This is a genomic window from Bacillus sp. AFS073361 (assembly GCF_002567005.1).
In the GTDB taxonomy this organism is placed as follows: Bacteria; Bacillota; Bacilli; order Bacillales; family Cytobacillaceae; genus Neobacillus.
The window spans coordinates 1-57,671 of the sequence record NZ_NUZU01000031.1; the positions used below are offsets into that span (position 1 = coordinate 1).

At 38.8% G+C, this 57,671-nt stretch carries 47 protein-coding genes, 4 pseudogenes and 1 other annotated feature (1 of these 52 running past the window's edge); of the genes and pseudogenes, 18 read left to right on the forward strand and 33 right to left on the reverse strand.

The annotated features are described in order from the left end of the window. Positions 1-264 (forward strand): transposase (locus COJ96_RS29245; RefSeq protein ID WP_257148526.1); only part of this gene is annotated, 264 nt, incomplete at its 5' end. Between the two features lie 58 nt (positions 265-322). Here the strand turns inward: COJ96_RS29245 and COJ96_RS14905 are convergent. Together COJ96_RS14905 and COJ96_RS14910 are read right to left on the reverse strand one after the other, a co-directional pair. Beyond that, entirely contained in the window at positions 323-964 is a 642-nt protein-coding gene (locus tag COJ96_RS14905; protein WP_098574607.1) for a phosphatase PAP2 family protein, read from the reverse strand. A 315-nt stretch (positions 965-1,279) separates the two neighbouring features. After that, the gene (locus COJ96_RS14910) at positions 1,280-1,651 is read right to left on the reverse strand and encodes a DUF2500 domain-containing protein (RefSeq protein ID WP_098574608.1); all 372 of its coding nucleotides are present in this window, start codon (positions 1,649-1,651) and stop codon (positions 1,280-1,282) included. A gap of 198 nt (positions 1,652-1,849) precedes the next feature. Between COJ96_RS14910 and COJ96_RS14915 the strand changes: the two genes are divergently transcribed. Together COJ96_RS14915 and COJ96_RS14920 are read left to right on the forward strand one after the other, a co-directional pair. After that, positions 1,850-2,242 carry a thiol-disulfide oxidoreductase DCC family protein gene (locus COJ96_RS14915; RefSeq protein ID WP_098574609.1) on the forward strand — a complete coding sequence of 131 codons (393 nt, stop codon included), beginning with the start codon at positions 1,850-1,852 and terminating at the stop codon, positions 2,240-2,242. 91 nt (positions 2,243-2,333) lie between these two features. Continuing rightward, the gene (locus COJ96_RS14920) at positions 2,334-3,524 is read left to right on the forward strand and encodes a M14 family metallopeptidase (protein ID WP_098574610.1); all 1,191 of its coding nucleotides are present in this window, start codon (positions 2,334-2,336) and stop codon (positions 3,522-3,524) included. 173 nt (positions 3,525-3,697) lie between these two features. Here the strand turns inward: COJ96_RS14920 and COJ96_RS14925 are convergent, their stop codons facing one another. After that, positions 3,698-4,252 carry a GNAT family N-acetyltransferase gene (locus tag COJ96_RS14925; RefSeq protein WP_180230126.1) on the reverse strand — a complete coding sequence of 185 codons (555 nt, stop codon included), beginning with the start codon at positions 4,250-4,252 and terminating at the stop codon, positions 3,698-3,700. 833 nt (positions 4,253-5,085) lie between these two features. Here COJ96_RS14925 and treP point away from each other — a divergent pair. The 4 genes and pseudogenes from treP to COJ96_RS14945 form a co-directional block, all read left to right on the forward strand. Continuing rightward, entirely contained in the window at positions 5,086-6,510 is a 1,425-nt protein-coding gene (gene treP / locus COJ96_RS14930) for a PTS system trehalose-specific EIIBC component (RefSeq protein WP_098574612.1), read from the forward strand. Between the two features lie 79 nt (positions 6,511-6,589). Beyond that, the gene (gene treC / locus COJ96_RS14935) at positions 6,590-8,257 is read left to right on the forward strand and encodes an alpha,alpha-phosphotrehalase (RefSeq protein ID WP_098574613.1); all 1,668 of its coding nucleotides are present in this window, start codon (positions 6,590-6,592) and stop codon (positions 8,255-8,257) included. Between the two features lie 14 nt (positions 8,258-8,271). Beyond that, a complete protein-coding gene (gene treR / locus COJ96_RS14940) occupies positions 8,272-8,985 on the forward strand; it encodes a trehalose operon repressor (RefSeq protein ID WP_098574614.1) in 714 nt (237 codons plus the stop codon). Between the two features lie 124 nt (positions 8,986-9,109). Beyond that, positions 9,110-9,394 (forward strand): annotated as a pseudogene (locus COJ96_RS14945) (SOS response-associated peptidase); the annotation flags it as partial. Between the two features lie 74 nt (positions 9,395-9,468). On the opposite strand, the gene ltrA reads toward COJ96_RS14945, so the two are convergent. Next, a complete protein-coding gene (gene ltrA, locus COJ96_RS14950; RefSeq protein ID WP_098574615.1) occupies positions 9,469-10,794 on the reverse strand; it encodes a group II intron reverse transcriptase/maturase in 1,326 nt (441 codons plus the stop codon). A 637-nt stretch (positions 10,795-11,431) separates the two neighbouring features. Between ltrA and COJ96_RS14955 the strand changes: the two are divergent. Both COJ96_RS14955 and COJ96_RS14960 read left to right on the forward strand, forming a co-directional pair. Next, positions 11,432-11,839, forward strand: a pseudogene (locus COJ96_RS14955) (SOS response-associated peptidase); the annotation flags it as partial. A gap of 258 nt (positions 11,840-12,097) precedes the next feature. After that, positions 12,098-13,126: a potassium channel family protein gene (locus tag COJ96_RS14960; RefSeq protein WP_180230127.1), complete on the forward strand. Its 1,029-nt coding sequence runs from the start codon at positions 12,098-12,100 to the stop codon at positions 13,124-13,126. 42 nt (positions 13,127-13,168) lie between these two features. On the opposite strand, the gene COJ96_RS14965 is transcribed toward COJ96_RS14960, so the two are convergent. Beyond that, positions 13,169-13,606: a GNAT family N-acetyltransferase gene (locus COJ96_RS14965; protein WP_098574617.1), complete on the reverse strand. Its 438-nt coding sequence runs from the start codon at positions 13,604-13,606 to the stop codon at positions 13,169-13,171. A gap of 134 nt (positions 13,607-13,740) precedes the next feature. Here COJ96_RS14965 and yyaC point away from each other — a divergent pair, with 134 nt between their 5' ends. Beyond that, positions 13,741-14,334: a spore protease YyaC gene (yyaC, locus tag COJ96_RS14970; RefSeq protein WP_257148527.1), complete on the forward strand. Its 594-nt coding sequence runs from the start codon at positions 13,741-13,743 to the stop codon at positions 14,332-14,334. Positions 14,335-14,487: 153 nt separating this feature from the next. Here the strand turns inward: yyaC and COJ96_RS14975 are convergent, their stop codons facing one another. Continuing rightward, positions 14,488-14,895 carry an SET domain-containing protein gene (locus COJ96_RS14975; RefSeq protein WP_142333007.1) on the reverse strand — a complete coding sequence of 136 codons (408 nt, stop codon included), beginning with the start codon at positions 14,893-14,895 and terminating at the stop codon, positions 14,488-14,490. A 168-nt stretch (positions 14,896-15,063) separates the two neighbouring features. Between COJ96_RS14975 and COJ96_RS14980 the strand changes: the two genes are divergently transcribed. Then, positions 15,064-15,456: a hypothetical protein gene (locus COJ96_RS14980; RefSeq protein WP_180230128.1), complete on the forward strand. Its 393-nt coding sequence runs from the start codon at positions 15,064-15,066 to the stop codon at positions 15,454-15,456. Positions 15,457-15,564: 108 nt separating this feature from the next. On the opposite strand, the gene COJ96_RS14985 is transcribed toward COJ96_RS14980, so the two are convergent. Beyond that, complete coding sequence (locus tag COJ96_RS14985; protein ID WP_098574619.1) at positions 15,565-15,888, reverse strand: hypothetical protein; 324 nt, start codon at positions 15,886-15,888, stop codon at positions 15,565-15,567. A 178-nt stretch (positions 15,889-16,066) separates the two neighbouring features. Here COJ96_RS14985 and COJ96_RS14990 point away from each other — a divergent pair, with 178 nt between their 5' ends. Next, a complete protein-coding gene (locus tag COJ96_RS14990; protein WP_098574620.1) occupies positions 16,067-16,495 on the forward strand; it encodes a VOC family protein in 429 nt (142 codons plus the stop codon). 194 nt (positions 16,496-16,689) lie between these two features. On the opposite strand, the gene COJ96_RS14995 is transcribed toward COJ96_RS14990, so the two are convergent. Beyond that, a complete protein-coding gene (locus tag COJ96_RS14995; protein ID WP_098574621.1) occupies positions 16,690-17,205 on the reverse strand; it encodes a YbaK/EbsC family protein in 516 nt (171 codons plus the stop codon). Between the two features lie 323 nt (positions 17,206-17,528). Here COJ96_RS14995 and COJ96_RS15000 point away from each other — a divergent pair, with 323 nt between their 5' ends. After that, positions 17,529-18,908 (forward strand): Mur ligase family protein, encoded by a 1,380-nt coding sequence (locus COJ96_RS15000; RefSeq protein WP_098574622.1) that lies wholly within the window; start codon positions 17,529-17,531, stop codon positions 18,906-18,908. A gap of 139 nt (positions 18,909-19,047) precedes the next feature. Here COJ96_RS15000 and COJ96_RS15005 read toward each other — a convergent pair whose 3' ends face one another. The 8 genes from COJ96_RS15005 to pruA all read right to left on the reverse strand — a co-directional run bounded on the left by COJ96_RS15005 (position 19,048) and on the right by pruA (position 28,944). After that, the gene (locus tag COJ96_RS15005; RefSeq protein ID WP_098574623.1) at positions 19,048-20,076 is read right to left on the reverse strand and encodes a YheC/YheD family endospore coat-associated protein; all 1,029 of its coding nucleotides are present in this window, start codon (positions 20,074-20,076) and stop codon (positions 19,048-19,050) included. A gap of 105 nt (positions 20,077-20,181) precedes the next feature. Continuing rightward, positions 20,182-21,399: an ATP-grasp domain-containing protein gene (locus COJ96_RS15010; protein WP_098574624.1), complete on the reverse strand. Its 1,218-nt coding sequence runs from the start codon at positions 21,397-21,399 to the stop codon at positions 20,182-20,184. Positions 21,400-21,654: 255 nt separating this feature from the next. Then, the gene (locus tag COJ96_RS15015; RefSeq protein ID WP_098574625.1) at positions 21,655-22,374 is read right to left on the reverse strand and encodes a YebC/PmpR family DNA-binding transcriptional regulator; all 720 of its coding nucleotides are present in this window, start codon (positions 22,372-22,374) and stop codon (positions 21,655-21,657) included. A gap of 260 nt (positions 22,375-22,634) precedes the next feature. Continuing rightward, positions 22,635-23,900: a threonine ammonia-lyase IlvA gene (gene ilvA, locus COJ96_RS15020; RefSeq protein ID WP_098574626.1), complete on the reverse strand. Its 1,266-nt coding sequence runs from the start codon at positions 23,898-23,900 to the stop codon at positions 22,635-22,637. Between the two features lie 90 nt (positions 23,901-23,990). Further along, positions 23,991-24,235: a binding site (T-box leader), on the reverse strand. Between the two features lie 201 nt (positions 24,236-24,436). Next, entirely contained in the window at positions 24,437-24,691 is a 255-nt protein-coding gene (locus COJ96_RS15025) for a biotin/lipoyl attachment domain-containing protein (RefSeq protein ID WP_098574627.1), read from the reverse strand. 89 nt (positions 24,692-24,780) lie between these two features. Beyond that, entirely contained in the window at positions 24,781-26,046 is a 1,266-nt protein-coding gene (locus COJ96_RS15030; protein ID WP_098574756.1) for a Glu/Leu/Phe/Val family dehydrogenase, read from the reverse strand. 76 nt (positions 26,047-26,122) lie between these two features. Beyond that, positions 26,123-27,328 carry an ornithine--oxo-acid transaminase gene (locus tag COJ96_RS15035; protein WP_098574628.1) on the reverse strand — a complete coding sequence of 402 codons (1,206 nt, stop codon included), beginning with the start codon at positions 27,326-27,328 and terminating at the stop codon, positions 26,123-26,125. Positions 27,329-27,399: 71 nt separating this feature from the next. Beyond that, a complete protein-coding gene (gene pruA / locus COJ96_RS15040) occupies positions 27,400-28,944 on the reverse strand; it encodes an L-glutamate gamma-semialdehyde dehydrogenase (protein WP_098574629.1) in 1,545 nt (514 codons plus the stop codon). Positions 28,945-29,251: 307 nt separating this feature from the next. Between pruA and COJ96_RS15045 the strand changes: the two genes are divergently transcribed. Next, a complete protein-coding gene (locus COJ96_RS15045) occupies positions 29,252-29,764 on the forward strand; it encodes a gamma carbonic anhydrase family protein (protein WP_098574630.1) in 513 nt (170 codons plus the stop codon). A gap of 63 nt (positions 29,765-29,827) precedes the next feature. On the opposite strand, the gene COJ96_RS15050 is transcribed toward COJ96_RS15045, so the two are convergent. The 7 genes from COJ96_RS15050 to nirB (COJ96_RS15080) form a co-directional block, all read right to left on the reverse strand. Continuing rightward, positions 29,828-31,156 carry an MDR family MFS transporter gene (locus COJ96_RS15050; RefSeq protein WP_098574631.1) on the reverse strand — a complete coding sequence of 443 codons (1,329 nt, stop codon included), beginning with the start codon at positions 31,154-31,156 and terminating at the stop codon, positions 29,828-29,830. 78 nt (positions 31,157-31,234) lie between these two features. Next, positions 31,235-32,476, reverse strand: coding sequence for an ATP-binding protein (locus COJ96_RS15055; protein ID WP_098574632.1), 1,242 nt, complete (start codon positions 32,474-32,476; stop codon positions 31,235-31,237). A gap of 229 nt (positions 32,477-32,705) precedes the next feature. After that, complete coding sequence (gene cobA / locus COJ96_RS15060; RefSeq protein ID WP_098574633.1) at positions 32,706-33,482, reverse strand: uroporphyrinogen-III C-methyltransferase; 777 nt, start codon at positions 33,480-33,482, stop codon at positions 32,706-32,708. A gap of 25 nt (positions 33,483-33,507) precedes the next feature. Continuing rightward, on the reverse strand, positions 33,508-33,831 hold the full coding sequence (nirD, locus tag COJ96_RS15065; protein ID WP_098574634.1) for a nitrite reductase small subunit NirD: 324 nt from the start codon (positions 33,829-33,831) through the stop codon (positions 33,508-33,510). Between the two features lie 29 nt (positions 33,832-33,860). Next, the gene (gene nirB, locus COJ96_RS15070; protein ID WP_098574635.1) at positions 33,861-36,275 is read right to left on the reverse strand and encodes a nitrite reductase large subunit NirB; all 2,415 of its coding nucleotides are present in this window, start codon (positions 36,273-36,275) and stop codon (positions 33,861-33,863) included. A gap of 94 nt (positions 36,276-36,369) precedes the next feature. Then, positions 36,370-38,517: an assimilatory nitrate reductase catalytic subunit NasC gene (nasC, locus tag COJ96_RS15075; RefSeq protein WP_098574636.1), complete on the reverse strand. Its 2,148-nt coding sequence runs from the start codon at positions 38,515-38,517 to the stop codon at positions 36,370-36,372. A 15-nt stretch (positions 38,518-38,532) separates the two neighbouring features. After that, positions 38,533-40,917, reverse strand: a complete 2,385-nt coding sequence (gene nirB, locus COJ96_RS15080) for a nitrite reductase large subunit NirB (RefSeq protein WP_098574637.1) — start codon at positions 40,915-40,917, stop codon at positions 38,533-38,535. A gap of 384 nt (positions 40,918-41,301) precedes the next feature. Between nirB (COJ96_RS15080) and COJ96_RS15085 the strand changes: the two genes are divergently transcribed. Beyond that, on the forward strand, positions 41,302-42,507 hold the full coding sequence (locus tag COJ96_RS15085; protein ID WP_098574638.1) for a nitrate/nitrite transporter: 1,206 nt from the start codon (positions 41,302-41,304) through the stop codon (positions 42,505-42,507). A 53-nt stretch (positions 42,508-42,560) separates the two neighbouring features. Here COJ96_RS15085 and COJ96_RS15090 read toward each other — a convergent pair. From COJ96_RS15090 to COJ96_RS15095, 3 genes and pseudogenes are all read right to left on the reverse strand, one after another. Further along, positions 42,561-44,867 (reverse strand): annotated as a pseudogene (locus COJ96_RS15090) (ATP-binding cassette domain-containing protein); the annotation flags it as partial. A gap of 230 nt (positions 44,868-45,097) precedes the next feature. Next, on the reverse strand, positions 45,098-45,229 hold the full coding sequence (locus COJ96_RS29250; RefSeq protein WP_257148528.1) for a hypothetical protein: 132 nt from the start codon (positions 45,227-45,229) through the stop codon (positions 45,098-45,100). A 146-nt stretch (positions 45,230-45,375) separates the two neighbouring features. After that, positions 45,376-46,248, reverse strand: coding sequence for a proline iminopeptidase-family hydrolase (locus tag COJ96_RS15095; RefSeq protein WP_098574639.1), 873 nt, complete (start codon positions 46,246-46,248; stop codon positions 45,376-45,378). A gap of 305 nt (positions 46,249-46,553) precedes the next feature. Here COJ96_RS15095 and COJ96_RS15100 point away from each other — a divergent pair, with 305 nt between their 5' ends. Both COJ96_RS15100 and COJ96_RS15105 read left to right on the forward strand, forming a co-directional pair. After that, on the forward strand, positions 46,554-47,066 hold the full coding sequence (locus COJ96_RS15100) for a DUF3231 family protein (protein ID WP_098574640.1): 513 nt from the start codon (positions 46,554-46,556) through the stop codon (positions 47,064-47,066). Between the two features lie 117 nt (positions 47,067-47,183). Continuing rightward, the gene (locus COJ96_RS15105; RefSeq protein WP_098574641.1) at positions 47,184-49,136 is read left to right on the forward strand and encodes an elongation factor G; all 1,953 of its coding nucleotides are present in this window, start codon (positions 47,184-47,186) and stop codon (positions 49,134-49,136) included. 248 nt (positions 49,137-49,384) lie between these two features. Here COJ96_RS15105 and COJ96_RS15110 read toward each other — a convergent pair whose 3' ends face one another. The 6 genes from COJ96_RS15110 to COJ96_RS15135 all read right to left on the reverse strand — a co-directional run bounded on the left by COJ96_RS15110 (position 49,385) and on the right by COJ96_RS15135 (position 55,680). Next, a complete protein-coding gene (locus COJ96_RS15110; protein WP_098574642.1) occupies positions 49,385-50,209 on the reverse strand; it encodes a pentapeptide repeat-containing protein in 825 nt (274 codons plus the stop codon). An 86-nt stretch (positions 50,210-50,295) separates the two neighbouring features. Continuing rightward, positions 50,296-51,501, reverse strand: coding sequence for an MFS transporter (locus COJ96_RS15115; protein WP_098574643.1), 1,206 nt, complete (start codon positions 51,499-51,501; stop codon positions 50,296-50,298). 195 nt (positions 51,502-51,696) lie between these two features. Beyond that, complete coding sequence (locus COJ96_RS15120) at positions 51,697-52,428, reverse strand: TerC family protein (protein WP_098574644.1); 732 nt, start codon at positions 52,426-52,428, stop codon at positions 51,697-51,699. A gap of 230 nt (positions 52,429-52,658) precedes the next feature. After that, positions 52,659-53,780: a YARHG domain-containing protein gene (locus COJ96_RS15125; protein ID WP_098574645.1), complete on the reverse strand. Its 1,122-nt coding sequence runs from the start codon at positions 53,778-53,780 to the stop codon at positions 52,659-52,661. 218 nt (positions 53,781-53,998) lie between these two features. Continuing rightward, the gene (locus tag COJ96_RS15130) at positions 53,999-54,487 is read right to left on the reverse strand and encodes a GNAT family N-acetyltransferase (RefSeq protein ID WP_098574646.1); all 489 of its coding nucleotides are present in this window, start codon (positions 54,485-54,487) and stop codon (positions 53,999-54,001) included. 167 nt (positions 54,488-54,654) lie between these two features. After that, positions 54,655-55,680 carry a DUF3231 family protein gene (locus COJ96_RS15135; RefSeq protein ID WP_098574647.1) on the reverse strand — a complete coding sequence of 342 codons (1,026 nt, stop codon included), beginning with the start codon at positions 55,678-55,680 and terminating at the stop codon, positions 54,655-54,657. A 194-nt stretch (positions 55,681-55,874) separates the two neighbouring features. On the opposite strand from COJ96_RS15135, the gene COJ96_RS15140 reads away from it, so the two are divergent. Next, positions 55,875-56,348: a hypothetical protein gene (locus tag COJ96_RS15140; protein ID WP_098574648.1), complete on the forward strand. Its 474-nt coding sequence runs from the start codon at positions 55,875-55,877 to the stop codon at positions 56,346-56,348. Between the two features lie 1,114 nt (positions 56,349-57,462). Here the strand turns inward: COJ96_RS15140 and COJ96_RS15145 are convergent. Further along, positions 57,463-57,671, reverse strand: a pseudogene (locus COJ96_RS15145) (heavy metal translocating P-type ATPase) (its annotated part continues 1,984 nt past the right edge of the window); the annotation flags it as partial.

A 57,671-nucleotide genomic window follows, 5' to 3' on the forward strand; every position in this document is an offset into this window, starting at 1 on the left:
CCATTACTTTCCGAATGCACGCAAAGTAAAGATCATAAAAAATTGATTGAGCGGCATGTGTGGGAACATTACATAGAAGAAGCCGATCATCTTCGTCATACACAAAAGAACAAAAGCATTTACGCAAAACGTAAAGAAACAATTGAACGTGTCTTTGCGGANNGATATAGGTATAGGAAAGGTCAAAATTTTGCTCTTACGAGCAAAAAAACCATAAAAAGGCATTCGATTAAGCTCATCGAATGCCTTTTGTCTACAATCTGAGAGTGCCTAGAGACACTCTTTTTATTAGAAAGAATTAATACCTTATTAAGTTAACAAACTATTTTTCTTTAACAAAAGCTGTTTCTGTTTTTTGGTTAAATGATAATAATTCGAAAGCAATCCCATAAAGGAATGTAACAAGGAACATGGAACCAATCATATCGAAAATGACATGCTGCTTTACAAATAACGTTGAAACGATAATTAAAGTACCAATGATATGAATACATAAATGGTGAATGACGTGTTTATCTTTTATATGAAGTGAAGCAAGCATGATTGTAAAAGTAGTAAGCACATGGATACTTGGGAAACAATTAAAAGGACGATCATGGTCATAAATCCATTGAACCATATTATTAAAGTAATTATCCCCAACAATGGTTGGTCTTGGAACTGTTGTTTGGAAAAAGAAATATATAACAAAACAAATTAACTCTCCCACAACAATTAATATTAACGTCTTTAGGTATACTTTTGTGTCCTTAAAACAAAAGTATACAAGATAACCAAAGATATATGCATACCAGATGACATAAGGAATGATAAACACTGACAAAAACGGAATCGCATGGTCTATTGAAGTACTAATATCGATCGATCTATGTGAACGGGAATTTAATAATTCATATATTTTGGCCAAAGCGGGAATGACCAGCAGGAAAAGTAAGTAGGGAGCTCTTTTTATTATATTCTTCAAGCAAGGTCCCTCCTTTAATAAATTGATAAATTTCTAGATAACTAACATGAATTTGTCGAACACATTCCATAATACCATAAAAATCGTGGAAATAAACATACTTTCCTAATTTCTAAAGAAAATTCACCTGGAAATCAAATTCCTTTAATGTCTTTAAATGGTGTTGTTACATGGTGGCGTTATATGGTGTCAGGCACCAATTGTGGACACTTTGGGGATTTGTCCGTCTCCAATGGACACTGACTTTAAAAAATGGAGAAACCATTGGTTTTTGGTTTCTCATGTTTGTTCCTTTTTTGGGTTTCCTTTAGCTTCCTATGCCCCTGCTTGGTTTCGTGTAAATCCATGGTATCTTGTGCCTTGGAAATGTAGCTCGCCGACATCTCCTTCTGCCAGCAGACCATATTCCCGCCCGCCCACACTGAATTCCATCCGGTCACCACTTTCAACTTGAAATGTGGCATAGTACCATGTACTGGAAGAATGATCACTCCCTCCTCCACTCACTTGCAATCTTTTCGAGACAACAACCGCAGCCACAGTTAAACGTGGTTGTTTATTATTATGACTCCACATTTTAATCCCTTTAATAAACATAAACAAAATGAAGCCTGTTACAAGAACAATAAAAATAGGGATAATGATAAACATAATATCAAAAATCTCAAAGCCATCATTAAATCCCATACCTCCGCCCCCTTCTAACTCTGTACAAATGAAGATAAACTAAATAATTTTGGTCTCTTTTCCAATATATAGGATGGATTTCCCGTTTTGCAAGAATATTTTTAATATTAAAAGAACCAAAATACCTATATGAGCGACCAGTTTAAGAAATATGCTAAACTAAGGAAAACATACAAGAAGAAAATTGGAGGTGAAACTTTGGAACGGATCATTTTATTTGATGGAGTTTGTAATCTTTGCAATAACAGTGTGCAATTTATAATAAAAAGAGATTCCATTGGCTTATTTAAGTTTGCTTCTCTCCATAGCGAGACGGGCCAGTCACTTTTAAAAAAGCATGGCTTAAACAATGATTTAAAGAGTTTTGTCCTCCTAGAAAATGACAAATTTTATATCAAATCAAGTGCAGCACTCCGGGTTTGTAGTAAGCTAGGCAAAGCATGGCCCTTATTATCGATCCTCCGGTTCCTCCCCCCTTTTTCAAGGGACTTTCTTTATGACATTGTGGCAAACAATCGATATAAATGGTTCGGAAAAAAAGAGAGCTGTATGCTTCCATTGCCTGAATGGAGGGAAAGATTTTTAGATTAATGGATCGCCTGGGCACTTTAATTCTAACTAATATTTTATTCCCTAAAGCATAGATATAATTAAACAATTTTTTTAAAGCAGGTGGGCATAAATGGAGATTGTTGTTAGACAAGGAGATTCATTATGGCATTTCAGCCAGATGTTTCAGGTAAATTTACAACTCATTAATGATTCCAATCCAAAGATTGATCACAATAATCTTACTGTTGGCCAGAAGGTACAGATTCCTGGTTTTGTTGCTATGGAATATCAGATACATCGAGGAGACTCCTTATGGAGCATTGCTCAAAAGATGAACCTCCCTCTAGAAGCAATGGAGTTAATTAACCCTGAAGTAAAGGCATCAACCCTAAGTCCGGGCCAAACCATAAAAGTTCCAACCAGGATAAACTGGAGATTAGTTCAAAATCGACAAAAATATGATTACAGTCAACTGCAAAAAGATATCAATAAATTACATGAGATATATCCATTTTTAAAAATTTCAAACATTGGAAAGACCGTACTCGGAAAAGAAATTCCTGAGATCCTGATTGGAACAGGTGAAAAAAGGGTTCATTATAATGGTTCTTTTCATGCTAATGAATGGATTACTTCATTGGCGATTATGACTTTTTTAAATGATTACCTATTATCCTTAACAAATCATCAACCTATTCGAGGACTAAATGCTTCTCCCCTCTACCAACAAAGTACTTTATCAATTGTCCCTATGGTAAATCCGGATGGAGTCGAGCTCGTTTTAAATGGACCACCTGATAAGGAAGAATGGCAAAAAAGAGTGGTTGAATTTAATAAAGGAAGCACAGACTTTACAGAATGGAAAGCAAATATTAGAGGTGTAGACCTTAATGATCAATTCCCGGCTAGATGGGAATTAGAGAAAGCCCGTAACCCAAATGAACCTGGACCACGGGACTATGTGGGCGAAAGACCATTATTAGAGCCCGAAGCCATTGCGATGGCAAATCTCACAAAAGAACGGGATTTTACACGAGTGCTGGCCTTCCATACACAGGGAGAGGTTATCTTCTGGGGATTTGAGAATCTTGAGCCTGCTGAGTCTGAGGTGATCGTCAAGGAATTTAGCCGGGTCAGTGGATATGAACCGGTGAAAACAATTGCCAGTTACGCGGGATACAAGGATTGGTTTATTCAAGACTGGCAGCGAACAGGATTTACAATTGAGCTCGGTCGTGGTATCAATCCACTTCCATTGTCCATGTTTGATGACATTTATAAAAAGTCACTGGGAATTTTCTTAGCAGGACTTTATATGTAAGTGAGGAGGCTGAAAAAATCCAGCCTCCTCTCTCTTTATTTAAGTAGATTTTGTATGATTTTTATCCCAAATTACACCATAATTAATTTCCCATTGGATGAAAACCTCAGTATTTATTTACAACACATCCCTTAAAAGACCTGCTTAACAACTAATTATTTTACAGGTCCTGATTATGCCCCTTGATACGATGCCTTATGGAACCTTTCAATATACTTAAACAGTTCCTCACCTTGTTTAGGTATATTGGTGTCAGGCACCAATATTAAATACATAGCACGATAGGATTCGGGGACCCATATGTAATGGTGTATGTATTCTGTCATGGTGAAGCCGCATTTTTTCCAGAATTGGTTTCTGGCTAGTGTTTCGGGTGTCTCCTCCGATTCGACTTCAATCACTATACTTCTCGCATTTCCTTTGGTCATTGCCCATTTTTGGATATACCTCATCATTTCCATGCCTATCCCACGATACTGCCACTTGGAATCAACAGCAAGATAATCAATGATTAAAGCATCGGTGCCTTCCAGTTTACCTGTTACTGCCATGGCCACTACCTGATTCTCCACGATCCCGATATGTAAGTAACAAAGTTGTTTGCGAAACATATTGCGAATGATTTTCTCCGGCTTTGCTCCCTTTCCATCGAATGCCCGGTGGTATATAGGGCTGATTTGATTCTTCCATAATTGTGCATCCCATTTACTAATTGTATTAAATTCCAATGGCTGTTTGCCTCCTGCGCCTCTCATATATTACCAAAGTACCCAGGAATCTTGATTTTTATAAAAAAACGCTAATCGTAACTTTGTTACTGTGTTCGATTCGTGGCCAATAGGACAGCATTCGGGATTTCAAAGACAAGCGTGTCCGAACACCGGTCCTCTTCGGACAGATCACGGGATTATAAAGGTAAGTGTGTCCGAACATTGTTCGTCTTCGGACAGCTTCCGGGATTTTAAAGGCAAGTGTATCCGAACATCGGTCGTCTTCNNGCAAGTGTGTCCGAACATCGATTGTCTTCGGACAGCATTCGGGATTTCAAAGACAAGTGTGTCCAAATTATAATTCCTTCTGTAGATCTTTATGTTTAAATCGGTTCCATAAACAACAATATTACGAAAACAGCCATAAAAAAGAACCTTTGAATGAATTCAAAGGTTTAAATGAGAACTTGGTGGTCTATGCCAAGTCCCTAATTAGGAGGTCTAAACTCAGAAGAATTTAAACATCTTTATATTAACATTTTCTAAAAATTCTATCAATCATTATTGCTTTAAAGTGAGAAAGTGAGACGAAAGGCACAGAAAAAAACAAGAAATTCCCTTTTTCAAAATCGAATTTTCCTAATTGGTTTTACGTTTTTTGTAATATTTAAAAAATATAAATTCACCATTGACACACTTGTATATACAAGTTAAAATGAAAACGTAATCACAACTTGTATATACAAGCATCTGAAGCTTAATGAAAACGCAGCCACAGTCTGTATACTAAGTGAATAAAAAAAGAAGATAAAAAATGGGGTTTTACCCATTTAAAACAGGGGGAAAGACAAATGTCGAACTACACAGATCCATCAAAAGATCTATTAAAACACATTGGAGGCAAAGAGAACATTGCTGCGGTCACTCATTGTGTGACAAGAATGCGCTTTGTTTTAAACGATCCAAGCAAAGCCGATGTTAAGGAAATCGAATCAATTAAACTTGTAAAAGGTACATTTACTCAAGCTGGACAATTCCAAGTCATCATCGGGAACGAAGTATCAAGCTTTTATAATGAATTTGTCAAAATTGCTGGTGTGGATGGCACTTCTAAAGAAGAAGCAAAAGTAGCCGCACAACAAAATATGAATTGGCTCCAACGCATGATGGCCCACCTTGCAGAGATCTTCACACCTTTAATCCCTGCCCTAGTTGTTGGTGGTTTAATCCTTGGCTTTAGAAACATCATCGGAGATATCAAATTACTTGAAGGTGGAACAAAATCAATTATCGAGGTTTCTCAGTTCTGGGCGGGCGTTCATGCCTTCCTCTGGTTGATTGGTGAAGCGGTATTCCACTTCCTTCCAGTCGGCATTACCTGGTCGGTTACGAAAAAAATGGGTGGTTCGCAAATCCTTGGGATCGTCCTTGGTATTACACTCGTATCTCCGCAATTGCTTAATGCTTATGGTGTAGCAGATGCAAAAGAAATTCCTTTCTGGGATTTCGGTTTTGCCAAGATTAAAATGATTGGCTACCAGGCCCAAGTAATCCCAGCGATTTTAGCCGGATTAGTACTAGCATTCTTAGAAACAAGATTACGTAAAATTGTTCCGAATTCCATTTCCATGATTGTCGTTCCATTCTTATCTTTAATTCCAACAGTGTTAATTGCTCATACCGTATTAGGACCTATTGGCTGGAGTATCGGTTCAGGAATTTCTCATGTGGTGTATTCTAGCTTAACTTCAGCATTTGGCTGGATTTTTGCGGCAATCTTCGGATTTGCTTATGCCCCGCTGGTTATCACTGGTTTACACCATATGACAAATGCGATTGACTTACAATTAATGAGTGAGCTTGGCGGTACAAACCTATGGCCAATGATTGCTCTATCTAATATCGCCCAAGGTTCTGCTGTTCTGGCGATGATCTTTATTAATCGTAAGGATGAAGAAGAAAAACAAGTTTCGATCCCAGCAGCGATCTCTTGTTACTTAGGAGTAACAGAGCCGGCAATGTTCGGAATTAACTTAAAGTATGGCTTCCCATTCCTAGCTGCAATGATTGGTTCTATGATTGCAGGCGTTGTCTCCGTTGGCAGCCACGTTATGGCGAACTCTATCGGTGTCGGTGGTATTCCTGGATTCTTATCAATTCAGGGGCAGCATATGGCAATGTTCGCGATTGCCATGGTAGTAGCCATTGTGGTTCCATTCATGCTAACGGTTGTCTTTGCTAAAACACGCATGAATAAATTTTCTTTAAAAAAATAACAGCAAAATCACATAGTTTGGAGGGGGACATCCTCCCTCCTTTTCCTCATTAGATTACTTTATAGGCAGGTGCTGAAAAATGACAACAGACTGGTGGAAAAAAGCAGTCATTTATCAAATTTATCCGAAAAGCTTTAATGATACGACCGGAAATGGGACCGGCGATATTAAAGGCATCATTGAAAAATTAGATTATCTAAAACAACTAGGTGTGGAAGTCCTTTGGCTTACTCCGATCTATAAATCTCCACAACGGGATAATGGCTATGATATCAGCGATTACTACTCCATTCAGGAAGAATATGGTACGATGGAGGATTTTGACTGCTTATTAGCAGAAGCCCACAAACGCGGCTTAAAAATCATTATGGATATCGTCATCAATCACACGTCAACAGAGCATGAATGGTTTAAACAAGCACGAAGCTCGAAGGATAACCCTTATCGTGACTTTTATATCTGGAAGGATGGCAAGAACGGCCAAGCACCAACGAACTGGGAATCAAAATTTGGTGGTTCGGCATGGGAATATGACGAGAACACCGACCAATATTACCTTCATTTATTCGATGTTACCCAAGCAGACCTTAACTGGGAAAATGAAAAAGTTCGTGCTGCCCTATACGAAATGATGCACTTTTGGTTAAAAAAGGGTGTCGATGGTTTCCGTCTTGATGTCATCAACTTAATCTCTAAAGACCAAAATTTCCCGCAGGATGACAGTGATGGCCGCAAATTCTATACAGACGGTCCAAGAATCCATGAATTTTTACACGAAATGAATGAACAGGTTTTTTCCAAATACGATATTATGACGGTTGGGGAAATGTCGTCGACATCCATCGATAACTGCATTAAGTATACGAACCCAACACAAGAAGAGTTAAACATGACCTTTAGCTTCCATCATTTGAAAGTCGACTATCCAAATGGTGATAAATGGACGAAAGCAGACTTTGACTTTCATTCCTTAAAACAAATCTTATCTGACTGGCAAGTGGGAATGAATCAAGGCGGCGGCTGGAACGCCCTCTTCTGGTGTAATCATGACCAGCCACGGGCTGTTTCTCGTTTTGGTGATGATCAAAAGTATCATAAAGAGTCCGCGAAAATGCTGGCAACTGCCCTTCATTTGCTGCAAGGTACTCCGTATATTTATCAAGGGGAAGAATTTGGAATGACCAATCCAAACTTTAACTCAATTGATGAATATCGGGATGTTGAATCGTTAAATATTTTTAATATCAAGAAAAATGAAGGCATGGATGAGCAGGAGATTATTGAAATCTTGAAACAAAAATCCCGTGACAATTCAAGAACTCCAGTGCAATGGAATGCAACCAAACATGCTGGCTTCACAAGTGGTACTCCATGGATTGAAACGGCTCGTAATTATCAAGAAATTAATGCGGAAAAGGCACTCAAAGATTCTAACTCTATCTTTTCCCACTATCAAAAATTGATTAAAATGAGAAAAGAGTATGATGTGATTACGGATGGAGAATATCAGCCGATTTCCAATCAGGATGATGCTGTATTTGCTTATCTAAGGACAAGTGGTACAGAACAAGTACTCGTCATCAATAATTTTTATGGCAAAGAGCATACCTTCGTCCTCCCTGCACATTTACATCTTGAAGTAGATAATAGTGAGATGTTACTCTCTAATTATGAGGATTCGAATGCACTTGGCCAGGACATCTTATTAAGGCCATATGAGTCAATCGTGTACTACCTGAAAAGATGAACGGAGATGTCCTTATGACGAACAAGTATCTAACAATCTATAACATCATTGTCGAGCAAATTAAAAGCGGCGAGATCCCGCCCCAAACGCTTCTTCCCTCTGAAAACGAATTAAAAGATCAATTCGAGACATCCAGAGAGACCATCCGGAAGGCGTTAAATTTGCTCTCACAAAATGGCTATATCCAGAAAGTTAGAGGTAAAGGTTCGATTGTAATCGACATGAGCAAATTTGATTTTCCAGTGTCGGGGCTGGTAAGTTTTAAAGAACTTGCCAATAAAATGGGCAGTAAACCGAAAACGATTGTGAACGAACTTGAGTTAATCAAGCCGGAGGGTTTTGTTAGACAACAGCTTCAACTCGGCAGTAAAGACCTTGTGTGGAAAGTCATTCGGACAAGGGAAATGGGCGGTGAGAAAATTATCTTGGATAAAGATTTCTTAGCAAAAAAATACGTCCCTTCCCTTACAGAAGAAATTTGTGCTGATTCGATTTACCAATATATTGAAAATGAATTGAACTTGACAATTAGCTTTGCCAAAAAGGAAATTGTCGTGGAGGAGCCTTCATTAGAAGACAGAGCCCTACTGGACCTAGAGGGTTTTCACAATGTTGTCGTCATTAAAAACTTCGTATATTTAGATGATGCCACCCTCTTTCAATACACCGAATCAAGGCATCGTCCCGATAAGTTTCGATTTGTCGATTTTGCTCGCAGATCCCATTGATTTCAGTAAAGAAGACCGCTTTTCCATACTAGCGGTCTTCTTTTCATTTCTACTCGTTTGGAAAGGATTTTTATCCATAAAGTTTGCTACAATAGAACTATCCAAATCGTGAGGTGGAAATAATATGTGCGGCCGATTCACATTAACAGCAACGTTCGAAGAAATCATCGATCGTTTCGATATTCAAGCCTTTATGGAACAAGAAAATTATGAGCCAAGTTTTAATATTGCTCCCTCCCAGGCGGTCCTTGCTGTCATAAATGATGGGAAGTCTAATCGGATGGGATTTTTAAAATGGGGGTTAGTTCCGCCTTGGGCAAAAGATCCGGCCATTGGCCATAAAATGATTAATGCCCGCGCAGAAACATTGGCCGAAAAACCAAGCTTTCGTAAAGCTTTCCAAAATAGAGTAGGCGCATGAAAAAATTTCATGCGCCTCTCACAGATCCGTACGTGCGGGTCATCGCATACGGCTCCTCCACTTTATCCCCGCTGGGGATGTAGTTCGTTGTAAATGTCCAAAAGAAAAACAAGTTTAATTTCGCGAAACCTTTCATTAGGAATCGCGAAGTGTACATGTTGGGTCATCGAATTTTTCCATCTTGTCATTGAAAGATGAGGTAGTTCACCCTCCCAATTCCTTTTTCTGAGCTCCCTGTGGAGCTTTCTTATTTTTCTCCAGCTTCTTAACTGAATCATCCTAAGTCTTCTTCGAATCCATGAGTCCAGCTGTTGAAACAGTTTCTTCGAAAATCCGATACCAAAGTACCTACCCCATCCTCTGATGATAGGATTCAGTCGATGTTTAACGAATTCCTCCAAATTAATTGTTTGGTTTCTTTTCGTTGTTTTCTTGATACTTTTCTTAAATTTCTTTACTGCTTTGTCTGATGGAGAATGGAAGTATCCTTTTTTAAAAACATATCCTAGAAAGATAAACGGCTCTTCAAAGTTGTCTACAATCTTGGTTTTATCCGGATGGACTTTCAGACCTAACTTTTCCTCTAATAGCTTCACTACTGTTCTTAGTACTCTTTCAGCACCCTTCCGGGACTTGCAACAGATGACGAAGTCATCCGCATACCTTGTAATACGGTGACCTCTTTCCATCATCATTTCATCAAGAGGATGCAGATAGATGTTTGCTAATAGCGGACTGATTACGCCACCCTGAGGACTGCCGGTGTCACTTTCATAGAAACATCCGTTCTCAAGGATTCCCGATTTTAAAAACTGTATGATTAGCGCTAACACGCTACTGTCCACAACTTCTACTTTGATTAAATCGATAAGTTTATCATGAGGAATAGAATCAAAGTATGTTTTTATATCGGCATCAATTACAAAGGTGTACCCTTCCATTAAATCCTTTCGGATTTTGTCTATCGCCATATGTGCACTACGGTTTGGACGAAATCCAAAACTACAGTCTAAGAATTTCTGTTCAAAGATTGGTTCAAGTATTCTTTTAGTTGCGGCTTGGAGAATTCGGTCTTCTACTGTTGGAATTCCTAGTGGACGTTTTGTACCATCAGCTTTTGGAATGAATACTCTTCTGACTGGTTTTGCACGATATGTTTTGTTACTCAAAGATTCCTGGAGCACTCTTAAGTTGTGTTCCAATTTTATTTCATACTCTTTAATCGTAACTTTATCCACTCCGTGTGAACCGCGGTTTTTCTTTACGTCATAAAAAGCTTGTTCCAGGTTTTGATAGTTCCATAATTTATCCATTAGACTGTACCACTTGCGTTTCTTTTTAGAATTTTCCACTACACGTAAGCTTCGTTTACCTATTAAATCATTCATGCATTCGTTTCCTTTCCCAATACAATATCAACTGAATAGGTAACCCAATGGCTGATATTTAATATTAGTACTTCGCCCTAAACAACCTACTTTCTTTCGGTCTCGATTCTTCGGCTATCAGCCTCATCGACTTCTGTTAAGTACATGACGAGTAAATAAGTTCGTATTGCTTTCTTCCATGGACAGACGGGCTTCGCATCAGTTCACTGCCTTTTGGGTCAATGTCTGCCTTACCAACTTCGTGATAAGTCACATGTCTTTGTGGCATTTCCGACAAGTTTATTCACTACTATCCCCTGCTCTGACTTCTCACCCTCCATAGTCAATTTCTAGTCCATCCCGGTTTTGAAAAAGATTTACCACCTACGGTGGAGAAGATGAGATCTCCTTGGGTCACGTTCCTCGCCTTTCACTCGAAGCCAGTCCTCATAACTAATAAGATACAGAGTGGTATTGGACATCCCCATCCTTTGCAAGGTTATCCCATCTTACCAGCCAACATGGTTACAGCCACCTGTTCCGAGCTTTGCCTTCAGGTCCTCCGCACGAAATCTCACAATACTCGCACTACCTGTCAGCTGTACATTTCCGCCACAACGGCATGTTAGGGACTTTCACCCATTAGAGCGAGGCGCTGCCAAGCGCACAAAAGCGCTGTCTAGTCATTGCTGACAGCTTTTATGAATGGAAGCGGCATGAGGACAAAAGCAAAACCCCCATGCGGATTAAACTAAAGTCCGATGATTTGTTTGCGATGGCGGGAATTTGGGAAGCTTGGAAATCTCCCGAAGGAAAAACACTCTATACTTGTTCTGTCATTACAACTGGACCAAATGACCTTATGAAAGATATTCATGATCGGATGCCAGTTATATTGAAACCAGAAGATGAAAAAATCTGGTTGGATCCATCCCTGTCAAATCCCAATGATTTAAATAAACTACTCGTCCCATTCGATGAAAGCCAAATGGAGACTTATGAGGTATCTTCCTTAGTTAACTCACCCAAAAATAATTCAATCGAGCTTATTCAAAAAATTTGCTAACCCTTTTAAAAAAAATAGGCACTCTTTTTTAAATTATTTTTTCAATATGGACAGGTTTACTACATGCATGTACATGCTGCTACATATGATGTACTAACCCATAAAAGTTTTCCTTCTTTAGGAAAGTGGTTCAGCCACTTTCCTTTTTTTATGAAAAAAATGGTCAAAGCATCTGATATTTCATTATTCTACAAAAATAGGGAAATATAAGTCATATTTACTTGATATAGATAGGGTTGGATGCATATGGGGATGAAAATGAGAAAAATGCTTTATCATTTAATAAAGGTTCGGGATAAAATTTTTATTCCATTTGTCTTTTTATACATATTAATGGCAGCCTTAGGAATTTATATAATTGAACCGAAAACATTTAAAACATATACTACATCTATTTATTGGGTTTTGACCACACTGGCAACTGTAGGATTTGGAGACTATGCCCCCGTTACCCATGCTGGTAAGGTGTATACAATCTTCCTCTATATTACTGGAATCGGACTTGTCAGTGTGCTTATCGGAAAAATTTTCAATTCTGTCTTTCTAATTGATAAAATGAAAGTTGGAGGCAATATGAAGTATACGGGAAAAGACCATATCATTTTGATTGGTTGGAGTGCGAAATCGAAATTAGCCATTGAGGAAATTCTAAAAACGGATAAAAAAATAGACATTGTCATCATTGATAATTTAGAAAAAGCCCCCTTACTGGAAAAGCGTCTATATTATGTCCGTGGAGATGCCACCCATGAAGAAACCCTTTTTAATGCAAGTCTACCGACTGCAAAGGGAGTAATTATTTTTGCTGACCAAATTACCCAGGATAATTATGCAACTCCTGACCAAGTACTAGTCGATGGAAAAACCCTATTAATTGCAACGGCCATCACTTCCATAGAAGAAGAATTACATAAATCGATTCACGTCACTGCCGAGGTGATTAATCAAAAGCACATCCGGTTATTTGAGCATGTAAATGTCGATGAGTTTATTCCTACTCAAGAAATGATCTCACACGCTGCAGTAAGATCATTATTTTCCCACGGTGTCACTCATATGTATTCTGAATTAATGAGCATTCAATATGGAGAAGCCATGTATGAAATTCCTACACGACCTGAATGGAAGACCTATCGGGAAGCCTTTGAAGACCTTTTGAATAAAGGGGCAACCCTAGTGGCAGACCGAGGTGACCTTCATATAAATCAAAAGCTAGATAGTAATATCCCTGAAGACGCCCAGCTTTTTGTGATATGTGATAAAGAGACAATTTCTCTTCTACAATAGAATGACCGCACACGAAAAGGATGCCACCACCGGCATCCTTTTTTAAATGGAATAATAATAAAAATAATTTGATTCTTTTTCAAAACCAATTTTTTCATAGAGCCTTTGTGCATTGTGATTTTCCTTACCTGTTTCCAGCATAATTCCTTTTGCTCCAGTTTCTTTGGCAAACTGAATCGCCCTATTTATTAATTGTTCTCCAGCGCCCTTTCCACGGTATTGTTCCTTCACATACAAATCATTTAGTACCCATGAGCGCTTCATACTTACCGAAGAAAAGGTGGGATACAACTGAACAAAACCAACAGTATGATTTCCTTCAACCGCCAAAAAAACAATAGATTCTTCGTTCATTAATCTAGCTTTTAGAAACTCTTGTGCACCCTCAAAATCAGACTTTTGCTCATAAAAGACCCGATATAAATCAAATAATTCAGTTAACGGTCCCAATTCATTCATCGTTGCTTTTTGAATAATCATCCGTAAATTCCTCCAGGTTTTTAATTTAATATAGAAGGATAATTTCAATAAATGCAGAATATTTAAACATGATCAAACAACTACGAAATTTGCTAGTTTACTACTTCGAATTTTGGGTCTTGGGGGAAATAAAGATGAACGCTATGAATGTTAGGCTCGATCTGTTTGAAAAAATTATTCCATTTAATCATAAGTTAGCGCCATTATTTATTCGTGACAGCTTACATTCGATTATTCCAGAAGGAACAGATCATATTTTCGTGATTGGAATAGGTTCAAATGTAATAAATGGTGACAGTCTTGGTCCATTTGTTGGTACCTTGCTTCATGATCTATATCCACAACACTTAACAGTAGTCGGGAATCTGCAGTCACCCCTAGATGGACAAACACTTGTCCCTAAGGTTTCACAGATTACTCTGCCCCAAAATAGTTTTGTCATTGCCATCGATAGTGTTCTCGGTTCAGAAAGAATCGTGAATTCCATCGTGGTTCGTGACGGGTCCCTCCTGCCTGGGTCCGGATTAGGAAAAAGTCTTCCCCCGATTGGAGACTGCAGCATTATGGGAGTTGTGTTGGAAAATGACCCAACATTAGAATGCTCTCTACTATCAACGAACCTTCATCTTATTTATACAATGGCCACAAATATTGCGAAAGGGATTTCCCTAGCTATAAGACAATACTATAAATATCCATCGTTCCATCCAATTTTGCAACAATGCTAAGAAGCGAATGTTCGTTTTTTTGGACCATTTCATAATAACAGATATTTCAAATAATTAAAATATTAATGACTCAGGAGTGGCCCGGACTTTCACGTGTATTTGCACTAATTGACTCTATAACAAAGAAAAAGGACAGATGAAGCAGCGCCGCTGCTATAATCTGTCCTTTTCTCCATTTTCCGATTCATCTTTATTGAACCAAAGCGGGTCATTATTGTCTTCTTCACCATTATAGTTGATTAGGATTTCATCCCCTGCTTTGATATCTTTGTATGCATAAAAGTCAAACGTGTGATTTGGAAAATTAATTTCATATGTAGCATTCGGCTCATATGAATGGTTAAATAGCATTCCATACCCTAAGAGAAGTGCGGTGTGGTTGATTCCATATTCAAACGCATAATCAGCAAGCAGCGTTTTCTCAATATGTACATGCTCCTCATTTGGATAAGGAATAACGGGTGCTTCATGAATCAGCTCCCCTTTTGCGATATCACGAGTTGCAAATACTCCTCTATTTAATTCCCCATCACTAAGTTTGGATGTCTTTACCTCAATCATGTTAATCACCTATTCAATCTTTCCAATGAAGTTTTTACTCTTTATATAGCTTGCCATTAACTAAACAAGAAAGCAAATGTTTTTTGCTTCACCCCTTTTTTCAGGTTCTTTTTTGAAGAGGTAAATCATAAAATAAGAATATACGTTCGCAACAAGAGGAGGGCACAAATGGGGAATTTGATTACGGGTGAAATGTTGGTGAAGTATTACGAGTTGAATAAGCAGAAAAAAGAAATAGAAATGGAAATGAATACATTAAAGGATGCTTTTCAAAAATATTTTAATAATCTAGTGGGTACGGATCATAAAGGTGAAATTACCATTAGTGGCTATAAACTCCAACGGCAAATTCGTAAGACTGAAAAATATGATGAAGTTGAAACCATTAAAAGATTAGAAGAGTTACAGATGAACGAACTGATCCAGGTAGTGAAAAAGCCCTATGAGGTAAAAATTAAGGCAGCTCTAAATTTAGGCTTGTTAAATTCCAATCATTTAGAAGGATGTATTATTTCGACTACCTCCCCTGCTATTAGCGTGAAACCAATCACGCCTAGATAACGATCTAAGGCCCCCGTATTTTTTGATGCGGGGGATTTTCGTTTATAAAAATATTGACGAAATTGAAGAATTAGTTCAGATGCATTTTAATTATTAAATGTTTAATAGTTATAATCTTTTTAGTAGATAACAGGTGCCGTCTTCGGCAAAGAATAATGATTCGCCTTGATGAACGTTAAAATTAACATTCTTTTTGTCATAAATCAGTTTTGCCACTTTTTCAAATTTCCCTACTTCTTCTACTGTTGGATTAACAATAATATCTTGTTTTGCATTTGTTGTCACAAATCCTTTGGGGTTATATTTCCGTTGGGGTTTCAATTCTGTGCCCCACCTTCCATCGACGAGTACGGAAATGGCTGTAAACTTTGTTTTTCGCGTTTGAATGGACCATAATTTCCGACAATTACAACGATGTATTTTGAATTTCATCACAAGTTACCTTCTTTCTGTAAATTCAAAATCGGATGATTGTAAAGTGTATTCGCTCGGAAACTAAATTATTTATCTGGGTCAGGTTATGAGTTTGGACTAATTGGAAATTTGAAATTAATCCAGTAAATGGTACAATTACCAATGTTTATATTTTATAAAAAAGGGGTTATCACACATGTCAGTGGATGTTTATCTTAATTTTAATGGGAACTGTCGTGAGGCAGCAGAATTTTACGCGGAGGTATTTGGCTTAGAAAAGCCGCAAATTATGACGTTTGGGGAAACGCCGCAGAACCCAGATTATCCGCTTCCAGAAGAAGCAAAAGGTTTGGTCATGCATACAAGGCTTAATATTGATGGAAGTAACGTTATGTTTTCTGATGTTTTCCCTGGGATGCCGTTTGTAGCAGGTAATAACATAAGTCTAGCTATTGTTAATAAAGATTTGGAAAAGATTAAGTCTTATTTTAACCAACTGAAAGAAGGCGGTACGGTAGTCATGGAGCTTCAAGAAACCTTCTGGAGCAAATGCTATGGTTCCCTAAAAGATAAGTTTGGTATTGAATGGCAATTTAATTATGATAATGGGGAAAGTGCTATGTAATTGGTTTATGAATGATAGAAGACCGGGCAATTTGCTCGGTCTTTTTTTGATTTTCTTATTGGTGAGCATATAGTCCTTTATTGATTCCCTTGGGTGGGATATTTTTGGATCAACAGGCATCAAAGGGCTTCTATAGTTACTGTTGAACGAATTCCTCCGCATAATTCAACTGGCATCTAGGGTGATCCTTTAATTTAAACCTCGATTTGATGACTTTCTTGTGATGGCACTTCCTCTTCTTCCCAACCTTTACATACATCAATCCATTTCTTTGCAAAAGAATATGTAAATAACTCTTCTTTCGTTAATTCAATCGCAGAATTTGTGCTTCCGCATGCTGGATATAGTGTTTCGAAGCGCTGCATGGAGATATCCAAGTACACGTCTAACTCTTTATTCAATCCAAACGGACACACACCACCAATGGCATGTCCGGTTTGTTCGAGGACTTCATCGGGAGAGAGCATGCGTGCTTTGTAACCGAACTGTTCCCGAAACTTCTTATTGTCGATTTTTGCATCCCCTGCGGCAACGATCAAAATAGCCTTATCTTCGCTCCCCCGAAAAGATAAAGTTTTAGCAATTCGGGCTGGAGCCACTCCAATTGTCTCAGCCGCTTGCTCTACAGTTGCGCTGGAGGTTTCAAATTCCATTACATCATTTTCACGATCCCATTGTTTAAAATGGGCCTTTACACTTTCCAATGACATCTTATTCATCCTTTCTAGGGTGGTAATATTATGAATAATAACACACTTTAAGGGGATAAAGCGAAAAGTTGACTTGTGTTGTACCTATTAAACATCTATTTGGTCCCGTGGGCTCCTTTTTTCGGAAATCATGGGAACAATTAACCTCTAATCGTTCCCTTCGCATGACAATTTCCGCTAATTGCCTGAGTTGTTATCACACACCTGCATTAGGGGACATGTCATATGATATATAAGCCTTTGAATTTTTAATCACTTCTACCTTATCGGACAGTATTAAGGGTAGATGCTTTTTTCAAAAAAGGAACTTCAGGAGGGACATTTTGAAGACATTATTATTGGAAAACATTTTAACTGCCATGAACATTCAGCCTCATGAAAAGCAAAAAGGGATCTGGATTGAGACGGTCACTGATGACAGATCTGAAATTGGGAGTCATACTTTATATTTTCGTTTTAACAATCGAGAGGTGCCGGTTGAAAGGATAAAGAAATACAAAAATGTATTTATCGTTACAGATACCCCATTTTCTCACATGGAAAGTTTACATCCTAATCAAATCATTATGGTAAAGAATCTCAAAGATAGTTTCTTTAAATTCACCTCGTATTACAGGCACCTGTTTAACATTCCTGTAGTGGCCATTACAGGTACATGTGGAAAGTCTACGACGAAGGAAATGTTAAAACACATTTTAGAAAATACTCATAATGTGCAGTCAACCATTTCTAGCAAAAATGCCGATTATTACAACCTTTCATATTTATTGGGAATTGAGGAAGATACGGATGTGGCAGTGTTTGAAACAGCCGTATCTAAAAAAGGGGATATGACGGCGTCCTGTAAGTATTTTTACCCGACAATGGGGATTTTGACGATGATAGATGTGGATCATACAGATCAAATTCGTTCATTTGATGATTATCTAGCAGAAAAAGCAAAGATCATGCAAGGGATGAACAATGAGGGAATTCTCATTCTAAACTCGGACGACCCCTATCTCTCCTCGATCGATACCTCTAAATTTAAGGGAGAGATTATCACATTCGGAAAAAACAAGAATGCTTTTTTTAGGATTAAGAGATATCAATATACGTCATCAGGTATGACTTTTTGGATGGAATATATGCAAAATGAATACAGAGGATATATACCGGGTCTTGGGGAGCATAGTGTATATAATTCAGTCGCTTCAGTAGCAGCCGCTGCCATGTTAGGTGTCGATATTCACTATGCGTTAAAAAGATTAGCTTCTTATCCACACATGAGATCCCATTTTCAAGTAATGGATGGTCGAAATCAAACCATATTGGTGGATGATACGTGGAAGTCAAATCCAGCTTCTTTAAGAACAGGCTTAGAGACATTAAGCAAGATTGCATTGCCATCCCAAAGAAAAATTGCTGTTCTGGGAAGAATGGCGGCACTTGGAAAATATGCCGATGAAGAATACGAAAAGGCAGGACATTTAATCGCTTCTTCGGGGGTAGATATTCTCATCACCAAAGGGTTTATTGCAAAAGATTTTCAAAAGCCTGCTATAGAGGCAGGAGTAAAGCCGCAGCATGTTTATCATTTTTCAGATCCAGATGAGATGAAAAGATTTTTTGATTCATTTTTACGTCCAAATGACATTGTATATTTCAAAACGGGCGGGAATGACTCAGACTTTTATGATGTCATCGACTATTTAAAGCGATAAATAATAGAAAATTCACATATTAAAAGGCAGCTATCCTTTCTGAATAACAACCCAATTGTTCACAATTGGAGTTGAGATTCATGATCGGTACGCTGCCTTTTGTTGTATCATGTATTCGTGTTATATGTTTGTTTGCCATTTAATCTTTATTTTTATCCGCTAAATATTTTGCATACAAAATTGTATTTTTCGCTACATCTAATTCAAGACTATATATATTTGGCGGACCTGGTCTCCAGTTCACTTCAAAAAGCCATAATTTTTGGCTCGCATCAATTCCGACGTCTATTCCTAATTCATCTAATTCATTGTCATATAAAGAGTCAAAATGATTTGAAAAACTGATTGCAAACTGTTCAAGATATCTTTTAATATCAAACCAGGAGTCACCAAACTCTGTTTTTAAAAAAATATCCAAATATGTGCTATAGCCACCACTCGCCATATTAGAAGTTATCGTCCCTAAACGCCCAATCCTTGGATAAATAGAAGTTATTACCCATTTTCCTTCTCCATTTTTTTGGACATGTAACCGGAAATCAAAAACATGACCAGAATTTGTTTGACTGGTAATAAACTGTTGAATAATGTAATCTTGTTCTTGCACTTTATGAGATAACCAATCTAGCATTCCTTTTTCATTAATAACTGATTCTACCCCTGCATCATTTATTTTGTAATGGTTTGAACTATCTTTTTCTATAAAAACAACACCTCCACCTTGATGGCCAGATAATGGTTTGATAATTACTTTTTGATAACGATTGATCATGTCAAAAAAAATTTTCACGTTAGTTATTTCGTAGTATGGGATAAGGTAATGTTTAAATTTATTTGCTTTTTTAATTCTGTTGTATACCGATAATTTGTCCCCAATCGAATGACTAGTAAACGGAATCCTATCATACAAATAATCAAAGATGTGTTGCGTTTTCTCACTCGAAAGATAGCTTGCATTATATATGACATCTGGGAAAGGAAATTCTCTTTCAATCCAACGGCCATTTTCATAGGATTTCCCCAAAATTGTTTGCTGTTTAATATTCACCTTCCCTGGGGTAAAGTAAAAAAAGGTTACACCTTCTGCTTTAGCTACAGCGGCATAAGCATAAGCTTTCTTTACCTTACTTGGATCTCGACGATGATGAAGCATGCCAATTAGCGTCATTATACTTCTTTTCACCTCTCCAAAATCATTTTTCTCATTAAAAGACTAGCAATTTATGTTTAATCATTAAACAATCACGATGATCATTATTGTCACTCAGGAATTTTAAATGGGGTCAATGTAGAAATGTATATTGTCTGCTGCTCGGATGGCATTTCTTTTCGCTTCTAATTTATTATAGGAGGATGCTAAAATGTATCCACAACGATCTCCCATTGATAAAGGCGGACGTACGATCTGTCCTTGTCGAGGTTTAATATATACCTCTTCTATACCCGGATATTGAGAGCTGATTTCTTTCCCGGTTACTTTCTGTAATATGCCTCTAGAATCTACGGTTAAATAATGTGCATAAACATACTTCCTGTGTTTTTTCGTAAGGCGAGGCTCCTTTCCTAACATTAGTTGGATGGTTTCTTCTACTAAATTAATTCCATAGCCTATTTCGATGATTCGATTCATCGCACCGCCTGAGATTCTCGGATTAATTTCAATTAATTTCCACACTCCATTTACAAGACGCATTTCAAGGTGGCAGGTACCATTTCTCATATCAAACGGCTTTAAGATGGAAGTTATTGTGTCCAGGACACTATCGTACATTCTTTGATTGACATGTGGAAGTAGGCTATATCCAGTTACGATAAATCGATGTAAAAAAGTAATTTGTTGTTCGATGATCGCGACAATATGAACTTTTCCATTGTGTACTAAAACTTCAATTAAAAATTGTGGTCCTTCTAAATACTCTTCCAGTAAAATCTGTTTATTTTTTTTCTTTAATGCTTGTATTGCGAGCTTTAACTGTTTCTCGTCTTTTACCAACATCACATCTTTTGAACCGGCAGAAGTGGGGGATTTTACAATAAGAGGTAAATAGTTTTTAGCAATATCAACAAAGTACTCTAAGGAATAATCATTTGAATTATAAAGTTCATAATAGGGAGAATTGGGGTGTCCTTTCAGAAGCTCACGAGTTAAAACTTTATTCTCCATTTTTAAAATGGCATCGGTAGAAACGACCGTTGAACAAAATTCTTCTGACAGGGTTGCTGCTAAATGGACATAAGAATGTACAAAACTCATAATGGCTTTTATTTGTTTATCTTGTTGATGTAGATTGTGGATTTTTTTTCTTATTTCATCAAGATTGGATAATTCCACTAAAATCATTTGATGGACCTCTGGAAATTCCGTTCTTTGCTGCATGTACTTTTGTCTATTGGTGAATAACACCGTAAAATAGCCGAGTCGCTCCGCAGCTTTTATGGCTTCTCTACTAGATCCAGATTTATTCGTTTCAATAAATACAATAGTTCGCATAAGCTTTGTCATCCTATCTTTAAAGGTTTTTTAGTGAAGGATGTATCTTTACCAGTTTTATTCTCCATTATCTGATAAGTACATTTTATTATATTGTCATAGGACAAGACTGGTCTGGACAATCGTCATTATTCTTATGACATTTCAATAAAAAAACAAAAAAAGATGTCACATATTTTATAGGCGTAATATGTGACATCTTTATATTTTATTTGAACACTAGATCTTGATAATTGTACAGGTCTGCTTTAATGCTTATTCACCTAAGTCAACATTGTGATACACTTGTTGAACGTCTTCTAGGTCCTCTAATACATCAATCATTTTCTCGAATTTAGCTTGTGCGTCTTCAGGGAGTGTTACTTCATTTTGCGCAAGCATTGTTAGTTCTGCAACGGTAAAGTCAGTAATTCCTGCATTTTTAAAGGCTTCTTGAACCGCATGGAACTGTTCTGGATCAGCGTAGACAATCACAGAATCCTCTTCTTCAATAATGTCTCGTACATCGACATCCGCTTCCATTAGTAATTCAAGCACATCTTCCTCGTTTTTACCTTCCACACCGATAACCGCCGTTGCATCGAACATATAAGCTACAGAGCCGCTTACGCCCATGTTCCCGCCGTTCTTACCAAATGCCGCACGTACATCTGATGCGGTACGATTTACGTTATTTGTTAGAGCATCAACGATAACCATTGATCCATTTGGTCCGAATCCTTCATAACGAAGTTCAGAGTAGCTTTCCTCTGATCCGCCTTTTGCTTTTTCAATCGCACGGTCAATAATGTGTCTTGGTACATTATATGTTTTTGCACGCTCGAGCACGAATTTTAAAGCCTGATTGGATTCAGGATTAGGTTCGCCTCGTCTTGCTGCAACATAAATTTCCACTCCAAATTTAGCGTAAATACGGCTAGTATTTGCATCTTTTGAAGCTTTCTTTTCTTTAATATTGTTCCACTTACGTCCCATTCTGAACACTCTCTTTCCACTTTTGAATCTACACAAAATTAGTATTATGGACTAAGCTGTATCAACAGCAAAGTACAAAATAATAATTAGGAGTTCATAATTTATTGATGTTTCTATCATTGACAAATAATATTATACCTTAATTGCATCATTTGTTAAGAGTCTATTAAGCAAAATAGTGTAAGAAGTTGATTTGAGTCCCATTTTAACGCCAAAAAGAGGTCGAACCGTCACGTCCGACCTCTCCAAAAAGTATGGAACTATACCAACATTTGAAACAGAGTACTGTCCTTATTGACTTCACGATATAAAAATCCTTTTGCTTTAATGCGTTCAATCAACGGCGAATAATCTCCTTTATCCTTCAACTCAATTCCCACTAATGCTGGGCCCGTTTCACGATTATTCTTCTTCGTATATTCAAAATGGCTAATATCGTCGTTTGGACCAAGAACATCAAGCAGAAACTCACGTAAGGCACCTGGACGCTGCGGGAAATTGACGATGAAATAATGCTGCAATCCTTCGTAGATTTTTGAACGCTCTTTAATTTCCTGCATTCGGCCAATATCGTTGTTTCCGCCACTGACGATACAGACCACCGTCTTGCCTTTAATTTCCTCAGCATACATATCCAAGGCCGCCACTGAAAGTGCTCCAGTCGGTTCCACAACGATGGCATTTTCATTGTATAAGGATAAGAGTGTTGTACATACCTTACCTTCAGGAACGACAAGAATATCGTCAACGATCTCCTTACAAATATTATAAGTTAACGTACCTACTGTCTTTACCGCTGCCCCGTCCACGAATGGATCGATTTCTTTTAATGAGGTTACTTCCCCTTTTAAAAAGGATTCCTTCATGCCAGGTGCGCCTTGTGGTTCAACCCCAATTAATAAAGTTTGTGGAGAATAGTGTCTAAGGTATGTACCGACTCCTGACATTAGCCCTCCACCGCCAATGGCACCAAAAAGGTAATCAATTTTCTCCGGGCAATCATTGAGCAATTCCACGGCCACTGTCCCTTGTCCGGCAATCACGTCGGGATCATCAAAAGGATGGATAAAGGTCCGATTTTCTAATTGACTGCATTCCATTGCTTTTTCATAGGCATCGTCAAAAGTATCTCCAATCAAAACAATCTCAACATCTTCCTTGCCCCAAAATTTCACTTGGTTTACCTTTTGTTTTGGTGTGGTACTTGGCATAAAGATTTTCCCATGGATATTTAAGAGATGACAGGAATAAGCAACCCCCTGCGCATGATTCCCTGCACTTGCACAGATAATTCCATTTTTTAGCTCATCCTCATTTAGTTTTTTAATCCGATTATATGCACCGCGGATTTTAAAGGAACGAACGCTTTGTAAATCCTCTCGTTTTAAGTAGACATGGCAGCCATATCGTTCTGATAACAAGTGATTGTATTGCAGGGGAGTTGGTGCAATTTCATCCTTAATGTTATGGCTGGCAATAATAATATCCTCCACATTAAACACTTTCTTATCAACTTGTTGACTCATATTCCTTTTCCCTCCTAATTTTTTGCATCCATCAAGTAAAATTAATAAGTTCAAATTCTATTTTTAAACACAAAAAACTCGCCCCCATAATATAGGGACGAGTGAACTCGCGATACCACCCTACTTCTGCAGCAACCAACACTACAGCTCTCGATCAACGTACCACTCTGGTACGCGTTCCATTGTAACGGCGGACATTCCGGTCTAGCTTACTCCATTGTTTCAGCTACACATCTCCGAGATGATCTTCGAATACGTCCTGACATCGACTTTCAGCAACTGTCGACTCTCTGTGGAACAAGGACTTACCCTACTCTTCTCATCATTGATTCTTCTTCAATTTTTTATAAGGTTACCACTGAAAAAATAACCTGTCAATATATTTTGACTATTTTAATTATTTTGTTAATTATAAAGCGCTTACATCTGTTCAAGCCACTTTTAACACTGTTATTACCTTATTTTAAGTCGACAGCAAAAATATAAAAAACTCTTTTCGAATGACGAAAAGAGTTTTTTAATAGAAATGAAGTACTTTATTCAGATCCTGTAATTATCAAATCATCTTGGATGGTTGCTAGGACGGTTTGAGTGTTTACTTCTTGACCCTCTTTGACAGGTAAAGAGGTGATATGCCCGCTTATCCCGATTGAAACCTCTTCCATTCTACCGTTCTGGGTTCTTATTAAAAACAATTTCTCCCACTCATATACATGATTATTTTCCTCGGTAAAAACAGTTTCTACAGTACCAGAACATGGACTGAAGATAGCTTCTTCCGTTACTGACAATTTCTTCACTCCTTTTTAGTTTCTTACAGTCATTGAACAGATCAAGATTTCTCGGTCCAAACGTTGGGCGATTCGTCTTATAATTTCTTTTATACCCATCCTCTGAAACGAGACGCTTCAGCAACTTTTCTGATACCAACCATATATGCTGCTAATCGCATATCTACTTGATGTGTTTTAGCTGTTTGATAGATATTTTCAAAAGAATCAACCATTACTTTTATAAGCTTTTCATCTACTTCTTCTTCGGTCCAATAATATCCTTGATTATTTTGCACCCATTCAAAATAAGAGACAGTTACTCCGCCTGCACTTGCAAGTATATCTGGTACAAGAATGACTCCACGTTCAGTAAGAATTCTTGTTGCTTCAAGTGTTGTTGGTCCATTTGCTGCTTCGACAACAATAGGTGCTTTAATATTGGCCGCATTTTTGGCAGTGATTTGGTTTGAAATGGCTGCCGGAACCAGAATATCACAATCTAATTCTAGTAGTTCTTGATTGGTGATTGTGTTTTTGAAGAGCTTTGAGAAGGTACCGAAACTATCTCTTCGGTCCAGTAAGTAATTAATATCTAGTCCGTTTGGATCGTAAATACCACCATATACATCGGAAACGGCAACTACCTTCGCCCCAGAATCATGCATAAACTTTGCCAAGTAACTTCCGGCATTCCCAAAGCCTTGAATGACAACGCGCGCTCCTTGAAGTTCCTTACCAATTTTCTTCAATGCTTCTTCAATACAAATCGTTACGCCGCGTGCAGTGGCTGTTTCACGACCTTGTGATCCGCCGAGGACGATTGGTTTCCCAGTAATAAATCCTGGTGAATCGAATTCACGTAAACGGCTGTATTCATCCATCATCCATGCCATGATTTGTGAATTGGTATAAACATCGGGTGCAGGTATGTCTTTCGATGGGCCAACAATTTGGCTAATCGCCCGGACATAGCCGCGGCTTAAGCTTTCAAGCTCTCTAAAAGACATGTTGCGAGGATCACAGATGATCCCGCCTTTCCCGCCGCCATACGGAAGATTAGTAATTCCGCACTTTAAGCTCATCCATATGGACAACGCTTTTACTTCTTCCTCATCCACTTCCGGATGAAAACGGACACCGCCTTTTGTTGGACCAACCGCATCATTATGCTGAGAACGATAGCCTGTAAATATTTTGACAGAACCATCATCCATTTTTACTGGTATGCGGACAGTTAATAAACGAATTGGTTCTTTTAATAATTCATACATTTCGTTGTTATAGCCTAATTTAGATAAAGCTTGTTGGATGATCGTTTGTGTTGAATTAAATAGATTTAAGGATTCTTGTTCTTCTTGTTGTTGTTTTTCCATTTCAGTTACCATTGGTTTCACTGACATGCCTGACACCCCGTCGTATAGTAGATTATTAGATTTATATATTTTAAAATTAGCTTAAAACCGTTTTGATTTTTTCAAAGGCCCAATCGATTTCTTCTGTTGTAATGGTAAGTGGTGGTGCGAAACGAATCACTGTGTCATGGGTTTCTTTACATAATAAACCTGCTTCTTTTAATTGCTCACAGTATGGTCTTGCGGCTTCTGTAAGTTCAACCCCGATAAATAACCCTTTGCCTCTTACCGATTTAATTTTTGGATTGGTAATGGACTGTAATTTTTCAAAGAAGTATTTGCCTAATTCTAGCGAGCGTTCTGCTAGTCTTTCATCCTCAATCACTTCCAAAGCAGCGAGTGACACGGCACATGCTAATGGATTTCCTCCAAACGTTGACCCGTGGGACCCTGGATTAAATACACCTAATACATCAGAATTTGCCACGACACAGGAAATTGGGAATACCCCGCCGCCTAATGCTTTACCTAAGATCAACATATCAGGATTTACGTCTTCCCAATCGCAGGCAAACATTTTACCTGTCCGCGCTAAGCCCACTTGAATTTCATCCGCAATGAACAATACCTTGTTTTCCTTACATAAATCTGATGCCGCTTTCAAAAAGCCTTCTGGCGGTAAGATAATCCCGGCTTCACCTTGAATTGGTTCAATTAAAAATGCAGCTGTGTTTGGTGTGATGGCGGCTTTCAATGCTTCAAGATCACCATAAGGAATTAAATTGATTCCAGGCAGCATTGGCCCAAAGCCGCGCTTATATTCCGGGTCTGATGATAAGGAAACAGCACCCATCGTCCGGCCATGGAAATTTCCTACACAGGCAATTATTTCTGCTTGGTTTTCAGCGATGCCTTTTACATCATAACCCCAGCGACGGGCTGCTTTAAGTGCCGTTTCAACCGCTTCTGCACCCGTATTCATTGGGAGGGCCATATTCTTATTGGTTAATTGACAAATTTTTTCGTACCATGGTCCGAGTTGATCATTATGAAAAGCACGAGAAGTAAGTGTGACCTTATCTGCTTGGTCTTTCAATGCTTGAATGATTTTTGGATGACGATGTCCTTGGTTCACTGCTGAATAGGCACTTAGCATATCCATGTAACGGTTTCCTTCTGGACTTTCCACCCAAACACCCTCCGCCTTCGCAATGACGATTGGCAGTGGATGATAGTTATTTGCACCGAATTTATGTGTTTGTTCAATAATTTGATTCGTTTTAGTAGTTTCTGAGACTGTCATGATAGTTCCTCCTCTATTTACCTCGGGTAGGTTGAGTTCCTAAACCACCCGAGGGATCAATGATGTAGTGATTAAAGTGTTTCAGATGTTGTTTTCGCTTGCATATGAAGCAGTAAATATTCTGGACCGCCTGCTTTCGAATCTGTTCCAGACATATTGAAACCGCCAAACGGTTGGTATCCAACAATCGCACCTGTACAAGTGCGGTTAAAATATAGGTTTCCGACATGGAATTCTTCGCGTGCGCGTTCAATATGTTCGCGATTATTTGAAATCAATGCACCCGTTAAACCATAGTCCGTATTATTAGCAATGGTCATCATATGGTCAAAGTCACGGGCTTTACACATACCAAGAACTGGTCCGAAAATTTCTTCTTGCATAAGGCGTGCGTTTTCATCTAAATCAGCGAAGATTGTCGGCTGGATGAAGTACCCTTTAGAATCATCACCTTCGCCGCCCGTCATAAGTCGGCCTTCTTGCTTGCCTACTTCCATATAATTCATGATTTTTTTGAACGATTTTTCATCAATAACAGGTCCCATATAAGTAGTGGCCTCTTCAGGATTTCCAAGCGTAAGTGTTCTTGTTTGTGCCACAACTTTCTCAAGCACGACGTCATACACATCCTGATGAATGACTGCACGAGAACCTGCCGAACATTTTTGTCCTGAAAAACCGAAAGCGGAATAAACAATGCTTGAAGCAGCTAAATCTAAATCAGCATCATTATCAACAACCACTGTGTCCTTACCACCCATTTCAGCTATCACACGTTTGATCCATTTTTGACCTGGATGAACCTTCGCGGCCCGTTCATTAATACGGCAGCCTACTTCACGTGAACCTGTAAAGGATACAAAGCGTGTTTTTGGATGATCAACAAGGTAATCACCAATTTGCGCACCGCTACCTGGCACAAAGTTTAACACTCCTTTTGGAAGACCTGCTTCCTCCATTAACTCAACGAATTTTGCGGCAACTACTGGTGTTGAGTTGGCTGGCTTAAGAAGAACTGTATTACCCGAAACAATTGCTGCAATGGTTGTTCCTGCCATAATCGCTAATGGGAAGTTGAAAGGTGAAATAATAATTCCTACACCTAGTGGGATATAGTTGTACTGGTTGAATTCCCCATTTCGACTATTTACCGGTGAACCTTCTTTTAATTGAAGCATTTGACGGCCATAATACTCGATAAAGTCGATCGCCTCGGCTGTATCTGCATCCGCTTCCTTCCATGGTTTTCCGGCTTCTTTCACTAGATAAGCTGAAAACTCATGTTTCCTGCGGCGCAAAATGGCGGCTGCTTTGAATAAAATGTTGGCACGATGTTCTGGTCTCCACTTTTTCCACGTTTCAAATGTGGTTAATGCGGCATGCATCGCCTTTTCTGCTAGTTCTTGGTCTGCCATCGACACTCGACCAATAATTTCTTCTTTATTTGCTGGATTAATAGAAATAATTTTTTCCTCAGTTGTAATCTGTTCTCCACCGATAACAACTGGGTAATCCTTGCCAAGCTGTGTTTGTACAAAGGCCAGTGCCTCTTGGAAGGCTTGTTTATTTTTTTCATCTTCAAAGTTTGTAAATGGTTCATGTGAATATGTTTTCAATGGTTGTTCCCCCTTGTCGTTTGCTACATCAATTATATATGCAAGTTACGTGCCAACTTGTATTTTGCATATATAAAGGGTTTTCATTGGATTTGGTGCAAATAGATTTTGCGCAAAATAAATAATTAATCAGCATACGCAAAATTTTTTGGCATTTTGCAGATTCTATTATTAAAAATAGATGCAAAAAATTCAATTTTAACGAAAATAGATTCGAATTGATAATAAAAACCCTTCTAGGACATTTTTTCATGGTATATTTAGATTAATAGAAAGATAATTCTGATAGTTAAAAGGAGAGATTGATTTGATTATCCCTTACAAAGGTATTTCCCCTGATGTCCATGACTCAGTATTTGTAGCACCCGGTGCCTATTTAATTGGTGATGTAAGAATTGGAAAGGGTTCATCCGTTTGGTTTAACGCGGTTCTACGCGGGGATGATGGACCAATTATCATCGGTGAACGGTGCAGCATTCAAGATAATTCAACAATTCATTTGTTCGAAGGGTTCCCGGTCGAAATTGCAGATGACGTGACAATTGGCCATAATGTTATTCTGCATGGCTGTAAGGTTGGGAAGCGATGCATTATTGGAATGGGTTCGACGCTTTTAGATAATGTTGAGATTGGTGAAGATTGTATTATTGGGGCCAATACACTGTTAGCTGGCGGAGTTAAAATTCCTCCTCGTTCCCTAGTGTTGGGGTCTCCTGGTAAAGTGGTCAGAGAAATAACCCAAAAGGACCTGGACCTGCTGCAGATGTCTAGCGATCACTATGTCCAGAAGGGGAAAGAATTTAAGGAAATTCTTAAATAGATTAATAGTGAAAAAAACTGCCCTCATGAAGGATTCATAAGGGCAGTTTATCAAACATATAGGTTAGGTACTCTTACTTGAAGAGGTTGTTTTTGCAGGGATAAAGAAACTTATTACAATATTAATTAGGCTTAATATCAGTGCATATAGAAATAAATTTTTCATTCCAACATGGATGTTTACAGCTTGATTGATGATCAGTCCCATAACAGTAACTCCGATGGAAGTTCCGATATTTTTTAAAAACATTTGCAATGAGGTGGACATCCCTTTGATGTGGGCTTCAGCAAATTCTTGGGATGCAATTGTTCCTACTGCAAACAACAAACCAAAAGCAACACCCTGGATTGTTAAGATGATAAACAAGCTAACATAAGATATATCTGTGATGAACAAATATAATGCTAAGCCTGAAACTGTTGTGATGAGGCTTCCAATAATAAAAAGGAGCTTATACCCAAAGCGAAGGATCCACTTTCCCGCAGGGGTGCTTCCGAAAGTCCAGCCAACGGCAATACTTAGCAGGATGAGCCCGCTTTTATAAATACTCATGTGACTGCCTTCTTGCAGGTACAAAGGAATAAAGTTAGATGTTCCAAAAAAGGCCAAACAATAAACTAACATGAAAAGGTTCGTCATCAGAATTCCCTTGTTCCTAAATAATGAAACAGGCAGGAACGGATGGGATTCTTTTCGTTCTACTAAAACAAAGACAATTAAACCAATGACTCCTAGAATCAATAACCAGATAGAGTGTTCTATATTAGTAGATAACAATAATAGCGTAATAGAAATCCCGAATAAGAAGAAACCTTTATAGTCAATATGTGTTTTCTTAAATTCCATCTGTTCTTTATAGGGCAGCAAACAAAGCACGCTGGCAATACCGATGGGAATATTTATAAAGAATATCCATCTCCATGTTAATGCTTCCACAAAGAAAGATCCTAGTATGGGACCAACAATAGATGAGATGGCCCAAATACTGCTAAAAACCGCTTGAATTTTCCCGCGACGTTCAATCGTAAACAAATCACCTACGATGATCATGGAAAGTGGAATCATCCCACCTGCACCTAAACCTTGAATTCCCCTAAATATAATCAGCGTGACCATGGAATTCGCCATCCCACAAAGAATGGAACCTAGTGTAAATAAGCCCACGGAAAACATTAACAGGTTTTTCCGGCCATACATATCCGATAATTTACCGTATAACGGCACAGTAACAGTGCTAGCTAACATATAAACAACAAATATCCATGCAAATAACTCCATGCCACCAAGTTGTTTGACAATGGTCGGACTGGCTGTTTGCATAATATTAGCATCTAGTGCTGAAATTAACGTCGTGATGACTAGACCCCAAAATACATACATATTCTTTTTCATAACTTCCTCCAAAACCAATTAATCGACTATCTATAGGATAGTTTATCATTTTTTCATCTACATAGAACAAGCCATTCACTAAGAATGGCTCACTTCCATCTTCAATAACGGCTGAGTAATCGTTGGTAAAATGATTTCAATTGTTGTTCCCTCATTCATTTTACTATAAATATTTAGCGTCCCATTATGACCTTCGATTATTTTGTAACAGGTCATTAAGCCGAGACCCGTTCCTTTTTCCTTAGTTGTATAAAATGGTTCTCCAAGAGTAGAAATCCGTTCTTGCGGGATACCGATCCCTTGATCGATAATCTGAATCGATATTTTCCCCTCTTCTTTTTCTTTTACGGCCACATGGATAGATCCACCCGTAGGCATAGCTTCCATCGCGTTTTTAAGTAGATTTAAAAACACTTGCTTTAATTGATTTTCCTCACAGCTGATCAACGGCAAATCATGATCAAAATCTATATTGATTTGAATATTATTCAAAAGTGATTGGTTGTTTATTAAGGTGATGACATCCTTTAAGAGGATTCTAATATCTTGTGTCTTATAGACGGCTGCAGAAGGTTTGGCCAGGACCAGAAATTCCCCGACGATTTCATTGATTCGGTCGAGTTCAGATAACAATATCTCAAAATATTCCTCTTTCTGGGTGCTGGTTTTTAACAGTTGAATAAAACCTTTGATCGAGGTGAGAGGATTTCGTATTTCATGGGCTATTCCCGCTGCCATTTGACCTAACAGCGCTAATTTTTCAGACTTTTGAATGAGGCGTTCAGTTTCTTCACTTTTTTCAGTTATGTCCTTCCCAATGGACAAGATGGCTTCTTTCCCACCAAAAACGATCAATAAAGAAGATACTTCAAATAAAAAAGTGGATCCATCCAATCGCTTGGCTTTGTAATCAATGGTGTGAACAGGCTGCTTTTCTTTCTTTATTTGTTTAAATCGTTCAAGCATCCGGCTTCGATATTCAGGAGCAATAAAATCCATAATGGACTTCCCCGTCAAATCTTCAAGGTTCCCAGCACCAATCATGCTAAGTGCTGCTTTATTTACATATACTAATTTATGATTCCGCGTAACATAGACAGGTGCAGGCAATGAATCGATCAATTTCTTATAGCTTTCTTCACTCGCTCGAGCCTTTTTTTCATAGTAGCGTGCCTTATCATATTGCCATCCCACCACCCAGGCAATTAGGGTAAACAGAAAAAAGTCAATCGAGAAAAAAGGTAGATGATCGAAAATCTTTTGGTAGCTGGTAAAAAGAATCGAAATCATCACCAGGATAATTTGACCGGATTTATTCATGGTTCAGCCCTCTTATTTAGGTATATTTACTTATGCAATTCGACATAATTTGATTTATTCCTCTATTAAAATCAATAAATATTATTATGGAGAGAAATAGCAAAAAAATCTACCTAAATTCAATGGAAATAATTGATTACCAATAAAAAATTTTGCACTTATTTCTAGATTGTCAGATTTATAGGCAAAAAAAAGAGTCTATAATATTCATTATAAACTCCAAAATCCCTTATAAAAGTATCTCGTCTTTAACCTTTTCAGGAAACCACGATAGTTTATCCGATAGTTTCACCACTTCTCCGATTACAATCATGGCTGGATTGGTCATTCGTTTCTCTGTTACTACTTCAACGATTGTCTCTAGTGTACCAACAACTGTTCGTTGGTTCCCTGTTGTCCCTTGTTCAATAACAGCAATCGGTGTAGACGAATCCTTCCCGCAGGCTAGTAATTGGTCACAGATAAATGGAAGATGCTTGACACCCATATAAATAGCCAAAGTATCAACGCCGTGGGCGAGATGTTCCCAGCGTATATTATTGGGTTGACCGTTCAAACAATGACCTGTAACCATAGCAAAGGATCGGCTCAAATCACGGTGAGTGACTGGTATTCCCGCATAAGCTGAAGCAGCAATGCCAGATGTGATCCCTGGAACCACTTCAAATTCGATTCCATTTTGCATTAATACTTCGGCTTCTTCACCACCGCGGCCAAAAATATACGGATCGCCTCCTTTTAAACGAACGACCGTTTTGCAAGCCTTGGCTTTTTCTAGTAATATCTCATGGATGGAGTCCTGGGAAACACAATGGTTCCCGGGCTCCTTCCCGCAATAAATCAACTCAGGATCAGCCTTACCGTAACTTAGTAACACCGGGTTGACTAATCGATCATATAAAATAACATCAGCCTGCTCTAGGCATTTCATTGCTTTAATCGTGATTAAATCAGGATCGCCAGGCCCGGCTCCAACAATATAAACTTTTCCCTTTTTATCGGTCATATGAACCTGACCTCCTTTTTGTGAATTATTCAATGAGGAGAAACACTTCTTCCCCAACTATTTTCGTTTGATAGGTTTTCACACAGCCGGAATCCGGCTCTTGTACTCTTCCATTATCCAAACATATTTTCCAATCATGCATCGGACAGAATACAAATTCTCCGCTTACCAAGCCTTCGCTCAGAACCCCGCCTTTGTGCGGACAGCGATTTTCTACGGCACGAATGGTTCCGTTTAATAATTTGAATACTGCCACTTCCTTTTCCCCGACAATAACAGTTTTCCCTAATCGTTCTGGCAGGTCCTTTACAGATCCGATTGACACCACTTCTACGTTTTTCTTAATCATTGGATGATTTCCCCCTTTAGCTGTAAGTTTTAAGACATTACTACGCTCTCAAACAATTCTTTTCTTACTGTTTCATCCTCATTAATAGTTTTCCAAGGATCCTTAATTACCGATAAGGCATCTTCCATCCGTTTATTTAATTCTTGACGCTTTGTTTTATCATCTAGAACGGATCGTACATGTGTTAACCCAACACGTTCAATCCAAGCCGAAGTACGTTCCAAGTAATTAGCTGTTTCACGGTAATATTGAAGGTACGCACCAGTGATTTCCATGGCCTCTTCTGATGTTTTTACTTTATATAATAGGTCTCCCCCGCGTACGTGGGTCCCGCCATTTCCACCAACATATAGCTCCCAGCCGCCGTCAATTCCAATAAAACCAATATCTTTAAACCCAGACTCCGCACAGCTTCTCGGACAAGCGGAAACGGCCATTTTCACCTTATGCGGTGTTTGAAGTCCTTCAAATTTCTTTTCGAGGTCGATTCCAAGTCCCATGGAATCTTGGGTCCCAAAACGGCAGAACTGCTCTCCAACACAGGTTTTCACCGTACGCAGTGATTTCCCATAGGCGAACCCTGATGGCATATCCAAATCTGACCACACTTTTGGTAAGTCTTCCTTTTTTACTCCAAGCAAGTCGATTCGCTGTCCGCCGGTTAGTTTTACTAACGGAATATCGTATTTTTCAACCACATCAGCAATTCGGCGCAGGTCTTGGGCGTTTGTTACACCGCCATACATTCGTGGTACAACTGAATAGGTTCCATCCTTTTGAATATTCGCATGCATCCGTTCATTAACAAACCGGGATTCTTTTTCATCCTGATAATTGATTGGATGGACCATCCCTAAGTAGTAATTCAGAGCCGGCCGGCATTTTGAGCAGCCTTCATCAGAACTCCAACCAAGGACATTCATGACTTCCTTGATATGGGTCAACCCTTTTATTTTAATTTCTTCCACCACTTCATCTCTAGATAAATCAGTACAGCTGCAAATCGCTTCTTTCTGGATAGAGCCGTCGAACTCCGAACCAAGTGTATGCTGTAATACTTCCGCGACAAGCGGTTTACATCCGCCGCAAGACCGGGAAGCACTTGTACAAGCTTTAATTTCATCAACAGATGAACATCCTTGATTCTGAATCGCCTCAATAATCGCTCCTTTAGAAACACCATTACAGCCACAAATTATTTCCTCGTTACTCATGGAAGCTACTAAACTACCTCCAAAATCATCATTTAGCGGTTGTAAAAGTGATACCTTCGTGGTTGAAGAAACATCCGCTTCCTTTTGAATCATCGAAAAGAGACGATTTCCATCACTGCTATCACCAAACAGCACGGCACCAACAATTTTATTGTCTTGGATCACAATCTTCTTATAAATCCTGTCATTACCATCAAAAACCTTGATGGCTTCCTTTCCTTCGCCTTCGATAAAGTCTCCAGCTGAAAACACTTCTACCCCAGAGACCTTCAACTGTGTGGATAAAACAGATCCATGATAACCTTTGGTTTCTAACCCGCAGATATGTTTTGCTAATACTCTTCCTTGATCATATAAAGGGGCGACTAGACCGTATACTGTTCCGTTGTGCTCTGCACATTCCCCTACAGAATAAACATCAGGAATACTCGTTTGCATATAGTCGTTGACGACAATACCTCGATTGACAGCTAGTCCGCTTACCTTGGCTAATTCCGTATTTGGCTTGATGCCAACAGCCATGACAACTAAGTCAGCATCAACCGACGTTCCATCGCTAAACCTTAGACCTTCGACACGTTCGTCACCAAAGATTTCTTGGGTTTGTTTTTCTAATAAAAATTTCATTCCCTGTTTTTCTAATTCAGTTTGCAGCAACTTCCCTGCTTGCGGATCTAATTGGCGCTCCATCAAATATGGGGCGAGATGAATGACCGAAACATCCATACCTAGATTTAAAAGACCTCTTGCTGCTTCAAGCCCGAGTAAACCTCCGCCAATTACTGCAGCCTTTTTATACTTTTTCGAAGTTTCAAGCATGACATCTGTGTCCTTAATATCCCGAAAAGCTGTTACCCCTTCCTTTTCAGCTCCCGGAATCGGTAAGATAAACGGAAGAGATCCCGACGCAATAATCAATTGATCATACGGCTCCATTCTCCCTAAGTCAGTAATAACGACTTTACGCTTCGAATCGACCTTGATCACTGTTTCACTTGTGAATAATTGAATATTGTTTTCTCGGTACCAATCCCAATCATTAAGTGTTATATCTTCTACATTTGTATCTCCTTGTAATACTTTTGAAAGTAAGATTCTATTGTAATTCGGATGAGGCTCGCTTCCGAAAATAGTGATCTCAAATGATTCGCTTGATAGTTTAATAATCTCCTCAATCGTTTTGACACCAGCCATGCCATTTCCAACAAGAACCAACTTTTTCTTTTCCATGTTAGTTTTCCTCCCGTTTGTAAGTTTCCTAAACTATATCACAGACCATTTTAAAATTAACTTATCATGTAAGGTCTCCTAACATAAAAATTTTTTAAGTAAGGAAATCAACTACTGGGCTCACCTTAACAGCACTGACTTTAAATCCAGGCATTTTGCATTCAGGGTCCAATTCTTTCGAAACAAGGAGATTGATATTTTGCGAGTCTGCCCAGTGAAAAGGTACAAATATGGTATCGTGACGGATCGTTTCCGACCATTTGCTTCTAACCATAACACTTCCCCTTCGTGATTCAATTTTCACCAATGATTGGTCTTGGATCTGAAATTTTGCTGCGGTTGCCGGGTGGATTTCCATAAATGGTTCGATGTTTCTTGCCGCTAGCGCTGGACTTTTTCTTGTTTGCACACCTGTTAAGTAATGTGACATGACTCTTCCTGTTGTTAAATAGAGCGGAAACTCTTCACATAATTGTTCTTTCGGAATCTCTGCAATGTTCGGAACAACCACCATCGCCGCCTTTCCATCCGGGTGAGCAAAAGAGGTTTCAAACAACCGTTTCGTCCCAATATGGTTTGTTTCTAGGCAGGGCCATAATAGTCCGCCCTCTTTTCTTAAACGCTCATATGTTATTCCAAAATAATCCGCAGTCCCTCCACGGCTTGCCATTCTTAATTCAGTAAATATTTCTTCAGCAGAAGAAAAGGAAAAATACTCTTCTTTCCCAAGCACACGGGCAAGTTCGCAGATAATTTGCCAATCATGTTTCGCTTCGCCTGGACACGGCAAGCTTGCTTCCCGTAATGTTACCCGTCCCTCCACATTTGTCATCGTTCCTTCATCTTCCAGATAGGAAGAGGCCGGGAGTATGACATCTGCTAATCTAGCAGTTTCTGAAATGAACAGATCAACGGCTACAAAGAAGGTTAATTTTTTCATAGCCTCCTTGACGAAGTTGGCATTGGGATTGGAAACAATCGGGTTGGAACACATAAGAAACAAACCTTTAATTTCCCCTTCATGGATTTTCTCCATCATTTCATAGGCTGAAACTCCTTTACGGGGTAAATCATCTGGATCAATCCCCCAAATGCTGGCCACATAGTTTCGATGTTCATCATTCTCAATTGACCGATATCCAGGAAGCTGGTCGGCTTTTTGTCCATGTTCCCTTGCCCCCTGTCCATTTCCCTGTCCCGTAATCGCCCCATAGCCACAATTCGGTTTACCGATTTTCCCTGTGGAAACCAGAATGTTCAGGAAATTACGAACAGTTTTTGACCCGTTCGTATGCTGCTCCACCCCTCTTGCTGTAAAAATCATTCCCGATTCTTCACTGCCAAACCTAACGGCCGCTTTGCGAATAAGGTGGATGGGTACCCCGGTAATCTCTTCAATTTCCTTCATACTGAGGGATAATACATACTTTCTAACCTCTTCAAACCCGTTCACACGTTCTTGAATAAACTTTTCATCCACATAATTTTCCTCAATCATCACTTTCAATAGCCCATTTGCTAATACGGCATCCGTACCTGGTCTAGGTTTTAAATGCAAGTCTGCTAGTTTCGTCGTGGCAGTTTCACGCGGGTCAATAGCGATGATATAGGCGCCATTTTCTTTTGCTCTTTCAAAATTGGGCATAATCGTCGGCTGACATTCAGCAATATTCGTCCCTGCTAAAATGATACAACGAGTGTATGGAATTTCTGCCAAGCTATTCGTGAAGCCTCGGTCCAACCCAAAGGTTTGGTTCGCAGCCGAAGCAGCCGCAGACATACATAGTCGGCCATTATAATCGATGTATTTTGTTTTTAAGGCCACGCGGGCAAATTTCCCTAATAAATAAGCCTCTTCATTTGTGATTGACGCACTGCCATACACCGCTAAGGCATTTTGACCAGATTCCTCCTGAATCTTCATAAAGTTTTCTTTAATATGATTCAGAGCTTCCTTCCAGGACACTCGGACAAATTCTCCATTGATTTTTACCAATGGGTATTTTAAACGCTCTTTATGGAAAGCGTGTTGATGGGCGTTCATACCCTTTACACATAAACGCCCCTCCGATGTTGGATTGTCTTTTCCGATGGTTATATATTTTTTTCTCGACACAATCGATTGTTCAATCAATTGCATTTTACATTGCATACTACAGTAAGGACATTGAGAGTCGTATCTTTTTTCTGATTTCACTTCTTGTTCCTTTGTACGAAAATACTTTAATAGCGCTTCTGTCAAGCTGATCACCCTTTTCTATTGTTGGTTGTTGATTTCTATTCCAGACACTTGTTTTCCACTGAACCTTTTGCGGAACATTGTATCCTTCTCTAACCGAAGTAATAATTGCTGACGAAGTTCAAAATCAAAAATCACTTCTCTCACATGCACTAAACCGACTCTTTCGATCCATTGCCACGTCCGTTCGAGGAAATTGGCTGTCTCACGATAGTATTGAATAAAAGCACAAATGATTTCGATTACATCCTGATTCTTCGTTCCAAGGGACAATAACTTACCTGCACGTACATTTCTCCCGCTGCTGCCACCGACATATATTTCCCAGCCAAGTCCAGTTCCAATTACACCGATATCTTTTGTCGTTGAACCGGCACCGTTATGCAAACAAGCAGATACGCCTAACGTTACTCGATAGGGAGTTATGAGAAATTCTAATCTTTTTTCGAGACTGACAGCCAGCTCCATTGATGAATGTTTGTCACAATGGCAAATATGTTCTCCGATACTCGTTTTCACATTTTGAACCATATTTCCGTAAGTAGAACTTACTTGCATATCCAAATCTGCCAACAAAGCAGACAAATCTTTTTTCTTCACGCCCATCAAATGAATTCTTTGTTCACTAGTGACAGCGATATTTGTAATGCCAAACTTCTCGGCGACCGTGGCAATCATTCTCAATTGTTCTGCGGAAGTTTTTCCACCGTACATCTGAGGGATGACAGTGTACGTCCCATCCTTCTGAATAATGGCCATCCTTTGTTCGGAAATATATAGGTTTTCTTGCTTCCTCTCATATTCCGGATAGATCATGCCTAAATAATAGGCTAAAGCAGGCCGACAGGCAGAACATCCTTCCTTATTCTCCCAACCAAGGACTTCCATCACCTCCTGTACCGTTGTCAATCCTTGCCATTGCATCTCATGCACCACTTCATCTTCCGTGAGTGTTGTACAGGAGCACATTGATTTTTGTTCAATGCCCTCATCGAATTCATCGCTATGAATGTAGTTGAGTAAATCGGCTACTAATGGTTTACAGCCCCCGCATGCCCCCGAGGCTTTTGTACATTTTTTCACTTGGTCGACTGTCGTTAATCCGTTTTTTTGAACCGCTTCTATAATTGTCCCTTTCGCTACCCCATTACAATTGCAAATCATTTCACTATGGGCCATAGAAGCGGCCGAATTCCCATCCCTATTTAATGCTTGAAAAAGTGTAACTTTCTCCAAATCTGATACATCTTGTCTTTTCATAATCATGTCTAGCAATCTTGTTCGGTCACTCGTGTCTCCAAATAAGACAGCGCCAACCATTCGGGATTTTTCAAAAACCATTTTCTTATATACGCCATCTAACTCATCGAAGATCACAATCGACTGCAATCTGTCGTCACATGAAAACTGTCCAACCGAAAACACATCTACTCCTGATATTTTTAATTGTGTCGAAAGAACAGTTCCATCGTATCCCTTTCCTCTAAGTCCGCAAATTCGTTTTGCCAACACCTTGCCTTGATCGTAAAGAGGCTTTACCAACCCATAGACCATTCCCCGGTGTTCCACACATTCACCGACAGCATAAATATTGGGGATATTTGTTTCCATATAATCATTGACAAGGATGGCTCGATTCGTCGCTATTCCACTTTCTTTAGCTAGTTGGATATTGGGTCTCACCCCTGCAGCCATCACAACCAAATCAGCAGCTGCTTCGGTACCATCTTTAAAGGAAACTCTTTCTACGCGATTGCTTCCGCAAATTTCCTTTGTTTCTTTTTCAAAAAGGAAACGCAAGCCTTGCTTTTCCAGTTCTGTTTGCAACAGTTTCGCAGCTGTTTCATCCAATTGTCTTTCCATAAGATGCGGCCCATTATGGACAACGGTTACCTCCATACCAAGATTAAGGAGACCTTTAGCAGCTTCCAAACCTAAGACACCCCCTCCGATGACCATCGCTTTATGATAGTGTTTCGCTGTTTCCATCATTTTCTGACAATCTTCTATAGTTCGAAACGTAACTACTCCTTCTATATCTTTACCTGGTACAGGGAGAAGAAATGGCATGGAACCTGTTGCGATGATAAGTCGATTATAGGGGTGCCTTCGACCTTTATCCGTTAGCAACTCTTGTTTTTCTGTATCTATTTTTAGGACCGTTTCACCAGTAAACAGTTCTATGTTCTGTTCGTTATACCAATTTCGATCATTGATGGTAATATCATCAAACGTCGTACTCCCCTGCAATACAGCTGATAATTGGATTCGATTATAGTTTAGGTGCGGTTCCGCTCCGAAAATTGTAATCTCATAAAGATCAGGTGCATCTCGTAAAATTTCCTCCATACATCGCACACCCGCCATTCCATTTCCTATCAATACGAGTTTTTGCTTATCCATTCTAAATACCCCCGCTAGTTAATTATGTTGATTATGGCAACCGTAAATATCACCTATTATTCCATAAAACTTATGAAAAGGAATTTGTTGTGTAACATTTCCTGACACAATAAGTTCTATGTTAGAGCATCTTACATGAAAAGTGACATCACCCTTCTCCATAGGCTATTGTTGAACAAAGCAAGAGAAACACAAATACTTAAGCTGTTTAAGGAGGAAAATGAAATGAAAAACAACATCAGTTTAGCTTCATTTTTGGTTTTACTAATTAGGGTTATGTTTTCAAAAGATAGTTGTTTTGAATGGTAATAAAGATTAAATTACTGGTTTTGTAAATTGTTTTGATTCATAGGAAAAACGTTTTCTAGAAAGGGGTACAATCTAATGAAGTTATCAGATTTAAAGAAAAGCGGTCATGCACCGTCGTTAGCAGCTTCATTTTTATATTTTGATGTTAGTTTTATGATTTGGGTTATTTTAGGGGCGCTGGGGGTTTATATTACAAAAGATTTTGGGCTGACCCCCTCACAAAAGGGTTTTATTGTTGCACTTCCGATCTTAAGCGGATCGTTTTTTCGACTCATCCTTGGCGTCTTAACAGATCGAATCGGACCACGGAAAACGGCAATCAGCGGAATGCTCGTGACCATCATTCCGCTGGTATGGGGTTGGTTATTTGGTCAAACCTTAACTGAACTTTATGTGATTGGGATTCTTCTTGGAGTGGCAGGAGCCAGTTTTGCTGCAGCCATCCCGATGGCAAGCAGATGGTACCCGCCGCATTTACAAGGGCTGGCAATGGGAATTGCCGGGGCCGGGAACAGCGGAACACTGTTTGCTACCTTATTTGGACCGCGACTTGCGGAACGAATGGGCTGGCACAATGTCTTAGGATTAGCACTTATACCTTTATTAACTGTATTTCTCTTGTATATCATTTTGGCAAAAGATGCACCATCCCAACCAGCACCAAAACCTATGGTTGAATATTTGAAGGTATTCAAACAAAAAGATACTTGGTATTTTTGTTTGCTTTACAGTGTCACCTTCGGAGGTTTTGTAGGTTTATCCAGTTTCTTAAGCATCTTTTTTGTGGATCAATATCATTTATCGAAAGTAACGGCAGGAGATTTTGTCACACTTTGTGTGGCAGCAGGGAGCTTTTTCCGTCCAGTCGGCGGTTTTATTGCTGATAAAATCGGCGGTGTCCGTCTTCTTACTTTCCTATTTATCGGGGTTGCACTAAGCATGTTTGGAGTGAGCCAGCTTCCCCCTCTTGCTGTTGTGACCACTTTATTGTTTATCGGAATGCTCTGCTTGGGAATGGGAAATGGAGCAGTCTTTCAATTAGTTCCGCAGCGCTTTCAAGAAGAAATCGGAATGATCACTGGAATCGTGGGAGCAGCCGGCGGGGTTGGCGGATTTTTTGTTCCCAATATTTTAGGAACTCTTAAAGAAGTAACTGGTACTTATGGAACTGGCTTTATGGTTTATACAGGGATTGGGGTTGCCGCATTAATAGTGTTATTTATTGCACAGGTGTCATGGCGAAAAACCTGGGCAACAAAGGAAGTATCACTAAAAAATTAACACAAAACGCATTTGCCATATATGGTGGCAAATGCGTTTTTTATTACTCAAATTTACTTTTTTTGCTCGAGGCTTTGGTAAACAGCCATCATATCTCGTTTATTCAACTCGCGAATACGATTGAAAATAGGAATCTCTGCGACTGATTCCATACATTCAGGAACCACATCACTTACTTTTCCAGTCAACCATGTTTGGACATCAAAACCTTCAACGATTTCTTTACGTCCCTCATCATTGATGCCACTGGCAGAACAACTCACACATGGGATGGATAATTTATGCACTCCCTCATGGAGATTATCTTCTGAAATGACTTTCTTCCCTTTACAAAATGGGCAGGGATGACTCGCCTTAATTTTGTTAATTTGGGTAACAATTTTTTTGTAGCCAAACGCCTCATACACATAGGTGAGTTTCTTGTATTTACCATTGGTGAAATACTTATCAATGATGGTTTCTCTCGTCTCGAAGATGTTGGCAAAATCACATATAGTGAGTTGATTCTTGTTGCTAATCGATTCGACATTGCCTTTAATATTGCCCCAGAAAGGTAAAACATTTTGTAAAACCACTTCATAGTGGGAAAAGCTTGCAAGTTCTAATTCAAACATTTTCAGTGAGACTTGTATTTCCCGAGGAAGTAACGATACATCTTCGGTAAGTGTCATTTCGCCGCCAACAATCGATTTTAGCTTTTCGAGTTCTGGTAACTTCCCGACTATTTTTAGAACTTGATTAATGGGCTGTTGAATCAGGTCACGAATATCTGTATCCCCAAATAATAGTTTTTTATGATGTTTAAGGACGGTTCCTTGACAGACTGGACAGATCATCATTTCTTTTGATGCTTTCATTTGCTCTTTAATAATCGATTTCGAAAAAAACATATAACGCCCAATGATGAAATTAAAACCTTCCCACATTCTCGAAGCCTTGCCCGCTTTATCATAAAAGGACTTTTCCCAATATCCATATAAAAAGGTATGCTTTTCTGCATCTGTCATCTCATTAAAGCTTTTACTAATGTCTTGACCAAGTTCATTCTTAATCTCATCAAAAAGGAATTGCAATTTGGGATATTGATAATATTTTAATACTTCCATTACGTCTGGATGTAGTAAGCCATCCCAGAATGGGACATTTTTATCTTGAATAACTACGTCTATATCAAATTTTTCAATAACCCGTCGCCCAGAACAAGATGGACAATGATTGTCTTGATGATAGAAATCGAAGCTTCTCGTATCTTTATTGGTCGGATGAGCAGCCACGATATGGTTGATCAATCCACCTATCTCATAGAGAAAACTATATTGACTATACAAATGCCTTTCAAGATCAATGGCGATGACGGGTGCAATGGTGTCAGATTCGAATTCACCATAAATCAGCCGAGCCATTGATGATAAGCTTTTTAAGATGCCGCCCTTATAGATGTTTTCTGCATTCTTAAAATAGCTCATATGATTTTCTGTTAAATAATGAATGCCATTTTTTGACTTAAGAGTGGAAGAAATATGCTCTGGCGACACTTCAACTTCTTCGTTTCTTTGGCGATAATACACGTCATGAACGACAACATCAAGATGTTCCACAGGCTCAAGCTGTCTTTTACCAAAATCAACAATAAAATCAGAGCTATCTAACATATAGTCATTATGTTCAATCATCATGATAGAAACCGAATCATCTTCAAGGATAACCCTTACACTATCAATAAATTGGTTTAAAATATTTTGAGATAATCCTTTTGAAGGTTCATCAAAAATAAACATCGTATGTGGATGTCTTGAGTTCCCAAACAGCTCCGAAACTAAGTGAACACACTGAAATTCACCCGTCGATAAAGTTTGTGTCTTTCTTTCCAACGTTAAATACCCAAGACCAAGTTTGATCAATAAGCTTAAACGTTTATGTGCGATGTCCTCATTTGGCAGTTCATCGATAATATCCTCAATCGAACGTTGAAAAATATCATCAATTTCTTCACTATATTTTGTAAGTTTCTTTTTAATATCAAGAAATGTTGCAACGGTTGACCGGCTGGTAATGGATTGATTTCGATCTTGTCCCACAATGACCAGTTTATCTTTTGGATAGCGCTGCAGAAAATCTTTGGCGATACACTCATTAACCAGTGTAGATTTCCCACACCCAGATTCTCCTGTAAAAGTTACCAGTCTATTTTTCGGGATCTGAATTTCAGCCATTTGGATATTGCGACAGTAAAGGTCCTTAAACTGATAGTATTCTGTTGGATTTTCCTGAATTCGGCCCCACACAATAGGCTTTGGACGTGGTGATTCCTCAACTATTTTTCCTCCATATTTGCCACTGCAAGGACCAAAGAACAATTCCTAACGACTTATCAATAGGTAGTTCTGCATCTAATTTGTTAATATTATTGGCAATTAATTCATTTATCTTCATTGTTATTTCCTCTGGATTCTGTAAATTTACTGCTTTCATGTTACCATAAGTACAACATACAAAAAAATAAAAACTCGTCCAATAAATAGAACGAGTTTTGTGATTTATTTTAATTTCCGGCTCAAGTAGTCAATTTTTTAAGGAAGATCTCTTTTTATCAAAACCACAATCTTAAATGATAGTCATATTCATAAATATCAACGTTTTCTTCCTCTTCTTTTTTAGGGTTACACTCATCACAAGGTTCTTCCGCCTGGTTATGTTTACATTGTTCAAATAAAAGTTCCATGTTTATGTCCCCTTTCTCTCTTCTTACTTTCTATTTTAATGGAAGCGTTTCCAATTGTCTTGTGGTTTTTATTGGAAATCATCGGGGAGAGCGATTTACATAAAGTAAGAGCGCCCTCCCCGATAATTCTAAGCAAGCTTTTGAATTTAAAGAGAATCAATTTTTCTCAGGAAGTCCCCTGACACTCTTAAAAACTCATCGGGCTCCTCCACATACGGCATATGAGCACTGTGCTCATAGACATGGAACGATGAACCAGGTGTTAAAGTGCTGTAGTACTGTGTTGTTTCTGGAGTAGCCTCATCAAACCGACCACATGTATATAATGTGGGACAGGTGATTTCCTTTAATTGTGGTGTACAATCAAATTCCTTCAAATTCCCGCGAACAGTAAATTCAGAAGGTCCCCACATGATATTGTATACTTCAGGATTTCTATTTTGAGAGCCTTGCTTTAACCAGTCGGGATATGGATCTAAACGGCAGACAAAGGTTTTGTTAAATTCGTCTGTTGCCTTTTTAAAATCCTCTGAATCAGTCGTACCATTTTCTTCGCACCTTTTAATGGTTTCCTGAATTTCTTGAGGCAACTTTTCAAGGTTACGTCTTTGATCCTGCTCCCATAAAGGAGCACTTAAACATGGGCTTGAAAAAATAACACTTTTCACACCATTAGGTTTGGTCAAACAATAGGCTGCTGCGAGCGTCGTCCCCCAAGAATGGCCTAGAATATGTACTTTTTCAAGATTGAGGGCTTGTCTCACCTGGCCCAACTCCTCAACAAATCTTTCAATTCTCCATAATGTTTGATCAGTTGGCCGATCTGATTTCCCGCATCCTAATTGATCGTAAAAGATTACGGCCCGGTCCTCTGACAGAGCCTTTAAACCTTGGAGCGAATAGCAGGACGATCCTGGCCCACCGTGCAGAATAATGACCGGAGTTCCTTCGGCATTTTTTTTAAAAAGTTGATACGCAACCCTTCCCCCGGTTACATCAATGTATCCTTCTTCAAACATAAACATTCCCCTTTTATTTTTTTATGTTCCTTTAATTCAGTATTTCAACATCGATATTAAAATACCCTGTTTTTATATTTGAAAATCGTATAGGTATAGTAGAAGTTAGAGGGGAAATAAGGTAATTAGTCTTTCATCAATGAACGTGTATAAACTATTTTGTTTCAGAAGTCTTGTTATTTTCATCCAACAAAAAGGTAACTACATGAATTATTGATTATCCGGACAACATAGAGAGGTGCTGTGTTAAAGGGAAGGTGGCACTTTGTATGAATAAACTTACTTATACACTGAGGAGGGCAACGATGGGAATATTAAGCGGAAATCCGAAAGAAGAACCATTACACTACGGAGAAGTCTTTGACATTTGGTCATCACAATTAGTTGGAAATGGTATGATTGCTGGATATCAGACGATGTTAAATCATGCCGGTGACGATGATTTAAAGAAATTATTAGTTGAAGCAATTGAAATCGGTCAGCAGGAAAAGAAACAAGTGGAAGAACTTTTAAAAGAAAATGGTATTGGCTTACCACCAGCAGCACCTGAGCCTCCTGAAGCATGCCTAGAAGAAATCCCTGTTGGAGCAAGAATTCCCGACCCTGCTATTGCCGCTACACTTTCTGCTGATATAGCTGCAGGACTAGTTTTATGCAGTCAGGCAATCGGAAAATCAATCAGAGAAGATGTAGCGTTGATGTACGCACAATTTCATGCTCAAAAGGTCGCTCTTGGTGGAAAGGTGCTTCGTTTAAATAAAGAAAAAGGATGGTTAATTCCTCCTCCATTACATCTTAACAAACACCATGATTGTTAACTCGTTAGAAAACACGGTTATCTCTAGCCGTGTTTTTTTCTGTTCTAAATTTTCAAGTAACATGGAACACCCATTTGGTATAATAATTATCATATAAGTAATAGTTGAGGTGGCACCATGAAAAAGACAATTGGAATGTTTGCTCACGTCGATGCTGGAAAAACAACATTGGCAGAACAGCTGCTCTACCATACGAAAACGATTAGACAAAGAGGTCGTGTCGATCATCAAGATACCTTTCTTGATACACATGACATAGAAAAACAACGAGGAATTACAGTATTTGCCGATCAGGCGGTGTTTTCATATAACGAATCCACCTATTATCTGATAGATACTCCTGGACATGTCGACTTCTCGCCTGAAATGGAACGGGCGATTCAAGTGATGGATTACGCCATAGTGATTATTAGTGCAGTAGAAGGCATCGAGGGACACACCGAAACCGTTTGGAATCTGCTGCAAAAACATGCCGTCCCCACATTTTTCTTTATCAACAAAATTGATCGTGTGGGTGCCGATTCCGAACGAGTTTTAAACGAAATTCGCAGCTACTTAACCACAGATGTTTTTGATATCACTGACATTCTGACGGATGGTGAAATGAATGACGAACTGATTGAATTTATTGCTGAGCGGAATGAATCCCTTTTGGAAATATACATGGAATCCGGATATCAACCCCATCTTTGGTTAGAAACGATAAGGAAACTAGTAAAAGAACAACAACTTTTCCCATGTGCGATTGGATCCGCTTTACAAGATATCGGTGTTAACAGCTTTCTTGAAAAAATGGAACTATTAACTACTACAAATTATCCAAATGAAGAACCCTTTGCGGGACGTGTATACAAGATTCGCTATGATGAAAAAGGAACACGAATGACGTTTATTAAGGCACTGCGCGGGACATTAAAAGTAAGGGATGAATTATATTACAGTGTGGATGAAAATCTGCTCCACGAGAAAATCACTCAAATTAGACTTTATAATGGAAATAAATTTAAAACAGCCGACCAAGTAACAGCAGGAGATATTTTCGCTGTAATTGGATTGTCGGCCGCTGCAGCTGGAGATGGTTTGGGGACATTAGAAGAAAAAGCAGAATACGAGATGGTCTCTGCTCTAAAATCCAAGGTTCTATTTGAACCATCGATGAATGTGAAAGAAGTGTTGAGGTATTTTAACATGTTAAATGCCGAAGATCCTGCTTTAAATGTCAGCTGGGAAGAACGCACCCAGGAGATCCACATCCACGTCATGGGGGTCATTCAACTTGAAGTTCTGAAACATGTCATTAAGGAACGCTTTTCTTTTGATGTCTCATTTGCAGATCCAGAAATCTTATATAAAGAAACCATTGATTCAACGGTGATTGGTTATGGTCATTTTGAGCCGCTTGGCCATTATGCCGAAGTGCATCTTAAATTAGAGCCGTGCGGGCGAAACACCGGGATTTCTTTCGAAAGTGTGTGTCATACCGATGATTTACCTGTTGGGACACAAAACGTTATTCATAATCACCTGTTTGAATGGGAGCATCATGGATTACTAACTGGGTCTCCTATTACAGACCTAAAGATCACCTTGGTAACGGGACGGGCCCATGTCAAACATACCTCTGGGGGGGACTTTAGAGAGGCAACTTTCCGTGCTTTGCGGCAAGGTCTTGAAAAAGCAAACAATATTCTGCTGGAACCATTTTATGATTTTAAAATCCGAGTGAATTTAGAACATATGGGAAAAGTGTTAACAGACATTCAAAATGCACGCGGCAGCTTTAACGCTCCTATGACCGAAGGAAATAAAACCTTCATAACTGGCAAAGTTCCCGTTGCTACCTTTATGAATTATGGCCCTGAGTTCGCCTCGATTACGCAAGGGAAAGGTTCTCTAAATCTGGTTTTCGGTGGTTATTACCCTTGCCATAATCAAAATGAAGTAATGGCAAGAATTAATTACAATAAGGATGCAGATCCCGAATACACATCGTCGTCCATCTTTTGCTCCAAAGGGCAAAGCTATTCCGTGCCATGGAATGAAGTTGAAGATGAAATGCATTGTTTGTAGGGGGGACTTGGGTTTAAGAAATGTTTATTGATAACAGTCTCTTTAATTTTTCGATGAGTTCGGTCGTCAAGAACCGCTATTGACGACCGTCTATTTATTTTTTTCGATAGATTCGGTCATCAAGGAGACTTATTGACGACTTTACCTTCTCATTTTTGATAGATTCGGTTGTCTATATCCCCTATTGACGACTTTCCCTTCTCTTTTATCATAACTTCGGTCGTCAATACCCATTTCTTAACCTAATCTCAATCTCCTATCCAATGATCAGGTCTTTTTATGGCAGATGGTAATATAGTTCTAAGATCCCCCTTTGCTGAATTGACTTGCGCTTGCGTCAGAAATAAACTATCTGTAAGATTAGCTCCACGTAAATCCGCATCTCTCAAGTCTGCACCAATCAAATCTGCCCATCGCAAATCAGATTTCCTTAGATCTGCTGCAATGAGCAAGGCCCCCCTTAAATTAGTTCCTCTAAGGTCAGCTCCTGTTAACTTGGCGCCAATGAAGTCCCTCTTTTTTATGTTCTTCTTTGGCGAAATCTTTGCGCGCACAAGTTCACTTGTGCGGAGAAGCAACTCATTTACTATGGCTCTATGTGCAGGAACATTTAACGCTATGATGGAAGAAGAATTTAGAGTTGTAAGCCGTTCCGTTTCTTGAAAAGCAGTTTTCAATTCTTTTGAAATTGGCTGCGCCTCTTCTAAACCAAGCGCTTCATTCAAGTAACAAAGCATTTCATGAAGTTGTTGCATAATCGGAAATACCTCAAACATTTCTTTGGCTAAAGATGGATCATCTCGCCAATCGATTCCGTTATAGGTAACTTGCGAAACCTTTTGGCCTGCACCAAAACACTCATATCCCACACAGCCTCTAAATCCTTCGTTTCTAAGATTCTTATGGATCCTACACCGAAAATCGGATTGCAAATTTGAACATGGCGTACCTGCTTCTTTATCTACGGCAAAGTCAGCAGACTTCGCAAAAGGCAATGCCACACAGCACAATCCAAAACAATTCAAACAATCGGCACGTAAACCATCATTATTTTTAATAAGTTGTCTAGACAATCAAACCCCTCCTACTATTCTTCTAATTTACCACAAAAACCTCTCATCTATAAAATTAGATAAGAGGTTTTTCACATGAAGTCTATTTAAGTTAAAGCTTTTCTTTTAAGCGCACGGCTGTTTAAATTTTTTTCATTCCAATAGGCCATTCCGCATGCAATGAATAATAAAATACCTGTTACGATAAAGACACTGTGAACAGGGAAGATTCCACCCAAAAATCCACCAACGATTGGACCGATCATCCCGCCGATTTGGTTGGCTGTTTGGTTTAAACTAAATGCGCGCCCACGGAAATCCTCAGGTGTAGATTTAACAACAAGACCATTAAGAGCAGGAAAAACGGCACAGAAGAATATTCCAAACACAAAGCGCATCAACGAAAATCCCCAAATTTGGCTGAATAATATTTGAGTGATGGTTCCAATTCCACCGCCTAGTAAACCAATAAATAAGACTCGTTGAAATCCAACTTTGTCTGCCCATTTTCCCCAAAAAGGAGCAAATAGCGCACTGGCAATCCCAGGAAGTGAGAACACAACTCCAGCTAGCAGCGAGGCGTTTTCAGACGACCCTCCCAAGTTTACAACATATAATGGGAGCACAGGCTCGATAGTCATGATGGAACAACTGGTAACCACCGTGAGGATGAGAACAAGAAAGAATGGACGATTTGTCACGGCCAATTTAAAATCATTTCTAACAGAACCACGAACCTTACTTGGCGTAAAATTTTCCTCGACTACCCAAAAAATAATGAGGAGAGTGGCAAGGAAAACAATGATACCAGCACTGGCAAAGGCCCACCGATTCCCCACTAAATGAGAAATCCCTCCTCCTAACAAGGGACCAAGAATACTCCCTGAGGCCGACGCTGACGAAATAAGCGAAAGAGCGTAACCCACCTTGTTTCCAGGTGTATTGGTACCAATCAACGCGATGGCTCCTGGAATGAAACCACTTAATAATCCCTGCAAGATTCGTAGAACTAGTATTTGATAGGGATTGGTGACAAAAGCCATTAACGTATAGATAGCAAAGAGGGCAAAACCTGCCCGAATAATCATCGGTTTCCGCCCGTATTTATCCGCCATCCTGCCCCAAAACGGTGAGGCGATCGCCCCAGAAAAGAAGGCTGCACTGAATAACAATCCTGCCCACAATTCCGTATGTTCATGTACACCAATTTGCAAAAGGAAAATGGGCAAAAAGGGAATGACCATGGAAAAGCTTGCTGCTGTAAAAAAGACTCCGATCCAAAGCACCCACAAATTACGTTTCCAGTTTAGCATGATACTCCATCTCCCAAGCCTTCATTATATTTGGTAAATTACTCCGTTGTGAATATGGTCTATAATAACATACTAGTCAATTATTTTCATTTCCGAAATATTCGCATATAGAAATTTCAATTAAAAAGACCTGTATATTCTGCTTGCAATACAAAAACCATCCAAATAAATGGATGGCTTTTTACACAGTACCTATTACAGCGTTTTTTCATTCCCAGAATTTTTTCTGACGTAATGGACAAGGAAGGTTCCCGAGAATACAGCAATTAAGATAGAAAAGAAAACAAATTCATCTAGTTGGTATCCAAATGCAGAAATAATCATTTTAATTGCAATAATGGCTATTAGGACAAAAGCAGTGATTTCAACTTCAGGGACTTTTTCAATTAATATTAAGAATAATTGAGCTACCCCCCGCATCATTAAGATCCCAATCACCCCGCCAATAAATAGGACCCACTCTTGGTTAGAGACCCCAAAAGCCGCAATCACACTATCCATACTAAAAGCAATATCCATAAGTTCCACGGTTAAGACAGTTCTCCAGAATCCGAATTTTTTAGTTTGAACTTCATCCTCACCGTCATTATTCTTGATGAAGTTTTGAACAACAATCCAAAGCAGGTAGTGTCCACCAACTATTTTTATCCAATCAATATTAACTAACGTGACCCCTACGCCGATTGCTAATATACGAAAAAAATACGCACCAAAAATCCCATAGAACAATGCCTTTTTTCGTTGATCCTTAGGTAAAGTCTTCACTAATACAGCTAAAACGAGGGCGTTATCAGCCGATAATAACCCTTCAAGAATAATGAGGGTTCCTATCACTCCCCAACTTGTTGGGTTCGTAAGAACGTCCTTGAGGGCTTCTAGTGAAAAAAACGTGCTATAACTACTGATTAATTCATGTAGAAACTCCATGATTTCTCCCTTTCCATCACACTATTTTATGATCCTTGACCGAAGTCAATTATTTTTGGCTCGTAGTGCTTGTCCTTCAACTTGGTCATGTAATAACTCCTTATTTAAATGTATGTAAAGTAGTAGAATAAATGAACAAAATCATTCCATACTTTAACTCCTAAAACAAAATAAGCTGAGAATAGCCAATATATAGTCGAACAGGCTTTTTCTCAGCTCATTTTAGATGATTATTGGAATTGCTTCTCTCTTTCTTTAATTAACATCACATTATATTTCTCAACGGAATTTAACGAACTGCCATCATAAGAAGGATCAGGAAAGTACCATGATTTTTTTGAAAAGTAAATCCGCAAATCCTCCGACTCAAAAATATAACCATGCCGGGCATAAATTTCATTTCTTGCTAAGCGTAGTTGTCTTGGGGTAAGTAGTTCTAGGTCACTCATGGTTAATTTGACATAATCACTTTCTGGGAAGATATATTCATTGGAAAAATCACGCGGTGGATTACTGTATGATCCACCAAAAACAATCGTATGCATGACAAGCCTTAAATTTTCTTTATTTGTTCCCTCTAGAACCGGAATAGAATACCCACATGACCCTGAGTAATTGATTAAGTCCGATTGTGGCAGGGTAACAGGATATTCACCCACGCAATTATTGCCGACAGCAATGAGCCAATCTTCATCTAGTTCCTGGGATAACGCTTGGGCAATGGCATATACCTCTTTAGCCCATGTTTTTAGAGGCAGTAGGTTTCCATTATCAAAAAGGTCAAAAATACGGGCTAAATCCCGCGACGGAATCTCTGAAGCCGATAAGACAACACCTTCATCTTGACGGTTTACACTCCACTCTCCAACCGAAATATCCCGGCCGGAAGTGAAGATTCGCAAATTATTTAACTTAGCAGTGTAATAGTTTATGATCGATTGTTCACTAGTACCGGTTGCCCTTTCCGGTTTAATTTCCGTAGCTACTTCTTTTTTCGCTGATTGATCCGTATCTTCTTGATTACTTGCTTCATTTTCCTTATTGTTAGAAACGGTTTTGGTTTCATTTTCTTTTTTATTTGCATCTGTTTGGGTGGAATCCTTTAGATTATTTATAATGAAATAGACCGCAATGACAGTTATTACAATCCCTAACAAAGAGATTAAAACAAGTAGGAATCCTTTATTATTCTTTCTATGTACAGAACGCTTCTCAGCCTTTTCTATAAATGTTTCTTTCTCCAGCTTAATAGCGGGAGTTTGCAAATCCGTACCAAGTTTCTCTCCGCAACCTGTACAAAAAAGTTCTGACCCATTTATTTTTTTACCACAATTCGAACAGAATTCCCCCACTTATGAACCACTCCTTTACCAAGAAATGCTACTAAAATATCCCCTGCCTGCCTAAGAAGACAAAGGGATTAATCACCATAAATTTTATTTAGGTGTACGTAGTAATATGTCATCAATTTTGGATGGTCTATTAGCAGTTAGATTCTTGGGGAATAAAAAAACGATTCGAGAGTGTGTCTCCGAATCGTTGGTTGGGCACTATTTTCGATTTAATGGAATTAATCCATCTTTTTACACATATTGTACCAACTGACGCCCCCATGTTGGGAAGCAGATACTCCGCAGTTACGATAGCCATACTTTTCATAGAAGGCTGATAGATCCTGCTTACACGTCAGCGTAATCGTTTCTCGTTTTTTTCTTCTAGCTTCTTTTTCAAGGTGGTCAAGTAAGGCTGCTGCCACGCCGTGCCCTTGAAATTGAGGAGCGACCGCTAATCCTAAAATACTTTGATGACCACCTATTGCTGGATTATTCTTAATCATACTAAATAAGTTATCAGTTATGTAAACTGAGTCGATTACAGGACCATTTACTAATCCAGCGATTTCACCATCCATTTCTGCAACGAAGAAACTATCCGGAATCCGTTTGATTCTCTCTTTGAATGCCTCAGTCGTTGCTGCCTCTTCTTTTGAGAAACATAGATTTTCGATGATCTCCAACTGAGTCAAATCTTCCATTTTAACGTTTCGTATCTTGATCATACTATCAATCCTCCACCTATCCTTATTATATTCATAATGTATTAGATAGCAAAAAGGAAGGCATTGATTAAAGAGATTCATTTCTTTAGTTTGAAATATTGGGAATCATTTTGCTATCAAATGCAAAAAACCAGGATTACCCTGGTTTAATCATTTCTTCTAAGATTTTATCTATCCATCCCTTCCTTTTTCCCCTTAGCTAAGGTTCGCCGGTCACTTGCTTTTGGCGGTTCCTCTAACCAGCCATTGTCAATCATAAGATTCGCTCCATCTTCAGCATATCTCAAAAGTTCAATCGTTAGAGCAATATATTTTTCCCCGAGATCCCTTCTTGCTGTAACACTTAACGCTGCTCCATAAAAAGCTATAGCCGCTTGAGTTGAGAGCTGAATTTGATACATCATCCATTTATCAGAAAATGGGGATGTGGTCGAGCTGGTTACATATGATTGCCATGAGACTGGAGAATTCAGCTTTTCTTCACGAAAAATCTTTTCAAAGGCAGCAATATGTTTAGTAGAAATCTCCATTCCCCTATTAATATATTTTCGGATCTTATCTGAAACAGCTACCTGGCTAAAACCAACCTTTAATGCGATATGCAGGTGCATCTTGTTCATATTAAAAGTAATATCACCAATTTCCAATGATGTTAATGGACGCCGGTCCCCAAACCATCCAGTTAAAAAGCTTTGATGCTTCACAAAATCCACCGCTTCTGCTGGGACAATAATTGGCGGCCGCGAATAAATCCCCTTAGTCAACATCGTATCGATGGTTTTTTCAAAAAGTAGCATCGTTTCAGTATTACATGACATGTTATATTGACGGAGGTCAGCCCGAATCGAAGTGCTGACAGCAAGAGCATATCCTGTTAACCCTTGTAATATCATTATGTAGATATAATAAAGATAAAACGGATCTTGAAACAGACGTGGGGCTTTTATGTTTACATCCTCATCGGTAAAGCCCTGGGGAATTGGAAATTTTTCATCTTTTAAAAACTTTTTCACATGTTCCACATGTCCTTCGGCAATTTCAAGAGATTGTTTATATATGTCACGAATGTCTTGATCTTCTAAATGTTCTAAAGCGTATTTTAGGAAGCAAATGGACATTGTATCAAACATATATTGTGTCCATAGGCTAGAAATTTCTGGAGCAGTTAATCGAATAATAGGGGTTGGTTCCATTTCACTCGTCCTTTACATGATTTGAAAATATATTTCCCAATTATTTACAAACTTATTCTAATAAAATATTGTTTCTTCTTATAGAGGTATAGGAGCCACCACAACACATATTACAATAAATTTACCGATATGTCCTTTACAGGCTTGTTTTACAAACATACACTAGAACAATTCATCAGTTTGGAGTGAAAAAAATGTCCACACACCTAATTACAAATGTAAGAACTGCATTAGCATATACGGTACAAGCCATTCGTTATGCTGACAATGCCTTAATCCTTTTCCTCGAAATGTCCGATTTCCCCTTACCGGCTAACCCTATTAAAATCCAATACTATCAAGATGTCATCGACCATTTAACAGAGGTGTATCTTGCCATGAAAGGGTTACCCTTTGATACGTATTTTCCTAGTGATCCCATCATTACAGTCGCCCCTGTGGTTGCCCAAGTTCAAGATAATCAACACCTGATCAATCTTTCGGACAATCGGATTTCCTTAGCATTGGACAAGACGGAAGATTCCATTAACTACGTGGATCAAGCGCTGTTATTATGCGCTGACGATGAAAAACTCAATGGACAGCTTTTTTTTATTAAACTTGGTTTAGTAGAAGCACGGGATGCCTTAGTTTCGGGACTAAATGAACCTGATTTTGTAGTAGGTTAAGCCGCTAGTACGATTGGTTCTTACTTCGTTAATTCTTTTTATAACTATCAATAGGCAGCGAAGCGTTTCCGTCTTGCGCAGAAACGCTTCGCTTCTTATGATTGATTTGTTTTTTCACGAAATGGAGTCAGAATACATGGGCCATTTGAACATTCACCTTAACAAACAATTCAAAACATCCTTTTTTGTAAACAGACACGGAGTTTTATTCCTTTATCTCAATCACAAATGGAAACGCTCTTACCTTACCATTTTGTTTAAACTCTGCCCATATTTTATAGATGCCAGGCTTTTCGAAAGATGTTTCAAAAATGGGTTCCTCGTTATTGGATGGGTGAACATGAAGGAACTCTTTCCCGTATTCATCAAGTATTACTACGTGCCCCATGGCTCCTAAATATGGAGTTAAATTGGATTGATCTAAATCAAAGGACAACGTTACGGGTTCACCTGCCTTAAATGAACTTACCTTTAAGGAAACCGTTTCTCCTTCCACCGTTTTGTTGAACTTCGTATCTGGAATTAGTTCATGACCATGACTTGTAATGTTTGGATCGCCAACGATAAAAGGAATCGGCTCTACTTTATATGAGAAATCGGTCGGTTTAATATCGATAAACGCTTTATAAAAACCATCCGGAAGGGGATTTTTTATCGTAAATTCTCCTTTCCCAGTTCGTTCCGGGTGCACATGATAATATTTCTGCAGTTGTTCATCAACAATGATTAGATGTAGTTCTTTCTCATGATTCACTTCCAACTCGTCAATCGGGTTACCAGCCTTGTCTTTTAAGAAAATCTTGAGGTTATTTCTATCATTTTGAACAAAAACATTAACCTCGCTGCCTGCATGATTTCCTGAAGCCATTTCATGCCCATGTGTGCTTTCTTTTTCCTGCTGATGACCTCCACTCTTTTCTTGGTTACTTTTGTTTTCACCCATCTCCATTTTATCGCCTTTGCTTTCTGCTTGAGCAGACGTGCCTTGATCTTCGGCAATCCATTGATCATAAGCCTGGAATCCAAAAATGACGATCGTAACATAAAGAATCCCTGCTATCGCCCATTTCCTCATACCTGTTACTCCTTTATTCATGAATTTTTTTGCCTCATTTAGTTTGATTCGCTGTAATCGCAGCGCATTTAATACTACCGATACTGAACTAAATGCCATCGCTGTACCTGCAATCCAAGGTTCTAGATACCCCGCCGCGGCAAACGGAACCCCTACCGCATTGTAAGCAAATGCCCAAAATAAATTTTGTTTAATATTCTCCATCGTCCTTTTACTCATAAAGATCGCATCAGCGATTGTTCTTAAAT

What these genes read in the sequence shown, in the direction of transcription:
- COJ96_RS14910 (WP_098574608.1), bottom strand. Translation starts at nt 1,651, where the DNA reads ATGGGATTTAATGATGGCTTTGAGATTTTTGATATTATGTTTATCATT.
- COJ96_RS14920 (WP_098574610.1), top strand. Translation starts at nt 2,334, where the DNA reads ATGGAGATTGTTGTTAGACAAGGAGATTCATTATGGCATTTCAGCCAG.
- treP (WP_098574612.1), top strand. Translation starts at nt 5,086, where the DNA reads ATGTCGAACTACACAGATCCATCAAAAGATCTATTAAAACACATTGGA.
- treC (WP_098574613.1), top strand. Translation starts at nt 6,590, where the DNA reads ATGACAACAGACTGGTGGAAAAAAGCAGTCATTTATCAAATTTATCCG.
- treR (WP_098574614.1), top strand. Translation starts at nt 8,272, where the DNA reads ATGACGAACAAGTATCTAACAATCTATAACATCATTGTCGAGCAAATT.
- ltrA (WP_098574615.1), bottom strand. Translation starts at nt 10,794, where the DNA reads ATGAATGATTTAATAGGTAAACGAAGCTTACGTGTAGTGGAAAATTCT.
- COJ96_RS14960 (WP_180230127.1), top strand. Translation starts at nt 12,098, where the DNA reads ATGAGAAAAATGCTTTATCATTTAATAAAGGTTCGGGATAAAATTTTT.
- COJ96_RS14965 (WP_098574617.1), bottom strand. Translation starts at nt 13,606, where the DNA reads ATGATTATTCAAAAAGCAACGATGAATGAATTGGGACCGTTAACTGAA.
- yyaC (WP_257148527.1), top strand. Translation starts at nt 13,741, where the DNA reads ATGAACGCTATGAATGTTAGGCTCGATCTGTTTGAAAAAATTATTCCA.
- COJ96_RS14975 (WP_142333007.1), bottom strand. Translation starts at nt 14,895, where the DNA reads ATGATTGAGGTAAAGACATCCAAACTTAGTGATGGGGAATTAAATAGA.
- COJ96_RS14980 (WP_180230128.1), top strand. Translation starts at nt 15,064, where the DNA reads ATGGGGAATTTGATTACGGGTGAAATGTTGGTGAAGTATTACGAGTTG.
- COJ96_RS14985 (WP_098574619.1), bottom strand. Translation starts at nt 15,888, where the DNA reads ATGAAATTCAAAATACATCGTTGTAATTGTCGGAAATTATGGTCCATT.
- COJ96_RS14990 (WP_098574620.1), top strand. Translation starts at nt 16,067, where the DNA reads ATGTCAGTGGATGTTTATCTTAATTTTAATGGGAACTGTCGTGAGGCA.
- COJ96_RS14995 (WP_098574621.1), bottom strand. Translation starts at nt 17,205, where the DNA reads ATGTCATTGGAAAGTGTAAAGGCCCATTTTAAACAATGGGATCGTGAA.
- COJ96_RS15005 (WP_098574623.1), bottom strand. Translation starts at nt 20,076, where the DNA reads ATGACGCTAATTGGCATGCTTCATCATCGTCGAGATCCAAGTAAGGTA.
- COJ96_RS15010 (WP_098574624.1), bottom strand. Translation starts at nt 21,399, where the DNA reads ATGCGAACTATTGTATTTATTGAAACGAATAAATCTGGATCTAGTAGA.
- COJ96_RS15015 (WP_098574625.1), bottom strand. Translation starts at nt 22,374, where the DNA reads ATGGGACGTAAGTGGAACAATATTAAAGAAAAGAAAGCTTCAAAAGAT.
- ilvA (WP_098574626.1), bottom strand. Translation starts at nt 23,900, where the DNA reads ATGAGTCAACAAGTTGATAAGAAAGTGTTTAATGTGGAGGATATTATT.
- COJ96_RS15030 (WP_098574756.1), bottom strand. Translation starts at nt 26,046, where the DNA reads ATGGAAAAACAACAACAAGAAGAACAAGAATCCTTAAATCTATTTAAT.
- COJ96_RS15035 (WP_098574628.1), bottom strand. Translation starts at nt 27,328, where the DNA reads ATGACAGTCTCAGAAACTACTAAAACGAATCAAATTATTGAACAAACA.
- COJ96_RS15050 (WP_098574631.1), bottom strand. Translation starts at nt 31,156, where the DNA reads ATGAAAAAGAATATGTATGTATTTTGGGGTCTAGTCATCACGACGTTA.
- COJ96_RS15055 (WP_098574632.1), bottom strand. Translation starts at nt 32,476, where the DNA reads ATGAATAAATCCGGTCAAATTATCCTGGTGATGATTTCGATTCTTTTT.
- cobA (WP_098574633.1), bottom strand. Translation starts at nt 33,482, where the DNA reads ATGACCGATAAAAAGGGAAAAGTTTATATTGTTGGAGCCGGGCCTGGC.
- nirD (WP_098574634.1), bottom strand. Translation starts at nt 33,831, where the DNA reads ATGATTAAGAAAAACGTAGAAGTGGTGTCAATCGGATCTGTAAAGGAC.
- nirB (WP_098574635.1), bottom strand. Translation starts at nt 36,275, where the DNA reads ATGGAAAAGAAAAAGTTGGTTCTTGTTGGAAATGGCATGGCTGGTGTC.
- nirB (WP_098574637.1), bottom strand. Translation starts at nt 40,917, where the DNA reads ATGGATAAGCAAAAACTCGTATTGATAGGAAATGGAATGGCGGGTGTG.
- COJ96_RS15085 (WP_098574638.1), top strand. Translation starts at nt 41,302, where the DNA reads ATGAAGTTATCAGATTTAAAGAAAAGCGGTCATGCACCGTCGTTAGCA.
- COJ96_RS29250 (WP_257148528.1), bottom strand. Translation starts at nt 45,229, where the DNA reads ATGGAACTTTTATTTGAACAATGTAAACATAACCAGGCGGAAGAACCT.
- COJ96_RS15095 (WP_098574639.1), bottom strand. Translation starts at nt 46,248, where the DNA reads ATGTTTGAAGAAGGATACATTGATGTAACCGGGGGAAGGGTTGCGTAT.
- COJ96_RS15100 (WP_098574640.1), top strand. Translation starts at nt 46,554, where the DNA reads ATGGGAATATTAAGCGGAAATCCGAAAGAAGAACCATTACACTACGGA.
- COJ96_RS15105 (WP_098574641.1), top strand. Translation starts at nt 47,184, where the DNA reads ATGAAAAAGACAATTGGAATGTTTGCTCACGTCGATGCTGGAAAAACA.
- COJ96_RS15115 (WP_098574643.1), bottom strand. Translation starts at nt 51,501, where the DNA reads ATGCTAAACTGGAAACGTAATTTGTGGGTGCTTTGGATCGGAGTCTTT.
- COJ96_RS15120 (WP_098574644.1), bottom strand. Translation starts at nt 52,428, where the DNA reads ATGGAGTTTCTACATGAATTAATCAGTAGTTATAGCACGTTTTTTTCA.
- COJ96_RS15130 (WP_098574646.1), bottom strand. Translation starts at nt 54,487, where the DNA reads ATGATCAAGATACGAAACGTTAAAATGGAAGATTTGACTCAGTTGGAG.
- COJ96_RS15135 (WP_098574647.1), bottom strand. Translation starts at nt 55,680, where the DNA reads ATGGAACCAACCCCTATTATTCGATTAACTGCTCCAGAAATTTCTAGC.
- COJ96_RS15140 (WP_098574648.1), top strand. Translation starts at nt 55,875, where the DNA reads ATGTCCACACACCTAATTACAAATGTAAGAACTGCATTAGCATATACG.